This window comes from Pseudoalteromonas sp. 2CM41L (assembly GCF_023161905.1).
Classification (GTDB): domain Bacteria; phylum Pseudomonadota; class Gammaproteobacteria; order Enterobacterales; family Alteromonadaceae; genus Pseudoalteromonas; species Pseudoalteromonas atlantica.
On the sequence record NZ_JALNTN010000008.1, the window covers coordinates 115,344 to 160,947 of the forward strand.

Sequence of the window (45,604 nt, forward strand, 5' to 3'; positions counted from 1 at the left end):
TGGCGCTCAAAAGCATGCCGGAAAAACGCAGACGTGTACCCGCCTCGCCCTTTAAAAAAATGTTAAGCATGTGCATTTACTCCTGCTTTTTTAGCCATTTTTAAATATACCGTTTGGCTTAGTACTTTTGATACGTACACGCCAGTAAATACCGAGGTTATTAAGCCAAGTGCCAATGTTATGGCAAAGCCTTTAACTGGGCCGTAACCTATTCCATATAAAATAAGCGCGGTCATCATGGTGGTTATATTGGCATCAAATATGGTGTTAGCGGCTTGCTTATAACCTTCTTGAATAGCTTGATAAGCAGAGCGGCCTTTTCTACGCTCTTCTTTTATTCGCTCAAATATAATAACGTTGGTATCTACCGCCATGCCAATGGTGAGTACCAGCCCGGCAATACCCGGAAGTGTTAACACAACCCCTGGTAATAACGATATTAGCCCCACAAGCGACGTTAAATTTAATAATAGCGCTACGTTTGCAATAAGTCCTAAGCGGCGATACCACATTGCCATAAAGGCAAGTGTAATACCCATGCCCAGCATCAATGCGGCCAAGCCGTTAGTTATATTTTCTTGACCTAGGCTTGGGCCAATTGTTTGCTCGTGCACAATAGTAACCGGTGCAGTTAGCGAGCCTGCGCGTAATAATAGTGCTAAATCGGCCGCTGCTTGTTGGCTTTTCATATTAGTAATACTAAAACGTGAACTTAAATGCTGCGCAATATTAGCCACATTTATAACTTCGCTTTTTTTAACGGTTTCACCTTTAGCGTTTTGAGAGTACTCAGAGTAAACCGTGGCCATAGGCTTACCAATATTCGCTTTTGAAAACGCTGACATGGCATCGCCGCCTTGCCCATCAAGGCTAAGTTGCACAAGGGGTTTACCCCAGTCATCGCGCCCTATTGTGGCATTATTAATATGCTCACCGGTAAAAATTGGCACTGGGTCAAGTTTGATGGTCCCGCCTGATTGCATATCAAATGTTTGCCCACCAATTTCTTTTAACTGATAAAACCCAAGTGATGCAGTTGCACCTATGATGCGCTTTGCCTCTGTTGGGTCTTGCACGCCAGGGAGCTCTATGCGTATACGGTTTTTACCTTGGCGCTGAGTGACGGCTTCGGTAATGCCTAATTCTTCTATACGTGAGCGAAGCGTTGTAAGCGTTTGGCTCATTACTTCTTTATCAAAGTTGCTTCGCCCTTGCTCTGAATAGGTGAATTTTGCATTTTTAATATCACCATTACTGGTTGTTGAAACTGCTAAATTAGCAAAGCGACTTTGTAGCTCATTGATTACCGGGGTAAGCTTTTTCGCTCCATTTGGGTGTGCATTTATTTCAAAGCCGTGCCCTGTTTGCAGCACTTTAAGGCCGTGCGCTTTTTGCTTAATAATAATTGATTTTGCTTGTTGATACGCACTGACTAATTGCTCATCAATTGCTTTATCTAAATCTACGTCGAGTACAAATAACACACCGCCGTTTAAATCTAGTCCCAATTTTATTGGCGATAAGCCAATCTCTTGCAGCCAAAGTGGGCTCGTTGCATGCTCTACAATTTTAACTTGCGTGTGTGGGTACTGCGCCTTTATAGCCGCTTGCGCTTGTGCGCTTTTAGTTGGCTCGTTTAACAAAATATTTATAGATGTTTGATTATTTAGCCCTTGCTCAACTTTTAAACCTTGGTTATTTAAAAAAGTTACTAATGCATTAGTGCTTGGCACAGCTTGTGTTTCGCTATGAGGTGCATTGCTTACATGTAACCACGATTTATTAGGGTATAAGTTGGGTAATGCGCTAATGGCTAATAAAACCAGCACAATAAGCATGGCTATATAGCTTAATTTAAATTTAGCCATAAACGGCTTGTGATCTTTTTTTACACTTAACATGGTGTTTCCTTATTACCAGAACCGGTAACGTACTTTTTAAAAGCACAATTAATCTCAAGGCCTAAACGTAAAACGTTAAAACCTAATAAAAATTAAATAAGAAAATTAAGCGTGGTAGGTACTTACGGCGGTATAGAGTAAATTAGCGTCTTTCCAGCCGCTGAGTCGCGACTTTTTGCTATGCGTTACAAGTGTATACCATGGCTGTTGGGCAATAAAAGCGTTGGGGCTTAGGTATATTTCTCTAAAAAGGGTGTGTGCAAAAAATTCAAATACAACGTCGTATTCAGGCTCACTTTGCACGGCATGTAAAAATAACGAAGAATTACTAGCCGTTAACCTAGGTTGATGAGCGTCAAACCCTGTTTGATGTGTTTTTTTGTGCTCACTTCCCTTTACTGATTTTGATATAGGCAGCGTTTTAGCTAACTCAACGCTATCAGCAAACACACTCAATGAGGTGGTTACAGTGTTTAATTTATGTGTAACGCACTGCGCACTACTTTGAACACTAAAAAGCGCACAAAACAGTAAAAAAGCAGTTATAAACACACGAACGTTAAACATGGTTGCGTCAAACTAAAATAAGGGATGCGTAGTATATATGGGCAAGTATTTAAAATACAATGCATATTAATTAAGTATTTATTTGACTGAGATCCGTAATGCGCTCTAAACACAGTACTATAAAACGCGCCGATGCAATGACCTTAAAACAAAGTATTAAAACGCTGTGGCCATACATTACTAAATTTAAAGGGCGCGTACTTTTAGCGCTTTTAGCCCTTATAGGAGCTAAAGGCGCAACTCTTTTAATGCCTTGGGCATTAAAAGAAATTATCGACTCGGTTGATAAATCAATTAATCCAGTTTTAGTTATCCCTGCATTACTATTGCTTATGTATGGTGGGCTTAGGTTTGCCAGCGTGTTTTTAGGCGAAGTAAGAGATGCGGTGTTCTCTCGTGTGACAGAGCACGCGATGCGTGATATTGGGTTAAAAGTATTTAAACATTTACACTCGCTAGAGCTTGCTTTTCACCTCGATAGGCAAACCGGTGGAATAAGCCGTGATATAGAGCGTGGTACTAGTGGGCTGAGCTTTTTAATGCGTTTTTTAATGTTTAATATTGTCCCCACCCTTTTTGAAATACTGACCGTTGCTATTATTTTTGGCTCGCTATTTTCTATTTGGTTTGCGTTAATAACCTTATTAGCGGTTGCTATTTATATTACCTTTACCGTAACAGTAACGCAGTGGCGAAACCGTTTTATACGCGAGGCAAACGCCGCCGATAACCTTAGTAATACGCGCGCCATAGACAGCCTGCTTAACTACGAAACTGTAAAATATTTTAATAACGAAGAATTTGAAGCCAAAACATACGACTCTTTTTTAGCAAATTGGGAAACCGCCCGTTTAAAAAATAGAATGTCGTTGCTTGCGCTTAATTCAGGCCAAGCGTTAATAATTGCAAGCGCTATTACAGCGCTGATGTGGTTAGGTGCCAAAGAGGTGGTAACAGGCGCTCTAACAATTGGCGAACTTGTAATGATAAACGCCTACATGATCCAATTATTTTTACCGCTTAACTTTTTGGGATTTGTTTATCGAGAAATAAGGCGCGCCCTAACCGATTTAGAAAACATGCTGGGCTTACTTAATAAAAAACCACAGATAACTCAGCGCCCCCATGCTCAACACCTTTGTGTTAGCAAAGGTAATATAGCCTTTAATAATGTCAGTTTTAGTTACGATGCCAACCGCCCTATTCTTAGTAATATTAGCTTTAAAGTTAAAGCAGGCAGTAAGGTTGCCGTTGTAGGTGCAAGTGGTGCAGGTAAAAGCTCGTTGGCGCGGTTACTTTATCGCTTTTACGATATTAGCGCGGGCAGTATAACCATAGATAACCAAGCTATAGACTCCGTCACTCTCGATAGCCTGCGTAAAGCCATTGCTATAGTGCCACAAGACACCGTGCTATTTAACACCAGCATACGCGAAAACATCGCCTATGGCAGACCCACAGCAAGCGATAGTGAAATAGATAAAGCAATAGAAATGGCCCATTTAAAAAACTTTATTTCAACTTTAGCGCAAGGCGATAAAACGTTAGTGGGCGAGCGCGGTTTAAAAGTATCTGGCGGCGAAAAACAACGTATTGCAATTGCACGTGCAATTTTAAAGCAATCTCCTATTTTAATTTTTGATGAGGCGACCTCGGCGCTCGACTCGCACGCGGAGCAAGCCATTTTAAAGGCAATGCGCGATGTAACTCAAAACCACACCAGTATTGTGATTGCACACCGGCTATCAACTATAGTTGATGCCGATAACATATTAGTATTTAAAAAGGGCGAACTAGTTGAGCAAGGCACACATTCAGCGCTTTTATTACAAAATGGTCAATACGCTCAAATGTGGCAATTACAACAGCAAGAAGATTAATTAACGCCATTTACTGGCGATACTGCGGCTTTACCTTTAGAATACGGCCTTGCAATTTTATTCAATAATTTACATATATTAAGGCGAAACGCAGATGGGAAGAGCTTACCAAAACAAAAAAGATTCAATGGCTAAAACTGCGGGTGCTAAAACTAAAGTTTATTCTAAGTACGGTAAAGAAATATACATTTGCGCTAAAAATGGTGGCGTAGATCCAGATGGTAACCTTGCGCTGCGCCGTTTAATCGAGCGCGCTAAAAAAGACCAGGTACCCGCACACGTTATTGAGCGCGCAATAGACAAAGCCAAAGGCGGTGGCGGTGAAGATTACGCAGCCACACGTTATGAGGGTTACGGCCCTGGTAACTGTATGATTATTGTTGACTGTTTAACCGACAACAACAAACGCACGTTTGCTGATGTACGTATTTGTTTTACCAAAGCAAACGCTAAAATAGGCGCACAAAATTCGGTATCACATTTATTTGATCACCTCGCTATTTTTGTTTTTGATGGCGATGACGATGAAGCTGTACTAGAGGCCCTTATGATGGCCGATGTTGATGTAACAGATGTAGAAGTAGAAAACGGTAAAGTGACGGTTTTTGCACCACATACAGAATACAACAACACCCGTACAGCGCTTGAAGAAATGGGTATTACAGATTTTGACGTAGATTTAATTTCGTTTGTACCACAAGTTGAAGCCCCTATTGAAGGTGAAGACGTAGAAGTAATGGAGCGCTTTTTAGCCATGCTTGAAGATTGTGACGACGTGCAAAACGTTTACCATAACGCGCAATTTTAAACTTTACTAAACGTATTTACTTTAAGCCAACAGCGATGTTGGCTTTTTTATTTTAAAAGGCTTGTGAAAATTTATGAATACCCTTGCAGAGCTTAAGTCTGGTAGGTTGAATGGTGTTACTCGCTTACAACTCGTAGAAGGCTTAACTGAGTTTCCTTTAGAAATTTTAACCCTTGCAGATACCCTAGAAGTACTCGATTTATCAAACAATGATCTCACTACACTGCCAGATGAGTTTGCGTGCTTAACAAAGCTTAAGCGGGTGTTTTTATCGTTTAACCAATTTGAACATATACCTAAAGTACTCGCTAAGTGCCCTGCTTTAATTATGGTTGCATTTAAAGGCAATCAAATAACAGAGTTTGCACTAAACAGCTTACCTAAAAATATTGAATGGTTAATACTTACTGATAACAAATTAAGCGCATTGCCAAGTGACTTTGGTAATTACACACAGCTTAGAAAGCTCGCCCTTGCAGGAAATAACCTAAAACAACTACCCGCGAGTATGGCTTCTTGTACTAATTTAGGGCTAGTTAGGCTCTCTGCTAATAACCTAACAAAACTTGATAATTGGCTATTAGAACTCCCCAAACTTGCTTGGCTTGCCTTTGCGGGTAATGCATTTAATAAAGCTCAGTGCTTAACTAACAGTCGTTTGCAAAACACGCCACTTGAAAATTTTCAGCTTAAAAAAGTAATTGGCCAAGGTGCATCGGGCGTTATTCATTTAGCTAAAACAGCACAGCACGATGTGGCGGTAAAATTATTTAAAGGGGCAATAACAAGCGATGGCTACCCACTTGATGAAGTAAACTGCTGTTTACAAGCAGGCTATCATAAAAACTTAATTAACGTATTAAGCTACATAGAGCAAAGCACACAGCTTGGTTTAGTTATGGAGCTAATAGATACACGCTTTACTAATTTAGGTTTGCCGCCAAGTTTAGAAACCTGTACGCGCGATACATTTAATGACGGTTGTAATTACCCTATTGAAGCTGTTTATAAAATAGCAAAACAGATGGCAAATACGCTAACTCACCTACATGATAATTACGTAAGCCATGGCGATATTTACGCACACAATACCATGATAAATGAACAATATGACGTTTTATTTGGTGATTTTGGTGCAGCAACAAATTTAGCCATGCTTAGCGAATATCAGCAACAGCAAATACAGTTAATAGAAGTACGCGCTTTTGGTTGTTTAATTGAGGACTTGCTAAGCACTGTTAGCACTGAAGATAAGCAAAACGAACTGTTTGATAAAATATCCGATATAGCAGCGCGTGCTATAAATACTGATATTGCATCGCGGCCTAGTTTTAAAGAGATAAGCGCTTTATTAAACGAGCGGGTATAAATTAATCAAAATAAAAAAGCCTGCATAATGCAGGCTTGGTTGGATAAAGCTAAACTTTTACGCGGTCAATTATAAGTACTGACCTAATGCTTTAACTTGGTCTAACATGCGGTTTGAGAAACCCCACTCGTTGTCGTACCAAGCCATTACTTTAACTAGTTTGCCATCAGCTTTAGTTTGCGTTGCATCAAAAATTGATGACGCAGGGTTGTGATTAAAATCAATAGAAACAAGCGGAAGCTCGTTGTACTCTAAAATTTCTTTCATTGAACCTGTTGCTGCGGCTTTCATTACTTCGTTGATTTCTTCAGCTGTTGTTTCGCGCTTAGTAATAAACGTAAAATCAACTAAAGAAACATTGATAGTAGGTACACGTACCGACATACCGTCTAATTTACCCGCAAGCTCAGGAAGTACTAAGCCAACAGCTGCAGCAGCACCTGTTTTAGTTGGGATCATAGACTGTGTTGCACTACGTGCACGGTATAGATCTGGGTGATAAACGTCAGATAAGTTTTGATCGTTTGTATAAGCATGAATTGTAGTCATGCTACCTTGCTCAATACCTACTGTGTCGTTAATTGCTTTTGCAATTGGCGCTAAACAGTTAGTCGTACATGATGCGTTAGAGATAATGTTGCTATCAGCGTTAATTACATCGCTGTTAACGCCGTGTACTACCGTTGCATCTAAATCTTTACCAGGAGCAGATACAATTACTTTTTTAGCACCTGCTGTAATGTGCTTAGCTGCGTCTTCACGCTTAGTGAAAAAACCAGTACATTCTAAAACGATATCTACGTTTAACTCTTTCCACGGTAAGTTTGCAGGGTCACGCTCTTGAGTCAAAGTAATTACGTCATCACCAATCAGCATAGTGTTATCTGATAACGTTACTTTTTGAGAAAATTGACCGTGAACTGAGTCAAATTGTGTTAAATGCGCATTTACGTTAGCCGGTGCTAAATCGTTAATTGCTACAATTTTAATTTCACTGTTTTGTGCTGACTCGTAAAGTGCACGTAATACGTTGCGACCGATACGGCCATAGCCATTAATTGCTACATTAATCATTTTTAGACTCCTATTTAACTTCACTTGCTTGTCGAGCAAGCGCTTCAATGGCTTGCCAGTCTTTGTTTTCAATTAGTTGCTTATCTAGCATCCACGTACCACCAACACAAATAACGTTATTAAGCGCTAAGTAATTAGGGGCTGTTGCTAGACTAATACCACCGGTTGGGCAAAAAGTAATGTGCGGCAATGGCCCGCCAATCGACTTAAGCATTGCCGTTCCACCTGCAGCCTCTGCAGGGAAGAATTTTAAGTACTTAAAGCCATGGCTTGCTAACTGCATTACTTCGCTTGCAGTTGCTGCACCCGGTAAAAACGGAATGTCTGAATCTTTAGCTAATGCTAATAATTCATCACTTACACCTGGGCTTACCATAAAATCAGCGCTTGCTTCTACTGAAGCATCAAAGCTTGCTTTATCAACCACTGTACCTGTACCAACGTAAGCTTCTGGAACTTCTGCTTTCATTAGTTTTACAGCTTCCACTGCAACAGGCGTGCGTAGCGTAATTTCAAGGGCTTTTAAGCCACCGTTGTATAACGCTCTAGCGAGTGGTGCTGCATCTTCTAGTTTTTCGATTACAACCACTGGCACCACAGGTGCCGACGCTAAGATTTTTTCAATACTCATTACTTGTTCCTCATTACCCAGTGTGTGGCAATTATTATTCAAGTCCAAAAGCACTCGCACCTAAATCGGCGCTGCTTACAATATTTCTAAATCCAGTAAATAACTCTCGGCCGGTACCAAAGGTTAAGCTTGGTTGGCTAAGTTGTAGTTCACGCTTAGCAAGCTCTTCGTCGCTAACATGTACTTTTAATATTCCGTTTGGCGCATCCAGTGTTACTAAATCGCCTTCAAGAATTTTTGCAATAATGCCACCTTCAACAGCTTCTGGCGCTAAGTGAATAGCAGCAGGCACTTTACCTGATGCGCCCGACATACGGCCATCAGTCACAATAGCTACTTTAAAGCCTTCGTCTTGAAGTGTTGCCATTACTGGCGTTAATTTATGAAGCTCTGGCATACCTTTCGCTTTAGGGCCTTGCTCTTTAAGCACGGCAATAAAGTCTTGGTTTAACTCGCCACGGCTGTATGCCTCTTGCAGTTCGCCTTGTGAGCTAAATACTTTAGCTGGGGCTGTTACTACTTGGTGCTCAGTGGCTACAGCAGAGACTTTAATGACTGCTTTACCTAGGTTACCCGTAAGTAGTTGTAGGCCGCCTTGCTTGCTAAATGGATTGCTAATTGGACGCAGTACTTCTTCATCGAGTGAGTTTTCTGGGCAATCTACCCATTTAACTTTTGAAGGGCCTGTTGAGTTGCTCATAATTAAGCTGTCGTCTTTATCTAAACGCGGCTCCATCATGTAAGGCGCTAAGCCTTCACCAAGCATTGTTTTAACATCAGTATGCAAGTAACCCGCACCGGCTAATTCACGCATTAAGAAGCCCATACCGCCTGCGGCTTGGAAATGGTTTACATCTGCTGAGCCGTTAGGGTAAATACGCGTAAGTAGTGGTACAACTTCTGATAAGTCAGACATGTCTTTCCACGTTACTTGTATGCCCGCCGCTTTTGCGATGGCAACAATATGAATAGCGTGGTTAGTTGAGCCACCTGTAGAAAGCAAGCCAACTAAACCATTAATAATGGTTTTTTCGCTGATTACATCTGCTAAACACGGGCTTTCTTTATCATCTGTAAGCTGCTTAAGCATGGTTTCTACAGCATTTCCTGTTAAACCATCTCGAAGCTCAGTGTAAGGGTTAATAAACGAGCTACCTGGAAGGTGTAAGCCCATTATTTCCATTAACATTTGGTTTGAGTTAGCGGTACCGTAAAACGTACACGTACCTGCACTGTGGTACGAGGCGCTTTCAGCTTCAAGTAAGTCTTCACGGCTTACTAAACCTTGTGCAAATTTTTGGCGAATACGTGCTTTTTCTTTGTTAGGAATACCAGATTGCATTGGCCCAGCAGGTAAAAAGAATACCGGTAAGTGACCAAAAGATAAGGCACCAATTAATAAACCTGGGACAATTTTGTCACATACGCCTAAACAAAAAACGCCGTCAAATACGTCATGCGATAGTGATACCGCAGTAGACATAGCAATTACGTCGCGAGAAAAAAGCGATAATTCCATGCCGTCACGCCCTTGCGTAACGCCATCACACATTGCTGGTACACCGCCTGCAACTTGGGCAGTTGCGTCGTACTTAGTAGCAAGGTCTTTAATTAAATCTGGGAAATCTTTGTATGGCACATGGGCCGAAAGCATATCGTTATATGAGTTGATAATAGCAAGATTTGGCTGCTCATCAGCCTTTAAGCGCGCTTTGTCGTCGCTGCTACACGCAGCCATAACGTGAGCGATGTTTCCGCAGCCTAGTCCGGCACGGACTCTTGTTTGTTTTTTTGCGTGCGAAATACGATCTAAATAATCTTGACGGGTTTGTTTACTGCGTTCAATAACGCGTTGGGTGACTTCTTCAATGCGAGGGTGCAACATAATTTAGCTCATCTCTATTAGTTAGAGGAAAAAGGCTCAGTAGCAAATTACAGACTCCACGTAAATAACTGCACTGAGCATCTTTGATTTACCCGTTCAAAGGTACGCTACCAGGGAGCCTCTCACAACAACCCTGACACCGGTGTCACTGTATTAACGCATAGCATTGACACCGGTGTCAACCCTGAGTAACAAAAATAGTGTAAAATTTTAACGTGACCAATTAATGACCATGCTAATTTTAGTTTATTTGCTAAAATCCGCACAAAAAAAACCCGAATAAGCATCACTCAAATTCGGGTTACTGTGAAAAACAAAAAAGGGGGTTATTTTATTGCAGCAGTAGACTCGCGGGTAATTAAGCGTGATTCTAACGTTACCTGATACGGCTGCTCTTGTGGCTGCGAAATATGCGATATAAGCTGCGTAACAGCTTGTTTAGTCATTTCTTCTACAGGTTGTGCAATAGTCGTTAAGCCCGGCCATATATGGCGTGCAATTGGTGCGTTATCAAACCCTGCAATAGAAATATCATCGGGTACGCGTAATTGGCGCTGTGTGGCAAGCTTTAATACTGCCGCCGCCATGTAGTCGTTTGATGCAAATACCGCAGTAGGACGTGGCGATAAATCTAAAATGCTGCGCGCACTGTCTACACCTGAGTGATAACTAAAGTTACCCTCTTCTACTAGGCGCTCGTCAAATTCTATACCGTGGCTTGCCAACGCTCGTCTGTAACCTTTAAAGCGCTGTTGCGTAGCACTGTGATCAGGGTGGCCTTTAATAAAAGCAATCGATCTATGACCAAGCGAAATTAAGTGCTCGGTTATTTCATAAGCGCCCTGCTCGTCGTTGCTGCGCACTGAAATTGAATCATCTTCTAGCAGTGCCGATGCAACCCGTGCGTAGGGTATTTTTTTAGCTTTTAAAAAATTAGCAAGTTTTTCAAAATCACCAAATGGCGGGGTAAGTACTACGCCGTCTAAACGCGAGGTTTGTAATAACTGCTCTATATCGTTAATTAAATCATCGCCACGTAATTCGCACGGGTGTATTAGTAAGTTGTAGTTATTTTCTTTACAGGCAGCAAGCGCACCCGTTTGTACGCGTGTTATATAACTTTTACTGGGGTTGTCGTATAAGCAGCCAATAATAAAGCTGCGATTTTGCGCAAGCCCGCGTGCTATTGGGTTAGGCGTGTAATCAAGCTCTTTAAATACTTTAAGTACTTTTTCTCGCGTAGCTGCACTCACGTTAGGCTCATTATTTAAAACCCGCGACACGGTTTTTTTAGAAACGCCTGCATGGCTTGCTACGCTATTTATGGTTACTTTTTTCATTTGTTCATTATCCAAATACAACCATTAAGCAAATTTACTTGCTGTTATATAAACACGCACCCGCCCCAATTAGCGGTATGTTATCTTGTGTTACTAAAGTAACTGGAATTTGCCCTGCATATTGCGACATAACCCCTTTTTGCGAAAAACGCTCTACAAAACGGCTTTCAAGTAATCGTGTTTGCATGCGCGGTAAAATACCGCCGCCTATAAATAGGCCACCTAATGCGCCGTATACTACCGCTAAATCGCCTGCCACACTGCCAATCCAGTCACAAAACTGATTAAGCGTTGCATCGCACACTTCACACTCGCCACTGTTTGCAAGGCTACTAATTTGTGCCGCATCTAAATTTTTAGCTGTAACCCCTTTCACGGCTGCCATTGCTTTGTATAAATGGGCAATACCTGGGCCTGAAAAAACAGTTTCTATAGATACATGAGGGTGCTCTTTTCGAAGCTCGTTAATTAATAAAGCGTCTAGCTCGTTTACAGGAGCAAGCGACATATGCCCGCCCTCAGAGCTTAACACTGCAGTTGACTGCGCTGTACGCACTAAACACGCAGCACCAAAGCCAGTACCTGGTCCCATAACACCAATATTTGCATTTGCATCGGCTTGACCAGGCTTAATAGTAATATTTTGCGTTGAGTCTAAATAAGGCGCTGCATAAGCAAATGCAGCAAAGTCATTAATTACTTCTAATTGTGTTAAATTAAAATGTGCTTTAAATTCACTAACACTAAAGTGCCAACCTAAATTGGTTAAATGCACTTGGCCTGCGTTTATAGGGCCTGCAACAGCTAAACATGCCTGAGTTGGCGTAACATGAGGAATCGTTGTTAGGTATTGTTCAAGTGCACTTTCTAAAGAGCCAAAATTAGCACTGGGAAATATGTTAATATGCTCAATAACAAATTGGTTAGTTTGCTCATTAAAGTCGGTAATTAATGCAAAGCGCGCATTGGTGCCACCAATATCGGCAACTAAGATAGGGTTAAACTGGGCAGAAGAATTTTGGCTCATGGTATTATCTCTTTTGTGTAAGCGGCTTATGCTTATTATTTTACAACGGCTATGCGTTGTTATTTATACACTTTGAGCTATCACCTCAAAGTAGCTATCACAGTAAAAAAGGCTGCTATATAAAATAGCAGCTAATACGTTTTGACAACAAAATGATAAAACATTGGCATTATGACACCGGTGTCAGGATTAGATCAATAATAAATCGCAAAAAGCTTGAAATAATTCACTAATAGTCGAAAATGACACAATTATTTAGCATTTAATTAAGTTGTAACAATGAAAGGTAAAGCCACCTCATTTGACATTGCCCATTATGCAGGGGTTTCACAATCAACTGTATCTCGCGCTTTACGTAACAGCCCCCTTGTTAATGAAGAAACACGCAAACGCGTCCACGACATAGCAAAACAACTTAACTATAAAGTTGATAAAAATGCCAGCAACTTGCGTACTCAGCAAAGTAGTACCCTTGCGCTATTGTTGTTTGAAGACCCAACATCAGATGAATCACAAATCAATCCATTCTTTTTATCAATGCTGGGCAGTATTACCCGTGCGTGTGCAAAAGAAGGTTACGACTTATTGGTGTCGTTTCAATCAGCTAGCGCCGATTGGCAAGCCGACTACGAAGACAGCCACAGAGCCGATGGCATTATTTTGCTCGGCTATGGTGATTACATAGACTTTCAACCAAAATTTAAAACCTTGCTTGACCAAAACACTAAGTTTGTATGCTGGGGCGCCACAGTAGATAACCGTCCAGATCTTACTGTATGCTGCGACAATTACGGCGGGGGCAAACTAGCCGCTGGCCATTTAATTGCCCATAACCGCACCGATTGCGCGTTTATCGGTGATGCATCTGATCACAGCCCAGAATTTTTTGCCCGCTTTCAGGGGTTTAAAGATGAGCTACTTACTAATGGTATAACCATTAATGAGCGAAAAATGGCCAATGCTATTTCAACTGAAGAGTCTGGTTATCATGCTACACGCTCACTTATTGCAAATAACATAAAATTTAACGCCTTATTTGCCGCCAGTGATTTAATTGCCATTGGTGCAATTCGCGCTTTAAAAGAAGCCAATATTAATGTTCCTAACGAAGTGGCCGTGGTCGGTTTTGATAACATAGCCATTGCAAGCTACATAAACCCACCGCTCACCACCATAGCGCAAGACACCACCGTCGCAGGGCAAATGTTAGTAGAGAACTTACTTAAATTAATACGCGAAGAAGAGGTGCAAAGCACCCTTTTACCACCGGTATTAATTGCTAGAGGGAGTAGCTAGAATTGCAAATGTCTATAAAATAGAATGCTTATAAATTATTTTAATAGTAAAACTGCTTTTTTATCTACTTATAAATATCATTCTCATAGTCTATATCATTTAAAATTCTGAAAAAGTCATAAAAAAAGCCTCATAATGAGGCTTTTTAGTTAATCAAACTCTGCTATTTAACTTATTAGAAGTCGTATGAAGCTGATAATTGAATTCTACGTGGTGATTGGTAAGTTTGAGCTAAACCAAATGTAGCATTTCCATCACCAGCTGCAACTTCTGCTTCCTCATCGTAACGAGTTGCTGTAGAAGCATCAAATACATTAAATATATCCATGGCTAAACGAACTTTTTGATCGTTAAAGCGAAGGTTATAAGTAAAGTTAAGATCTAAGCGAGCTGTCCATGGTGTAGTACCCATGCTACCACGAGGGAAACGTTTGTCACCTACGTAGTATGTATCACCATATTGGTATAAATCAGGATCTGGTGTATAACCTTGACCTAAAGCTGTCCAAGGACGACCTGAAGCAACATTAACATTTGCACCAATCAAGAAGTCTTCTGTAACAGCATACGCCCCATAAATTTTAATGTTATGACGTCGATCTGCAGGTAGATTACCATTAGCACCATCCATTAAATATGGGTAATCCCAATCTTGCGTAAGACCAGCATCATCTTGGCCATTATCAGATTTAACAAAACCTTCTGTATTACCGTAGTTGTGTGACCATGTATATAGTGCTTTTAAAGACCATACCTGATCCCATGTTTTCTCTAATGTTAAATCAACTGAAGCATATTTTCTTTTAGCGTCTGGATAGCCTAACTCTTCAGCACTAAAGCTATATTCTTCAGTAGTGCCGTCACCATCCAGATCGAAATTGAAAGTAGCACCATTACCAGGGTTAAATAAGAACCAGTTTTCACCTAAGTATTCACCGTTTTCATCCCTAAAGATGTAAGAACCATCATCAATTTGATTACCTAAAACACGGTAAGTTGCCTTGATTCCCCATGACCAATCATCATTAATTGCTGCTTGGTAACCAATCATATACTCATCGTTATACATTGGTTCTAGATCTTTGTCTGATAGGGTATTTGATGGTTTTGCAGTACCGTCACCGCCATTAGAAATAGCAGGATCACCTAACTGTGTGCTTAAACCAACAGGAGTACCGTCTGCATTTAAGCCTTCATATGCATACCATGTTTGAATGTATGTCTCTGCACCTGCTAAACGAATATTAGTATTCGCAGCTACAGGTAAATAGTAGCGACCTGCTGTGAAGTATAATTTACTATCACCGTCACCATTGATATCCCAAGACCCACCTATCCGCGGAGCAATTTGGTTATCAATAGAAACAAACTCTTCTCCATCAGCATTATAGTTAGTAAAGCTGTCATTTCGTAGACCAAGTGTTAACGTTAAATCTTCAGTAACTGACCATTGATCTTCAATATAAATAGCCCAGTTTTCTACTTCGAACTGGCCACCATTTTTATAATCACGAACTCGTGTTGTTTTCATTTCTTCTGGTAAAACATAACCATTAGGTAATCTAGCGCCTTCTTCATATGTTCTGTAGTAGTAGTAAACGCCACCAGAGTTTATGGTTGTTGAGTCAGCTGTATTGGTTTCCGAGTCATAACCAAATCTTAATGTATGCTCATCGTTTAGATAGTAGTCAAAGTCAACACGCAATTGTTCACGTTTATCTTCATTTGCACCAACGGTAAAGTTCACATAACACGTGGTATCTTCACCTAAGTCAGCATCGTAACCTGTAGGACAGTCATCAAAATCTGAGTAATCTGTTTCCGAGAACTTCACTTCACCATACATAGCAGACATGCTTAAATCTTCAGTTAGATTACCAGTGTAGCGAATTGCAAAACTCTCACCGCCTCGCTTGTGGTAAGCTGTACCGCCATCTTCAGTGTAATTACCATTTCCTTCAGGATCTGAAATCGTTTTCTCTGAATATGTGCGTTTATCACTAAAGCCCCACAGCATTAGCTGGTGATCTTCGTTTATATTCCAATCAAAACGAGCTAGGTAGTATGGGTCATCATCTTTTTCGACAGTTAAATCTGTTTGAGATGCATTACCGTATTCGTAATCATTATCTCTTGCAGTGTAAATACCATAGAAAAATAATGTATCTTCAATTATCGCACCTGAAGCATAAATATTTGTTTCAAATGAATTATCATAATCGTCTTGGTTATTCACATATAAATCACCAATACAATGCCCGTCTGCATCATCACAGCGATCATTTTGCTTGTAAAGTGAGTTAGGAGCTTGCTCACTTAACGAGTCAGATGAATAAATCGTTTCAACACCAAAATGAAAATCATTAGAGCCCGATTTAGTAACCGATGAAATTAACCCACCTGTAGTACGACCGAACTCTGCAGAATAACCGCCTGTTTTAACTTGGAAGCTATCGTAAGCTGTGAATGGAATTGTTGCACCACCAAGACCATTACGGAAGTTAGTCATATTTAGACCATTTACGTAATACGCGTTTTCAGCAACTGAGGCACCACCAAAAGACGCCTGGTCACCAAAACGACTGTCGCCTTCTGTTGCGCCAGGCGCAAGCAGTGCAACAGAAGTTACAGAACGAGATATAGGTAAGAGCTCTAACTCCTCAGAACTAATATTTAATGATGACTCAGATACAGACACATCGATAGCTCTAACTGAACCACCTACAACTGCAATCCTTTCAATATTACCAGCAGTCAGTGGAATCTCGATTAGAGCTGTTTTACCCACTCCAATAACAACATCTTTAACTTGGGCCTGATCATAACCAGTTTGAGAAACTATAATGTCATATTTGCCTACTGGTACTTGCTTTAGGTCAAACTCACCATTTGAATCTGCTATTAGAGTTTTTGAATACCCTTTCGTATCATCAGTAATTGTTATTTTAGCACCCGCTAACGATAAACCTGATGGTGTTGTTATACTCCCCTTTATAGCACCATTAACGTTATCTGCCATTACAGGCATGGCCGCGCTTATTGTCATTGCTACTGCAGCAGCAGTTAATGAGCGCTTAAATGTTTTAGAGAAATTACTTTTCATATTTAACATATCCCTGAATAATTTTTAATTATTATAAAATCAATTTCATTTACATATAAATCTAAGATGTAAATGAAAAACCTCTTAAACAAAAAGAGGAACAAACTAATAACATAATAAAAACAAATACGTCAATAATATGCGACACCTATCAAACATCAAAAAAAGAGGTTATTAAACAGCGATTTAACAATAGATTAAATTAAATTGCACATTGCGCAACGGTAGGTTTTTTTTGATTTTTTCAAAAAAGAAGCTTTAAATGTTAACTTAATGTTTTTTAAAAAACACCGTAAGTTAAAACCACATTATAATACTTTGAACAACGATATTTATTTAAAAAAGTTGTGTTTTAGTAATTAATCCAAACATTTCACCATAAACACTTTAATAGTTTCAGTAGCGGCCATAGTTGTAAAAAAGAATATAAAGAATATAAAAAAGCTCCAATTAAGGAGCTTTAATTTTAAATTTAATTTTAACTTTAATTTTTTAAAGCTTTCTCAACAACGGGATAATGATCCCAAACTTGTTTGTCGCTCAGTGAACGAACTAATTTAATATACTCGGCATGAGTCCATGCCAATGGTGTTGCTGAATTAGTCCCCTCGCCTAGCTCATAACCTGCTTTGTTAACCCCTACACCATCCCATACTTGCTCTGGTAACATAAGGCCGTTATTAGCAAATTGCTCTAAGCCTTTTACATAGCTGTTTTTAATTTGCGCTTGTTTAGCATCATCCAGAGCGTTGTTTGCATTAGCTGCTGCGATTTCGTAATGCCCGCGCTCACCGGTGAAAAATGGCCATACACGCCCACGTTGGCCTGGTGTATTACTACCACCCTCAGCATAGTTTGTGCCTTTAACTTCATCTTCACCGTAGCCATCATTGCCATAGCGGCGGTAGCCTGCAAAAGTGCCGCTGCCATCGTCAAAGCTAAAGCTGTATTTAACTTGTAGGTTATCTTCAAGCGTTTCGTCGTCATACTCAGGTAGTGTTTTAACGATGCTTTCATCATTTGCACCGCGTACACCATAGCGTACTAGCTCTAAAAACCCGCCATCTAAAATTTGCTTTTTATTAAACCCTTCGCGCCCATTATTAGCGTTAATTTTAGTGTTTGAGTTTGCATCGGTATCTTGGCCTATACGAATAAAGTATTCGCCATCGCTATTTTCGCCTTTTAAATTACCTTTAGTGGTAAACATTTGCGATTCAATATCGCTGCTGTATTTTTTAGCCGTGGCAAGGTAGCGCTGCGCGTTTTTATCATCACCACTAAGCGTTGCGATATCGCTTGCGGTAATAAGGCCTGCCACTATTGCCGCAGTTGTAGATGGCGAATAACCGCTTTGCTCTTCCCAGCGCTCTTGTTGTGTTGCCGGAGGTGTAATTTGTGTGTCGTTCCACAAAATTTTAGCAAGTCCCCCCTCGACTAAAAAATCTGCCGCTGGTTTTAACATTTTGCCGTACCAGTTTTTTAGCTCTTCATCGCTAAGTACGTTGGCTTTATGTAACTTCCATGCCAGCATGATAGGCATAGCGGTTTGATCAAGCTGTACGCCTACCCATTCTAACTCCCCATCGACGTGTGTTTTTTGTAAAAACCAGCCTGTATCGCCTTTATTACCTGGTGTTTTGCTGTTTACTTGCACTTTTTCAAGGTATTCAAACGCTGTTTTTGCTGTGGCAGTATCGCCAAGCGCCATAAATGCCATGGCTACTTGATAAAAATCGCGCACCCATACCGCTTTATAACCCGTAGAACCCTCTTTGGCTGAAACCGTTTCGCCCCATGGGTTAGATAAAGAAGCAATTAATGCCCCTGCGTGTGTTTTATCTTCTTGTGCTTTTAATACCATAGCACTGGTGTATAAAAGCTTACCGTTATCGGCTGTTTGTTCAACCATGGTATTAAGCGGTTTTAGGCTTTGTAGGTAATCTTCCCAGCCTAGCGCTTCACCTTTGCCGTTGTAGTGATCGAGCACCGCTTGATACCCTTTAGCTAAGCTTTTTTCGCCTTGCTTTATACTTTGCTGCTGCGTTTTACCAAAGCTCAGGGCTAAATCAAAAGTGGTATTTGCAGTTATCTCGCCAAGCTCTGCAAGCATGCTTACATTACCAGCAATTTCGCCGGTATTTGTGTATTGGGTATTTATAGATTGCGTAGTTTTAAGTGCATTAATGCCATCACTTTTTCCTGTAAACCCTACTGTTTTTGCTTTAAATGGTGATGCGGATTGAAGTGATAGATAGTTATCGTTTTCCCATGCTACTAGGCCTTGCTCTGCTGTTTTAGCAAAGTCACCTAAGCCGTTATTATTAATGTACGGATTAACAGACACATACGCTTTTAGCCCTTCAAGCTCAGTATTAAATACGCTGCGTACAAACAGGGTTTGCCCATCTGGGTCAGTAAAGATGTGTTTTTCTAGGCTAAAGCGGCCTTGTTTATCAGTGCTTGTTACTTTATAAGCCAGCGATAACGGGCGACCTTGTGCATCTTTATGTAAGTAATCAATGGTGACATTTAAATCATCCGCTTCACTAACGGTAAAATCTTTACCTGTTACTATAAATTGCATGTCTTTTATTTGTGCTTGGTGAATAAGCCCAAACATGGTTTCGGTGATCATCCCTTTAGCAATTGAAAACCATACTTTAGACACATCCCCCGTTGCAGCTGCATCAGTGTATTGGCCGTTTTGGTATTGCTCGTATGATGTACCAATACCTGTTTTACCCGCATAAGCCCAAAAAGGCTCTGCGCCTGGGGCGCCTGGTGCCGATGTAACCTGTGCTGCGGTACTTTCGTTAGTCGTGCTTGTGTTTTGAGCGCCGCAAGCCGTTAAACCTAACGTTAAAAGAGAGGCGGTTATAAGGTTATATTTTTTCATTGTGTGTCCTTAATGAGAATTTTTAACGCGCATTACTGCAACAGCAGCAACAACAAACGAAGCTGCACCAATTAATAATGCGTAAATAGGCTGATTAGAAAATACGTGGCGTAAAATAAGCCCTAAAACACTGGCGGCAAGTAACTGAGGTATAACTATAAAAAAGTTAAAAATCCCCATATAAACGCCCATTTTGTTACTCGGTAGTGCGTTACTTAACATGGCATACGGGAGTGATAAAATAGACGCCCACGCAAACCCTACTCCAATCATAGGTATAAGTAACATTTTAGGGTCTTGAATAAACATAAAGCTTGCAAGACCTAACGCGCCCAGCAATAAATTAAAGCAATGCGCGCCTTTTAATCCCATTTTTTTAACTAAAAACGGAATACACATAGCGGCAATTGCGGCAAATCCATTGTAGGCGGCAAATAAAATACCCACCCAATCTGCACCATCGTTAAATGCTTTAGAGGTTGCATCGCTACTACCATAATGAAAGCTTGTTACTGCAGCGGTGGTATAAATCCACATAGCAAATAAAGTAAACCAGCTAAAAAACTGCACCCAAGCAAGCTGCTTCATGGCCTCTGGCATAGTAAATACATCTTGTACTACTTGGTAAAAACCACCTTGGGTTTTATTCGCACTTTTAAGCGCCGCTGCAATCCACTGCACAATACCAAAGGCTAATAAACCACCAGCAAGTAGGTATAATTCTTTTTCAAGGGATAAGCCCATGACTAATGCAAGAGTTGCTAAACCCAGTACCACAAAAATAATGGCACCTTTATTAAAGTTAATATCAACCAATTTGCTTGTTGTAGGTTGAGCGCTTTGCTTTTCAAAAGCCGCTAATTGCTCAGGGCTATATTCTTTAGTACGTGCAACGGTCCAAAGCACGGCAACAAGTAACACCACCCCGCCCCAATAAAATGAGTATTTAACAGATTCAGGAATTTGCCCTGGGGCTGCGGTATTACTTACATCAAACCAGTTGGTCATCATCCATGGTAGCGCCGAGGCTAACACCGCACCAATACCAATAAAAAAGCTTTGTAAACCGTAACCTGTCGCGCGCTGTTTTTCTGGCAAGTTATCGCCAACAAGCGCTCTAAACGGTTCCATGGTTACGTTGATTGACGCATCCATGATCCATAACATACCTGCGGCAATCCAAAGCGTTGGTGAATGCGGCATAATAAATAGTGAAAGCGTTGTTAACACTGCGCCTATAAAAAAGAACGGACGACGACGACCAAAGCGACCCCAGGTTTTGTCACTCCAGTAACCAATAATTGGCTGTACAATTAAACCGGTAAGCGGGGCTGCAACCCATAAAATGGGAATATCATCAACTTGTGCGCCTAATGTTTGAAATATTCGGCTTACATTGCCGTTTTGCAGGGCAAAACCAAATTGTATGCCTAAAAAGCCAAAGCACATGTTCCATATTTGCCAAAAACTTAAATTTGGCTTATCGGTATTATTATTTTGATTATTCATTATTAGCCTTATTTGTTAATACTGCGCTGCTAAATGCATCAAGTGTGAGGTTAAATGTAGCGCCTTGCGGGTGAGCTTTAAGCTCGGTGGTGTGATTTTCAAGTAAATCATTTAATAGCGTATTCTCACTCATTGCACCTAATTGTGCCTTTGATAAATTAACCGTAACTGTTTGTGGCTGCTCGCTAAAGTTACTTAACACATAGACACTTTGCTGGCCTAAAGAGCGGGTAAAACCAACAACACGCTCACTTCCTAAAAGGTTAAGTGCCGACATTTCTCCGCCTACTACAGCAGGTAAACTATTAAGTGACATAACCGCTTTGTAGTATTCACGAAGTGCTATTTGCTCTGCGGTTAAGTTAGCGCCATCAAATTTTCCGTTATTCATCCATGCTTGGTGCGCTGGAACGCCAATGTAGTCAAAAATACTGGTACGTGTCGGCGCTCCAAACCCCGCGTTTTCAGAGCCATCTTCTCCCACATCTTGAGCAAAATATAAAAGTGTTGGCGCGCGGCTAATTAAATTAGAAACAACTAAAGCAGGTTTACCCCACTGGGCATTACCCGCAAAATCCGGGCTTGCGATTCGTTGCTCGTCGTGATTTTCTAAAAAATGCAGCATGTGTTGCTCTATATCGAGCACACTTTGATGCGCATCAAAAATACTATTGGCAGGTTGTTTAAGTTGCATTATCGCTTTTAAGGTATCGTAAAAGCCGACTTTATCGTAAAGGTAATCCATTTTACCTTGCTGAATATAGGCACGGTACATTAACGGGTTATATACTTCGGCCAATAAAAAGGCATCGCTTTTTTGCATTTTTATTGACGAATTTAAAAAGCTCCAAAATTCAACCGGTACCATTTCGGCCATGTCGTATCTAAAGCCATCAACGCCTTTGTCTAGCCAAAAAAGTGCAATGTCTCTAAATTTGTACCAGCTATCTGGTAGCTCTTTATCTTGCCAAAATGCATAATGAGCACGGTAATCCTTGTCTTTGTAATCGTTTGGCAGCTGAGCAAAATCGTAGCTCCCATCTGGCTTTACGCCATAATTTACTTTTACTGTTTCGTACCAATCGTTAATATCGGGTTTTGGTGCACGGGCACCGTTACCTGTCCATTTAGCAGGTGTTTCATCAAAAAAGCCATCCGCAAGTGGGTGAGCCTTTCCCCCTAACACGGTATAAGTTGTAGAGGTAGGCACTTGAAATGACTGCCCAGGCACGTAATAAAAGTTGTTATTTTTATCGTACGTTTTACTGGTGTCGTCTTGTGCGCCGAAATCCTCTACGCCTTTAGGCTTTCCAAGTGATTGATAATTACGGGCAACATGGTTAGGCACTATATCAATAATGACTTTCATACCGTGGCTATGTGTACGTTCAATAAGCTGGCTAAACTCTCCCATGCGGTTTGTTACATTAACGGCTAAATCAGGGTTAACATCGTAGTAATCTTTAATTGCGTACGGTGACCCTGCGCGGCCTTTTACTACATCGGGGTCATCTTGTGAAATGCCGTAGTCGGTATAATCGCCCACTAACGCGTGGTGTAATACACCGGTATACCAAACGTGCGTGGTACCTAGCTCTTTAATGCCTTTGAGGGCTGCGTCGTTAAAGTCGGCAAATTTACCTACGCCGTTTTGCTCTTTAGTTCCCCATGGCACATTGGCTGTTTCGGTATTACCAAACAAACGCGTAAATACTTGATATACAACCGGCTTGGTAAGCTCATTTTGCGTGTGGGCAGGTGCTTGCTGTTGTTCAGGTTTGTTATTTTCTGAACACCCTGTAGCAATAAGTGCACTACACAGTACTGCGGGTACATAAACTGATTTTTTCATTGTGTGTCTTTTTTGTCAGTATTGTTATTAACTTTATACTAAAGATTACTGCAGCAACCATACAGTTGCTGCATACGTATTCAGGTCACTATTGTGGCGTATTCATAACGAGTACCGTTGCGCTCATCGCTGGTAATTCAATGGTTTTGCCAAGCTTTTGTGTTTTTTGAGTAAATAAATTAAATGCTGTTGTGCTGTTAGGCATTACCTCTTGCATATACTCAATATTTTTTTGTAGCGTTTGTGTGTTTTTATTCATAAATACCAACACTGTTTGCTCATCGCTAATACGCGCATAACTATAAACCCCTTGTTGAGGCGTAAAATGTACAAGCTTTCCTTTATCTAATGCTGAGCTGTTTTTTCTAAAGTTAAGCAGCGTACTGATGGTGTTATGCATCTCTTTTTGCTGTTTTGTTAAGCCCTCTTTGGTAAAGGCATTACGAGTTTGCCCTTCAAACCCGCCGGGGAAGTCGATTCTAATATCACCATGGTCTTTACTTGGGGTGTTATCTAATAGTACTTCAGTACCGTAATACATTTGCGCTATGCCACGTGTGGTTAAAAACAAGGTCATCGCCATTTTTGTTTTGGCTACATCTTGGCCAAGCTCAGTGTAAACACGGCTCATATCGTGGTTATCGGCAAATACCATAATGTTATTTGTATCAGGGTATAAAAAGTCATTAGCTAACGATTCATATACTTTAACCCAACCCGTGTTCCAGCTTTCATCTTCATTTAGCGCTTGAATTACCGACTCTTGCAACGAAAAGTCCATAACGCTTGGTAAGCTTGATGTATAGCCATCTTGGTTATGCTTTCCACGTTGCCAGTAAGAGGCAATAGCAGGGTTAGACGTCCATTCCTCTCCAACAATATTAAAGTCTGGATACTCTTGCATTATGGCTTTTGTCCAATCACTCAAAAATGCTTTATCTGAATATGAGTAGGTATCAACACGTATGCCGCTTAAATCGGCGTACTCTATCCACCAAATCGCATTTTGAATTAAGTATTCACTTAACAGTGGTTGGCGCTGATTTAAATCAGGCATGGTTTCTACAAACCAGCCATCGTTAAACTGGCGCTTATCGTATTCACTGGCGTGTGGGTCTTGTATGGTTTGGCGCGCATGGCTGGTGGCATTTTTGCCATTGTTAAATTCACCATTAAAGTTAATCCAATCTTTAGTTGGCTTATCTTTAACCCAAGTATGCTCAGAGCCAAAATGGTTAAGAACCATATCCATTACTAGCCCTATACCCTGCTCTTTTGCTTTTACTGATAACGTTTTGTATAGCTGGTTTGAGCCCATGCGTGGGTCAACCTTATAAAAGTCTGTAATTGCATAACCATGATAAGAATAGTTGGGCATGTTGTTTTCAAGCACAGGCGTTAGCCAAAGCTGTGTTACGCCTAAGTCGTTTAAATAGGGAAGCGCGTTTATAACCCCCTGAATATCACCACCGTGGCGCCCACCTTTTATACTCGGGTTTGCCGCTTCTAACATGCTTGCGACAGTATCGTTTTGTTTATCACCATTAGCAAAGCGATCTGGGTTAATCAAATAAAGCGTATCAGCTGATGTAAACCCTTGACGCTGAGCGCTGTTTTTATCTCGCTCAAGAAGTGGAAACTCAAAGTTATTGCTCGTTTCGCTGCTATTAAACTCAAGCGTTCCGGCTTTAGCGGCGTCGGTAATGGTAATATTTAAAAATACATAATTTGGATTATCGGTACGGGTTAGTTTATTTAACTTAACGCCGTTGTATTTAGCTAATTTAATTTGCTCGTTTGCAATGTTTTGCTCATGAACCATGATGGTAATCGTGTTTTTGTTCATGCCAACCCACCAATTAGCTGGCTCAACGTCAAGTGCGTAGCTAATGGTTGGTAAAGTACAGGCACTTACAAGTAAAAGTTTTTTTAAAAGTTGCATCATCAGGCCTTTTTAATTTTTGCTAAAAAATCTTTATGAGTGGGTAATTGATCTACCGTTGAGGTAATAAGCGTTTTTAGTGTTGAGAATAAATCGTTTAGTTGTTCACTACTGAGTGAGTCAACAATGCTGTTGTAATCTTCGGGGATAAGCCCTTGGCCAATAAACACCTGTTGCCAGGCAACTTCGGCAAATAATTCGTCGTTTTCGCGAACTACTTTGCCGGTTTGCTTAAATAATTTGAGCTTATGGGCCAATGAGTCAGGAATGTCCATTTGCTTACATTGTCGCCAAAATGGGGAGTCTTCTCGCGCTGTTAGTGTGTAATGCAATATTATAAAATCACGAATGTGCTCTATTTCTATCACGCTTTGCTTATTAAATTCAGTAACTAAAGCTTCGCTTATGCCATTGTGTGGAAACAGCTTTATTAAACGGGTTACGGCACTTTGTATTAAATGAATACTGGTAGACTCTAGCGGCTCTAAAAAGCCACTGGCAAGGCCAACCGATACCACATTTTTATGCCATTGTTTTAACCGCCGTCCTGTTTTAAATTTAATCACCCGCGGCTCAGTCATTGGCTCAGCGGGTAAATTATTTAATAATAACTGCGTTGCCGCATCGTCAGATAAATAACGACTACAGTACACCAAGCCATTTCCTATTCGGCTTTGCAGCGGTATTTGCCACTGCCAGCCTGCGCTGTGTGCAATTGAACGCGTATAAGGTTTTAGCTCGCTAGTACCTTGAGACTGCACCGCTACGGCGCTATCACACGGTAAATAATGAGACCAATCGACAAAACCTGTGTTAAGGGTTTGCTCTATGAGTAAGGCGCGCTGGCCTGTAGCGTCTATAAAAAGGTCGCCATTTATCTGCTGTGTGTTACCAAGGGTTAATGATTTTATATTCCCTGATAGAGGGCATTGTTCAACCTGCTCTATTTTGGCATCAATATGCTCAACACCGCGTGATGTTGCGAGCTTTTTTAAAAACTCAGCATATAACGTTGCGTCAAAGTGATACGCATAACTCAAGCCAGGCAATTGTGTATTAGGTAGGGTATTTAAGGGTGCAAATTTATGCTGTTTAGCCGCTTGGTAGTTAAGAGAAAAGTCCCATAAGCTTTCTTCTGCACCGCTAATATGTCCTTTTACCCAAAAATTGTAAAAATCGCAAAAGGGGAAGTCTTTTCCAAATGAGCCAAAAGCATGCATGTAGCTATGAGAGGGGGTTTTCCAATTTTCGAACTCAATTCCTAGTTTTATAGATGCATTTGTAGCGTTTATAAAATCTTGCTCGTTTATACCCAGTGCATTGTTAAGTTGAATAATAGGCGGAATTGTTGCTTCACCCACGCCTATAGTGCCAATAGTACTTGACTCAATAAGGGTTATTTTAATTACTTTACCTAACACTTTATTAAGCAAGGCGGCTGTTATCCACCCTGCCGTGCCCCCGCCTGCGATTACGACGTGTTTTATTGGTTTCATATTATTGTCCACGTTTACAGTTTAAAGCTTTGTTAAGTTTGATAAAATTTAGATAAAGTAGCTATAAAAAAGCCCTTGTAAAACAAATTACAAGGGCTCCTACACACAACCTTTATTATAGCTTGTAGCTAAAGCCTAACAAGTAAGTACGTCCGTAATCTTGGTAGTCACGAACTTGTAGCGCGTTATCGCCAGAAAGCGATGTAAACGGCTCTTCTGTTAAGTTTTGAACTTGGAACTGAATTGATAACCCTTCAAGGCTTTCAACACCGGCCTCACTAAAGTCGTAGCCAGCTTGAATGTCCCAAATTGTTTCGCCTAGGATATCCACTTGCTCGGTATCAAAACCTAGCCCGTATACATCACCTTTAAAGGCACTACGTTTACGCATGCTGGTACGCAGTTGAATACCATTCATTTCGTAGTAAACCGTTAAGCTCTGAATTTTGTCAGACAGACCCGGTAGCTCGTACTCATTACCGTTTTGATCTTCAATGTCTGATTCAATACCGGTATGGCTTGCAATTAAACCAAAACCTTCAAGTGATGGGTGGAAAATTTTAAATGGCAATGCGAGAGATAGCTCGTAACCGTATAGGTCGCCGCCACCGCCATTTACTTTACCACTGCCAGTACCTTCAGAAGTAGCTGGTATTTCACCTGTTGATGGGTCAGCAACGCCCGACATATCAATTTCGTATGTGCCGTCAAAAATCCACTGGGTTAAGTCTTTATAGAAAAACGCAGCAGAGAAGTAACCTTCATCGCTAAAGTAGTTTTCGTACGTTAAATCGTAACCAGTTGCTTCTTTAGGCTCTAGGTTAGGGTTACCACCCGATACAGACCAAAAGTTACCGTTTTCATCAGGCGTTGTGTTGTATGATGCATCAATAGATGAGTTCATCTCGTCCAAACGGGCGCGTGAGATTGTTTTAGCTGCACCAAAACGTACTGTTTGCTGCTCATCAATCGCAAGTGATAAGTTCAAACTTGGTAAAACGTGTGAATAATCGTGGCTAATATTGGTAGGTGATGCCACAACAATGCCATCTACAGTACTAAATGCATTACCTTGCGATGACTGATCAGTGTGAACGTAACGTACACCGATATTACCCGTTAACGCTAAGCCGCTTACTTCGGCATTAATATTAGCTTGTGCAAATGCAGAGGTAATTTCTTCTTTTACGGTCCACGATTTAGTTAAGTGGCTCGTATTTGTTAAGCTTTCATCTAGTAAGTCGTAGTAGCCGTCATTAACAAGACCATTTACATCGTAGGCAATCATATCGCCCATGCCAATAAAGTCTAAATCAACGCTGCCCATTCGATACTGCTCTGGCACGGTAACTAAACCCGGGTTATCAAGTGAAAACCCAGATAACGTCATAAAGAAGCCCTGCGAATCTTTGGTTTTTTCGCGCTCTTTATAAGACATACCAAATTCAATTGAGCTAAAGTACTCGTTTTCTAATACTTTAGATGCCGCTAGTTTTAACGTAGATAACTCATCTTCAATTGTAGGTGCATTAATGAAACCATCTTGCGCTTGGTTTTCATACTCGGTGCCCGTTAAGCCATATTTATCATTTAAAGCAGAGCTTGCACCCCATGATAAAGGACCACCTAATTGCATTAAGCTGTAATCGCTGTAATCTAAATCGTGAGTAAACGTAGCACCTGTATTACCACCGTTAAATGTGTAACCTAGGTTATCTGCAACACCGCGAGCATCGCCTCGGCCTGTTCCAGAGTAACTCTCAAGGCTCCAAATTTTACGGTCTACTTGAGAGTAACTTGCGTCAAACTCTACTGACCACGAGTCATCAATATCGTATTTAGTGTTAAAGCCAAACGCGGTTAGTTCTGCTTCACGCTCTTCGTAGTCGTTACGAACAACCACACGTTGGCCATTTGTTACCGCACTGGTAATAAAGCCACTTGCGTCATCTACAGCTACGCTTGCAGGGTCAATCGAACCTTGACCCCATGCGAATGGGATTTCGATACCACGTAAGATTTTTTCATCTGTAAAATCAACATATAACGCATCAAACGTTATGTTTAATTTGTCTGTAGGCGCGGCCTCTAGTACGAGCATCGCTGAGTCACGTTCAAGGGTTGATGAACGTACAAATGGTTTTGCACCCCCTAATATAGAGTACGTTTGACCATCATCAGCAGTAAATTCAGGGTAACCCCAAGAGTTCCAACGTTTTTCTTGATTTGGAGAGCTCATGGTATTTAGTGCAAACGCAACACCTATGGTGTCATCTGCAAATTGATCAATGTATGAAATAGTACCGCGGTAACCATCGTCGTTACCGTCTGGGTTTAGTTTATCAAAGCTAGTTTGCTCGTACTGGCCATTAACTTGAAATACACGCTCGCCTTTACTTAAAGGACGTACGGTTTGCATGTTAATAACACCGGCAATACCTTCTGCTTCAATACTTGCATTAGGTGTTTTATAAACGGTAACGCCGCTCATAATTTCTGATGGGTAAAGGTCAAACTCTACGCCGCGGTTATCGCCAATAGATACTTGCTCGCGGCCATTAAATGTAGTGCCACTTTCGTTTTCACCAAAACCACGAATTGATACTCTACTTGCGCGACCATCTAGGCGCTGCGCCGTTAAACCTGGTAAGCGTGCAATAGACTCAGCAATAGATGAATCAGGAAGTTTACCTATATCTTCAGCTGAAATTGACTCAACGACTTGAGTAGAAAAACGCTTTGTGTTGATTGATTCTACAACACTGCCACGAAAGCCTTTTACTTCGATAACCTCAACGTCATCATTTTTAACTGTATCTTCTTGTGCTGCTACAGAGGCAAAGCTTGCTAATCCTGCAGTAGCCATTGCCAACGTTAATATACTTGGTTTGAACATAGACATGATGTTTTTCCCGTTACCCATATTGTGATACTCGCTTCTTTATTTGAGTGATAGTCAAACAGGCGAGCTAATTTTGTTGTCAGCATCAATATTAACGCTCGAATTATTTTATTAACAACTTTATGCATACGTATTCAGTACTATGTAAAAGGCTAAAAGTTAACAATGAGTTCACAAATAAAACTTTAACCCACTGTTTTAAATGGTTTTATATTGGTGCAACTTAGTGATTTATTATCATTATAAAAATACATCAATTATTTAACTGAAATCCCTTTGTCATCGTTTGTAAATAGCGTTAATTAAAGGTTTTTTATAAATTTACACGCATATCTTTTGTAAAGATTATCAGATTAAATTGGTCTGACCAAAGAATGAAATCACCAAAGCTGTGCAGCCCTTTAAAAATAAGCACCAAAATAGCCAGTTGTTTTAGTTACACATAAATAAACACGATTGGTAAAAGTGCTGCAGCGGTTTTTATGGGTAACTTTCCGCTTAGCTAAAACCGCTTTTATGTAAGTAAATTAGCTGCATACGTATGCAGACTTTTTACAGAGCAGCACCCTTCACGTATGCTTTTTGAAAATTTAGTGATTGTTTCAATCAAACTAATAACAATATAAATACTGTGTGGAACGACGGAGAAAAGCATGGCCCAACAGCAGTGGTATAAAGGTGCGGTTATTTATCAGGTTTACCCGCGAAGCTTTCAAGACAGCAATAACGATGGTATTGGTGATCTTAAAGGGATAATTAATCGCATTGATTACATTAAAAGCTTAGGCGTTGACGCTATTTGGATTTCTCCTTTTTTCAAATCTCCAATGAAAGATTTTGGCTACGACATAAGTGACTATCGCGATATAGACCCCATATTTGGTGACCTAAACGACTTTGATGAGTTAATAGATCAAGCACATAAACGCGACATTAAAATTATTATTGACCAAGTGTTAAGCCATACATCAGATCAACATCAATGGTTTTTAGATAGCCGCGAAAACCAAAACAATGATAAAGCTGACTGGTACGTATGGGCAGATGCTAAAGAAGATGGCACAGCGCCTAATAACTGGTTATCTATTTTTGGTGGCGGTGCTTGGCAATGGGAGCCTCGTCGCGGTCAATACTATTTACATAACTTTTTAACCGAACAGCCTGATTTAAACTTTCATAACCCAGATGTAAGAAAAGCTGTTTTAGAAAATGTAGAGTTTTGGCTTAAAAAAGGTGTAGATGGTTTTAGATTAGACGCTATTAACTTTTGCTACCACGATGCACAATTACGTGACAATCCTGCAAAGCCTAAAGATAAACGCCAAGGCCGTGGCTTTAGTGAAGATAACCCATATGCTTTTCAGTACCATTATTATAATAACACCCAACCAGAAAACATTGAGTTTATGCAAGACATACGTGCACTACTTAATAAATACCCGGGTACTGTATCACTTGGTGAAATTTCATCGGAAGATTCATTGGCAACAATGGCAGAATATACCCAAGGCGGTGATAAGCTGCATATGGGCTATAGTTTTGAGCTACTCACTGATGATTATTCAAGTGAATACATAAGAGAAACCGTACAGACTCTTGAGCAACGCATGACTGAAGGTTGGCCGTGCTGGGCGTTTAGCAACCACGATGTAGAGCGTGTTGCGAGCCGCTGGAGCCAAAATGGTGAAATAAACCCAGCACAATGCAAAATGCTTACAGCCCTACTTGCTTCATTACGTGGTAGCGTATGTATGTACCAAGGTGAAGAGCTGGGGCTAGGTGAAGCCTCTGTAGCATTTGAAGACCTACAAGACCCATACGGCATTACCTTTTGGCCAAACTTTAAAGGTCGCGACGGCTGTAGAACGCCAATGCCATGGGAAGGTAACAACACACAAAACGCAGGATTTAGTGCTGCTAAACCCTGGTTACCGGTTGATAGCGCGCATACGCAGCAGGCTGTGTCTGTACAAGATAAAGATGCAAACTCTATACTTAATGCCTACCGTGAGTTTATGGCATGGCGTAAACAGCATACTGTGTTATTAGCAGGCGATATTAATTTTATTGATACTGCTGAGCCTATCCTCGCTTTTTACAGAACGCTAAACGAGCAAACTATGTTATGTGTGTTTAACTTAGCTGATACCAATCAAACATTTGAGTTGACTAAAACAGTGACTGAGGCGCATGACTCACTATCTCATTGTAATGCTAGTTTAGATGGTAACAAGCTAAACATGAGTGGTTTTGGCTGTTACTTTGCTTTTGTAAAATGAGAATGCCCTGACGTATGATGCTCAAAAGCCCGATTTTATCGGGCTTTTTTGTGCGCTCAAATAGTGGGACTGCTATAGCCGGTTTTAAGACGAAATACAGGCCACCAAACCACTAACTTAACCTTTCTAATGTGATTGTGTTTTACTATTTAAATAATCAGTGAGCGCAAATAACACGCCAGAGCTTACAAAGGTGACATGGATAATCACTTTCCAAAATAGCTCCTCACTTGAATGAATATTAGAATTAATAAATACCTTTAAAAGCTCAACCGCAGATATAGCAACAATTGCGCTAATAAGCTTCATTTTTAAGCCTGAGAAACCTACTTTTCCCATCCATGACGGCCTATCTTCGTGGCCCTCAATATTAAGCTTTGAAACAAAGTTCTCATAACCACTAAAAATAATAATAAGTAATAAACCAGCCAGTAAAGCGGTATCAACGAGGGTAAGTATGCCCACTAATAACTCTTGGTTTGTTGCACTAAAAGTGGCAATACCCATTAAATAAAGTTGCTTAAAAAACTTTATTAATAGCAATATTACAGCAAATAGTAGGCCTACAAAAAACGGGGCTAATAACCAGCGCCCTTTAAATATAAACGACTCTAAGCCCTGCTCTACTTTGTGTATTTTACGAGGCGTACTGGTTGGTATTGATTGGTGTTCTGACATTAACTTATCTTTTTATAAAAAAGCGACCTTAGCTTATAATTTATTACAACACAATTACTTATATAATTATTTAAGCGTAATTTACTCATCTTGACGATAAAAATTTTTCGTTATCTTTTATTTTAATTTCGATTAAAAATCACTACACCAACAGAGTTGTTCTGCATTGGGCACTATTTAAATACAGCTTTAAAATGTATTTAAATCGTAAAACCATTTATTTAGGAATCAACAAATGAATAAAGCATTGCTAGCATTAATAGTTGCACCACTTTTTGCTGTATCTGCAACGGTTGCAATCGCAGACGATGCACCAGTAGCTTCTGCACAAACAATTAAAGAATACACAGATATGTGTGTAAATTGGGCTAAAGATGATGATGTAAGTAACGACGATCTATTTGGCTATGTTCTTCAATGCGTTAATGATGAATTAGAGTCTGAAGGCTACAAAAAAGTATCTACTGTACAAATCTAAACAATAAAAAATATGCGGCTAATAAAGCCATTGCGACGCATATAATCATAAAAAACCGGAATGACACAGGCTGTGTATTCCGGTTTTTGTTTGTCTTAGGCTAAATAAATTTTAACGTTTATTCAGCTTCTTTTTTTGCTTTAGGTTTAGCTGGCGATTTTTTTGCAGCCGCTTTCTTTTTAGGCGCTGCTTTTTTCTTCGCTTCTTCTACCCATTTACCCGCTTCGTAGTGAGCAGTCCAGCCTGTGGCTTTTCCGTCAACTTCAGTCATCACGTATTGCGCTTTATTTTTACGGCTATAACGTACTACGGCTAAATTGCCATCAGGATCTTTTTCTGGCGCATCAGCTAAGTAATAAAACTTAGGTGAAATACGCTCTCTAAAACGCTTTAGCTCAGCCACTTTAGGCGCTCGCGTCTCGCGTGACTTAGGGAAGGTGTTAGCCGCCAAGAAAATACCTGCAGCCCCGTCACGTAAAACAAAATAAGCTTCTGACTTTTCACATTCAAGTTCAGGTATGTGCACAGGATCTTCTTTTGGTGGCGCAGCTTCGCCGTTTTTAAGTAACTTACGCGTATTTTTACACTCTTCGTTGTTACAGCCAAAATACTTACCAAAACGGCCCGATTTAAGCTCCATGTCTGAGCCACATTTATCACATTCGATAATAGGCCCATCGTATCCTTTAATTTTAAAGGTACCTTGCTCAACGATATACCCTTCACATGCAGGGTTATTACCACAAACATGTAATTTACGGGTTTCGTCTATTAGGTAAGAGTCCATAGCCGTTTCACAGATTGGACAGCGCTTCATTTGCATTAATGTTTCAGTTTCAATGTCTTCAACATCTGCCGCAACCGCTTCATCCCCTGATACTAGGTTCATAGTGGTTGTACAACGCTCTTTAGGCGGTAAGTTATAACCTGTACACCCTAAAAACACCCCTGTAGATGCCGTGCGAATACCCATTTTTCTGCCACACGTAGGGCAGTCAATGTCGGTTTCGACCATTTGATTAAGGCGCATTCCGCCTTGCTCTGGCTCATCTTTGGCTATGTTTAATTGCGTAGAAAAATCAGCATAAAACTTATCAAGCACTTGGGTCCATTCACGCTCGCCTTCGGCGATATCATCTAAACGACCTTCCATTTTTGCGGTAAAATCAAAGTTCATTAAATCAGTGAAGTTTTCAACCAAACGGTCGGTAACAATTTCGCCCATTTTTTCAGCGAAGAAACGACGGTTTTCTACCCGTACATAACCACGGTCTTGAATTGTTGAAATAATTGATGCGTACGTAGATGGACGACCAATACCACGTTTCTCAAGCTCTTTTACTAAACTTGCTTCACTAAAGCGCGCTGGCGGTTTAGTAAAGTGCTGCTTAGGGTCAAGCTCAATTAAACTAAGTACTTCGCCTTCTTTTACTGCTGGCAGAGATTGATCTTCTTCATTCTTTTTGCGTACCGCAGGTTGCACTTTTGTCCAACCATCAAAGCGAAGTACTCGCCCTTTTGCTTTTAATTGAAACTCATCAGCGGCCACAGTAAGTGTTGTTAAGTCGTACTCTGCAGGCACCATTTGACAGGCAACAAACTGACGCCAAATTAATTCGTACAGTTTTTTGGCATCGGCATCAACACCTTCAACATGCCCAGAAAGTACAGTGACACTTGAAGGACGGATCGCTTCGTGCGCTTCTTGTGCATTGCCTTTAGAGCTGTAGCTAATTGGGTCTTTAGGTAAGTACTTTGCGCCAAACTCTTGCGTTACATAATCACGACACATTTCAACTGCATCTTTTGACAGATTAGTTGAATCGGTACGCATATAAGTAATGTAACCGCCTTCGTAGAGGCGCTGTGCAAGCATCATTGTTTTTTTAACGCCATAGCCTAAACGTGTACTGGCGGCTTGTTGCATGGTTGAAGTAATAAAAGGCGCACTTGGGCGGCTTTTGCTGGGTTTTTCTTCAACACTTATTACTTTATATTCGGCTGTCTCAAGGCTTTTAACTGCGGCTGTAGCCTGAGCCTCATTTACCGGCTTAAATGGCTTATCTGCTTGTTTGGTGACTTCTAAGCGTAATTGTGACTCAGTATTTTTAACATCGGCGTGTATATCCCAAAACTCTTCAGGTATAAACGCTTTAATTTCACGTTCGCGCTCTACTAATAAACGTACCGCAACCGATTGCACACGCCCAGCAGAAAGCCCGCGCGCTACTTTAGCCCATAATAACGGCGATACCATAAAGCCAACTACACGGTCTAAAAAGCGGCGTGTTTGTTGTGCATATACCATGTCGGTATTTAGTTCACCAGGTGTTTCAAACGCTTGTTGAATCGCATTTTTTGTAATTTCGTTAAATACAACGCGTTTATATTTTTCAGGCTCACCACCAATAATTTCTTGAAGGTGCCAAGCAATTGCTTCCCCTTCTCTATCCAAATCCGTTGCGAGATAAACTTGGTCTGCATTTTCGGCCAGCTTTTTTAACTCTTGAACTACTTTCTCTTTACCTGGCAAAATTTCGTAATGTGGCTCCCACCCTTTTTCAGGATCAATACCCATACGTGCAACTAAGTTAGTGTAATCTCGTTGCTGTTTATACGCTGCCTTTTCTTCAGGCTCCATTTTACGAACTTCAGCTGGCGTTTTAGTCGCCGGTACTTTAGCTTTGTTCGAACCTGAAGTAGGTAAATCACGCACATGTCCAATACTGGACTTTACGATGAAGTCTTTACCTAAGTATTTATTAATTGTTTTAGCCTTAGCAGGTGACTCTACAATTACTAGCGATTTGCCCATAGTTGCCTATTTCTAACCAAATATTTAAATGTGTTTTGCCGACATAAACGGCGCGAATATTTATAGGTATATCTACAAACACCTATTGTTACAAGCTTTTAATACAAACTTTTCAGTATTTACTGAATAAACAAACAATTTTTGTTGTTAAATTATACAAACCGGTGTTTTTAAAATAATTGCTGTGGAATATATAGAACACAAATAAAAAAGCCAACCTTAAGGTTGGCTTTTTTTTAATTAAACAATTGACTACATATTAACCATCATCACTTATTGCAATTTGAGCTGTTGAAATATTGCCTTTACCAGTCGTAAACTCAACGGTTAAGAATCCTTCCGTTTTATCATTTCCTTCTGCTTCACGGCTAATTGATAGAGCTTCACCAAATGCAAACGTTGCACTTGAATTGCGAATATCAAAACCGTCTGTACCGCTGTACTCACCATTATCAGCAGATATAGCTACATTGGTACCTGCAGGCATGGGGTTATTATATATATCAGAGTAGTAAACAGCGAAAGTTAATGCTGATAGCTGATTCCCCAAATCAGTACTAGTAATGTTGATAGAACCTACATCGCAGTAATCTGTGTTATCGGTTGCTTCTAAGCTCAAGATAATAGCGCCAGACTGAGTGTCAGCTTGACGATAGATATTATTACACTCTTCGATATCCTGTGCGAGCTGCATAGCATTATCAGTAAATACTGTAGGATCATCTATAACTGTTTCTTCTAATGCTTCAGCAAAGCGATTACGTAACTCACTTTTTGTGACCACAAATCTACTGTATGCGGTACTACCCGACATAATGATTTCAAAAGAATCACGAATATCAACTAGTTCTTTAGTACAAAGGCTTTCAAATGTGTCACCTTCTGTTGGTGTTGTTGCTTCTGCTTTACATACTAAACCATTGTATTTTTCATCAGCTAGCGTGTGCATGCCATTGAGATCAATATCCCAGTTTTCTTCAAAATGGCCAGCATTTGTGTTCTCTGGGCTACATGGATCATCACTATCGCCTTCTTGACAGTTATCAGCGGCTTTTATCACTGTCGCTGTAACAGGATCATAAATACCCGCTAAGCCATCATAAACACCATTTTCATTGTGATCGATAAATGCCTCTGTTAGATCATAACCACTATAATATTCGTTGGTATCAAAACGCCCATTTCCGTTAATGTCAATGAACGATTCTTGACCTTTAGCGGTAACAAGCACTGTTGCACGACCACCAAGAGGGACGCCATTTTCATTGAAAGCAGCATTTAAAATACCGGCCATACAAGGTGCTGCAGAACCAAAGTAAAGATCACAGTTAATTTCATTAGTTTTAGGGTTAATACTGTTAATTGTATTACCCCATTTTGCATCTGTGAATGGTTTTGGGTTTTGTGAACGCCATTGAGCAACGCACTGACCGTCGACTGTATTACACTCTAACTGCGCATTAAATTCTGCACCATCAATGGTACCAATAGCACCCCCTTCAGTTGTTAAGTATACCGAAGTCCCATCAGGAACAGGGTTGTTAAAATGATCAGCTAAATAAACATTAACGTCTTCAATATCACCGGTATAATTTAACGCTTCAATATTGAAGTTAGTTGGTGCAGCGGTGAAACTATTGCCATCAGGTAAACCTGAACTAATCGAAACTAAATCAGATACTGTTATTACTTGCTCATCTAATGAAACTAGTGAGAGTTCTCCGGTTGGGCATGAAACATTGGCATCACGCTCTGCGTCATCAAGAAGACACTCATCATAAAGTTCTTTCCAGCATGTAACATTGTCGTTTTGGTCAGCTGGAATAAGTTCATCTGGGATGTAGCAAGCTTGCACACGCACAGCCTGAGGAACAAAACCAGAGTTCACTTGAATACGTGCTAAGCCTTCAGAATCTGTTGAAACACTAGCATGCGAATAACCGGTCGAATCTGTAACTTCAGAAAGTGATATGCCACCATTAGTCGAGCTTAAACGAAAATCTAAACGCTTTTGCTTTGCAGTATTACCTATTTCATCTGTTAATTTGAATGTAAGTTGGCTGATTTCTTTACGAGAAACTCCACCAGTCCCTTTTAGTGCAAGTACATTTTCTGATGCTTCAACAAATTCAATCGAGCTTACTGCGGCAGCCGATACAGGTACATTAACTGTAACAACTTTTGGTGTACCACCAGTAAGCACTGTCGCTGTAACCGTATCGCCTTGTGATGTATTACAGCCATTACTTCGGTATGTCGCTGTTGCAATACCACTAATACTCGTTGCAGTATCATCCATTACCGCAAGATCAGATTCAACACAACCAGATGTAAATTCAACATCTAGTGGAGTTACAAACAAATCTCCATCTGTATCATAAATATTTACTGAAATAACCGTTGTAGCTCCAGCTGCTAGTGGCACAAATTCGTTATCAATCACATTGCCAGCTTCATCTAATTTATTATATAAACCATTTGAAATTTCAACACTTAATTCTGCTGTAGCGATTTCAAATGCTTTTGAAGCAGTAACTGATTTAGCAGTAACAGATACTTCTCCAGCACCACTGTTTGCCCCTGGCTGTAATTTTAAAATTGCAAAACCAAAGTTATCTGTTAGTGCTTTACCTGATTCTGGTAACAAGGCACCAAGGTCTGTAGATAACTCAGCTATAATGCCATCAATACCATCACCAGAACTTGTATCTGTGACTTTAATCATAACGTCAATAAGTTCATCAGAAGAGAATTGATTTACAACATTACAACCAGATGCTAGATAGGTGCCTTCGAGGGATGTTGTGTTGCGATTAGCATCCCAATCACTTGCACAGCCTTGTAATAACTTGATATCAAGCTCTGCTTCAGCACTTTCCACAGGTGCATCATCACCATTTGAAATAAAGCCTGCAACTTTAGTGATGCTATTACCGCTTTCATCCGTATAGATAGCAACGACTTGACCCGCACCTTTTGAATCACCGCTACTGAGCGTTACGGAAGCTTGACCACTCGCGTCTGTTAATGCAGTACCTAACACAGGTGTGATTTTACCAGTGTAATTAGTTGTAAAAGAAATTAGCTGGCCTTGCAAAGGTTCATCTTCTTCTAACAAGGTAGCAGTAACTGTACCTTTATTATCTTTGCTAACGGGGTTATCAGTTGTAAATGGTGAACCAGTACTATCTAAAATTGAAACATCAAGTTCAATAGTACCATTCACACTGGAGTCATCGCTCTCAGAGCCATCAGATGTGAAACCAAAGGAGTCACTGTAAGTATCTTCACCATTAATATAGGTGGCGGTAATAATACCAGCCCCCGCAGTGTCGCCAGCCGTCAGAGTAATTGATGCAACTCCATCAGTGTTGGTTAAAACCGTGCCTGAAACTGGATCTAGCGATCCGATGTCACCATTAAGACTAAAATTGACTACTTCGCCAACAACAACTGCCCCACTATTAGTGAGCATTGCCGAAATAGTTAACGGTTCATCAGCTGTAACAGAATTCGCTTCATCTGTACTTGATTGACTATAGCCTTGAACAGACACTACATAATTTAGCTCTTCTGTTTCGTCACTTCCGCCAGTGGATGTATCTTTATCTAACGACCCACCGCCGCCACAAGCGGCTACCAATGAGCTTATAAACAAGATACTTAGCCATCGTAATAAAGGCATCGCCCTCTCCCTAGTTAGCTATTTATTATTCATATAATTGTTTACCTAATATTAACCTATAACTTAGTCTAATATCACAGTTTTTTGTCACTTTTTTATGTAAATAATTCCGCAAAGGCTATTTTTTTCTGTAGTAAATATTTCCTTGCTGGTAGTCTATGGCAAATTTGAAAAAATAGATTAGGGAATATGTCTAAAATACGTTCAATGAGTTTAACTACCCGTATCATGATTGGCATGGCACTGGGTATTGCAGTAGGCTTTTTATTTCAGGCTATATTAGCTGGTGAAGACGATTATCTAATTCCTCTTGGGTTATTCTCTTTGCCAATTAAAGCTTTTTTTGTAGATGGCCTTTTCCATGTTGGCGGACAAATTTTTATTGCCAGCTTAAAAATGTTGGTTGTGCCGCTGGTATTTGTATCGCTTGTATGTGGTACTTGTAGCTTGAGCGATCCTAAAAAATTAGGCCGTTTAGGTGGTAAATCGATTGGCTTATATTTAGTTACAACTGCCGTGGCAATTACTGTAGCTATTTCACTGGCGTTATTATTTAACCCAGGTCAAGGCATTGCACTGCCATCAGATGCAAGCTTCAATGCTAAAGAAGCCCCTACCTTAGCGCGAGTGATTATCGATATGTTCCCTACTAACCCATTCGAAGCGATGGCTAAAGGGAACATGCTGCAAGTTATTGTGTTTGCGCTTTTATTTGGTGTATCAATGGCGCTAAGTGGCAAAGCAGGTAAACGTGTAGCCGCAGTATTTGAAGATTTAAACACGGTTATTTTAAAACTAGTAACGCTACTAATGAACATTGCACCTTACGGTGTGTTCTTTTTAATGGCTAAACTTTTTACCACTATCGAAATGGGATTAATACTCAGCCTAGCTAAGTACTTCCTTGTAGTAGTGGCGGCGTTATTAATTCACGCATTTATTAATTACAGTATTATTTTAAAAGTATTAACAGGTCTTAACCCGCTTACCTTTTTAGCTAAAATGAAACACGCGTGTTTATTTGGTTTTAGCACTTCAAGCTCAAGCGCGACTATGCCTATTACACTTGAAACTGCGACCAAAAAACTCGGCGCTAATAACTCGGTTGCCTCTTTTACTATTCCGCTTGGCGCTACCATTAACATGGATGGCACAGCTATTATGCAAGGCGTGGCAACAGTATTTATTGCACAAGTGTTTGCTGTTGATTTAACGATTTCTGATTACTTAATGGTTATTCTAACCGCAACGCTTGCCTCGGTAGGCACCGCGGGTGTGCCTGGTGTGGGTTTAATCATGCTTGCAATGGTACTTAACCAAGTAGGTTTACCAGTAGAAGGGATTGCAATTATTATTGGTGTTGACAGATTACTCGATATGACGCGAACAGCCGTTAATATAACGGGTGACTGTATGGTAACTTGTGTGGTTGCTAAATCAGAAGGTCAATTAGATGAAACAATATTTAACGACCCGAACGCAGCTAAAGACTTAGAAGATTACCACAAATCTACTGAGTAATTATTTAAGCTCATAAAAAAACCCTTGCTATGCAAGGGTTTTTTATTACCTTTAATAACGCTTTATGGGTTCATTGCTTTAAAACGCGACATTAAATTAACGCCTGCTTTATTTACAGAGCTACTAAGCCCAATTGCTAACTTATCACTTAATCCTTTCTTAATTTTGTATTTTACTTTGTATATTTGACGCTCAGATTGCTGTTCTAATAACGCATCATCACTGGTTTTAATTACATCAACTAAGCCCTTTTCAATTGCTTGTGTTGCAAACCAGTGCTCGCCCGTTGCCACATTATCAATATTAAGTGTTGGCCGTTGGCTGCTTACAAACTCTTTAAACAAACCATGTGTTTGCTCTATTTCATCACGAAACTTTTCGCGGGCTTTATCTGTGTTTTCGCCGAACAAAGTTAACGTACGTTTAAATTCGCCTGCTGTAATTTGCTCAAACTCTACATCGTTTTTCTTTAAAATTTTATTAAAGTTAGGTATTTGTGCAATTACACCAATAGAGCCAACTATAGCAAAAGGAGCCGCTAATATTTCATCGGCCACACAGGCCATCATGTAACCGCCACTCGCTGCTACTTTATCAATAGAAACCGAAAGCTTAATACCTGCAGTTTTAAAACGCTGTAATTGCGATGCAGCTAAACCATAGCCATGCACCACGCCGCCCCCACTTTCTAAGCGAACTAATACTTTATCTTTCTCAGGATTAGCAATGGCAATAATTGCGGTCACTTCTTCGCGTAGGCTTTCAACTTCATGAGCGTCCATACTACCTATAAAATCAATAACATATAGGCGTGGCTTCGGCTCATCATTTGCCGCTTTTTTAGACTCGACTTTTTGCGCTTTATGATGCGCCTTTAACTCTTTTTTAGTTAAAGTATTTTCTAAAAAGCTGTGTTTTAAGTCATCTAGTTGCTCAGACAAATCGTCTATTTCTATGGCTCCTTTTTTAGCTTTAGGCTTTACTGCTGAACCCACAATAAGGGTTAAAATAATTGCAATAGCAATAACAAAGGTAACCGTTTTAGCAAAAAACAAACCGTATTCGTATAAAAATTCCAACTGGTCTCTCCATTTATAAATTTAAGCTAATTTATCATGCTTTATAACAAAAAAAAGCCACTAAACAGTGGCTTTTCAAGGTTAATAAGGTATTTGCTGATTAATCAGTCACAACCTCTGGGTTACTGACTAATAACATACGCCCGCGTGCAGCTAAATAAGTAGCTACTTGGAGCTGCATTTCAGCGTTTGCTGCTGCACTGCCCTCAACAGTTGCCGCTTGGGCATCGTCTTGTGCTGGCGTTAAAATTGAGCCATGGTGCCCTTTTGTAAATTTCACCAAATAACTCGCTGGGGTTTCACTTAGTGCTTGTGAAGTGCTTACTGTTTCAAGCCCCATTAATGTTGCTAACGGAATTGTGCCCGATATAGGGTTATTTGCTGCCGCTGGCGGAATAACTTGGTCTGGTTTGTTATCTGCGCCATCGCCTACAACTACATTAGTGTATACAGGGGTACCTAATGCATTTACCGCTGCTGCGTAATTTGTTGGGTCTCCGCTATCAAGTGCGGTTTGCGCTGCAAAAGCAAACTCGGTCATTACCGCTTGAATGTTAGCAAGTTTTGTAGTTTCCCCTGCCGTAGTAAGTGAGGTTACATACGCCTGATAGCCACAAGTTAAAAACGCTTCCATATCTGGTAATAATGTACCACAGTTTGAAATAGCATCCGCTTGTAAAAACTCGTTAAACTCTTGCGACTCTGCTGTGCCAGCTTGCGATAATACAGAACCTTGAATAAATGGCCCAAACGCAGCCGATTCAAGTAAAAAGCTTGCTATACCGCCACCGCCACTGGCAAGTGCTACCGTGTTTACCTTAAATAATGGGTCAACTGTATCTGCAAGCGGAGTATTAGCCTGAGCTATAAATGCAGGTGCAACAATAGAGCCTAAAGAATGCCCTACATAGGTTACATCTTGTGCGTTAATCGTCGCATCATTAATAAAGTTTAAACCTAAGCGTAAGCCTAATAAATCTGCTGATGATTGACGCAAGCTATCACGAGCAACTAACAACGAGTTTAAGTTCATGTAACTTAGTACTGAGCCCGTCGTCGCATTAAAGTCATCTGTCCCATCAGCATCAACATCTACACCACGCTCACCATGGCGAGGATGGTCAATTGCCGCTGTGGCAAAACCTTGAATTGAAAGTTGTGCAGTGAGTGCCAACATGCTTTCTTTGTCTGTTGTTATACCGTGTTGCATAATAACAACTGGCCAGCCAGTTTCTGGCATTTCAATTGGATCAAGACCTTGTGAATCACGAATAAAATTAATAACCGGTAAAATAGGTTTGGTTATTTGCACTGGCACATTCGCCATGCTTTGCACTTTAGGAATAGAGTTATACTTAGTTAAATGACGCGTAGTGTCTAAACCTAAATCACGCAACTGTCCGTCACTTAACGCAGCACAAAGCCCATCATTATCGCTAATTGGCTCTGCAGGGAAAGCTTCGCCTGCTGCAGCTTTGTAACCTAAAACAGCTACCGCGTTATCACACATACCTTGCCAATATGTATCATTTAAATCACTTATTTCAGTGCCTGTTGGGGTGCCTAAATACATAGGTAACATAACGCTACCTTTTAAATATTGCACACCAGAGAACGCATCCGATACGCTAACACCCGCAGCTGCAAATACTTGCTGCACATTTACCATTGCTTGTTCAGGTACACTTACCATTGGTGTTGGCAAAGCATCATTTTGTAAGCTAGCTGCCAGTAAGTTTTTAATTGTGCCAAGCACAGTACCTGCTGATTGAATGGTCATAGCAGCAGAAAATATAATATCATCTTTAGTAATATCACCTGAGCTTACAACCACATTCTCATAGCTATTTACTGCCGCTTGAAGACCAAGCTGAGCATCAGTAATCAATGGCGCTTCTTCACTTACAGAAGCGTAAGTAGAAGAAGGCTGAATAGAACGCCCTTGAGAGTCTTTTAATCCAGTGGTTAATACATTTATGTATGAACTTCCTGGTGTGAAAGGCTTTAATGGGATAATAGCTACTGCATCGCCAGAGGCTTGAGAAATAAAGTCTACGCCGTAGGTTAATTCGCCTACCAACTTACACGCTGAACCAGCTGTAACAACAGCACATTCTGCATCAGTTAAGCTTGCGCCCATAACCACTTCAAAAATTCTTACTGTACCAGGCGACGCTGCAGAGGTTTCATCAAGCGACACACCTGTAGGGAAAGTTAAATCAATTTTGTAAGGCACTTGCGATGACCAGCCATCTAACGCACCTAGCGCTAATTGCGGATCTGCATAAGCAGTGCGAGGCACAGAGACGTTATCATCGTCTAATTCACCTGGAATATTAATTGTGCCGTCTTGAGTGCCGCTCATTAATAAATCGTTAGGGACAGATAAAACCCCATTCGCAGGGTCAAAGGTCACCGTGGCATTAGGTATTATGGTTGCAGTATCGTTTTTAACATCTTCTAATGTTTCTCCGCCGCCACAACCTGCTAACGCAGCTGTAACCGAGAGTGAGAGTAGCATTTTTTTCATATTGTTGGCTCCGCACATATCTTTATTTTTATAGTGTGTTCGTTCAAAGTAAGTGTGTTTAATCAGTGTAGTAAAGTTAAAACAATGTAATCAGTTTATTAATGAGACATTAGACCAGTTAAACTTAACGTAAAGTTTATAATTCCGCCACCTAAATTTTCAATAAATTCGATTACTTGACGATTTGCTATGTTAAAATCAAAAAAATTTTATAAATTGGTATTTATATGCAAACTTATCAAGCAACTCCAAATGCACTTCAAAATAAAGTAATTTTAATTACAGGTGCCGGCGATGGTATTGGCCGCGTAGCAGCAATTACCTACGCAAAGCATGGCGCGACAGTTATTTTACTTGGTAAAACAACAAATAAGCTCGAATGCGTTTACGATGAGATTGTCAATGCTGGTTACCCTCAGCCTGCTATTGTGCCAATGGACTTAAAAGGCGCGACAAAACAAAACTACCGTGATTTAGCAGCTACAATCGAAAGTCAATTTGGCCGATTAGACGGCTTATTAAATAATGCCGGTATTTTAGGTTCGCTAGGGCCACTTGAGCACTTTTGCTCTTCTACGTTTGAAAACATCATGAAAGTGAATGTTACTGCGCAAGCAATGATCACCAAAGCGCTATTCCCTGTGCTGCGTAAATCAGAAAATGCCTCTATTGTTTTCACTTCATCAAGCGTTGGCCGTAAAGGGCGCGAATTTTGGGGGCCTTATGCAATATCTAAATTTGCAGTTGAAGGCATGATGCAAACATGGGCCTGCGAAGTAGGTAAAACCAATATCCGTGTAAATTGTATAAACCCTGGCGCAACGCGTACCTCTATGCGCGCATCAGCCTACCCAGGGGAGGATCGCGATAAGCTTGCTACCCCAGAAGATTTAATGCCAACGTATTTATATTTAATGAGTGATGACTCGAGTGATGTAAACGGTGAATCTCTCGATGCGCAACAAAAAAAGTAAACTACATTTTGTCCCGTCCTGAAATAGGTTGACGGTTTTAATGAAAGACTTGGTGCGAAAGCGCCAGGTCTTTTTTATGCACTT

28 protein-coding genes (1 of these 28 running past the window's edge) are annotated in these 45,604 nt (G+C 40.5%); 8 read left to right on the forward strand and 20 right to left on the reverse strand.

Features of this window, described 5'->3' with window-relative positions; genetic code table 11:
- From secF to MTF64_RS11620, 3 genes are all read right to left on the reverse strand, one after another.
- Positions 1-70, reverse strand: partial view of a protein translocase subunit SecF gene (gene secF, locus MTF64_RS11610; protein WP_096740390.1) — the start only. Its footprint begins 863 nt before the window's first position; only the first 70 of its 933 coding nucleotides appear in the window; it begins with the start codon at positions 68-70; its stop codon lies beyond the left edge, outside the window.
- Positions 63-1,901, reverse strand: a complete 1,839-nt coding sequence (gene secD / locus MTF64_RS11615; RefSeq protein WP_248451475.1) for a protein translocase subunit SecD — start codon at positions 1,899-1,901, stop codon at positions 63-65. The genes secF and secD overlap by 8 nt, the downstream gene beginning before the upstream one ends.
- A 105-nt stretch (positions 1,902-2,006) precedes the next feature.
- Positions 2,007-2,468, reverse strand: coding sequence for a hypothetical protein (locus MTF64_RS11620; protein WP_248451477.1), 462 nt, complete (start codon positions 2,466-2,468; stop codon positions 2,007-2,009).
- Positions 2,469-2,566: 98 nt separating this feature from the next.
- Between MTF64_RS11620 and MTF64_RS11625 the strand changes: the two genes are divergently transcribed.
- From MTF64_RS11625 to MTF64_RS11635, 3 genes are all read left to right on the forward strand, one after another.
- Positions 2,567-4,348 carry an ABC transporter ATP-binding protein/permease gene (locus tag MTF64_RS11625; RefSeq protein ID WP_248451479.1) on the forward strand — a complete coding sequence of 594 codons (1,782 nt, stop codon included), beginning with the start codon at positions 2,567-2,569 and terminating at the stop codon, positions 4,346-4,348.
- Positions 4,349-4,442: 94 nt separating this feature from the next.
- Positions 4,443-5,156, forward strand: a complete 714-nt coding sequence (locus MTF64_RS11630) for a YebC/PmpR family DNA-binding transcriptional regulator (RefSeq protein ID WP_004587809.1) — start codon at positions 4,443-4,445, stop codon at positions 5,154-5,156.
- 73 nt (positions 5,157-5,229) lie between these two features.
- On the forward strand, positions 5,230-6,525 hold the full coding sequence (locus tag MTF64_RS11635) for a leucine-rich repeat-containing protein kinase family protein (RefSeq protein ID WP_248451481.1): 1,296 nt from the start codon (positions 5,230-5,232) through the stop codon (positions 6,523-6,525).
- Between the two features lie 69 nt (positions 6,526-6,594).
- Here the strand turns inward: MTF64_RS11635 and gap are convergent, their stop codons facing one another.
- The 5 genes from gap to glk all read right to left on the reverse strand — a co-directional run bounded on the left by gap (position 6,595) and on the right by glk (position 12,482).
- On the reverse strand, positions 6,595-7,599 hold the full coding sequence (gap, locus tag MTF64_RS11640; RefSeq protein ID WP_029773117.1) for a type I glyceraldehyde-3-phosphate dehydrogenase: 1,005 nt from the start codon (positions 7,597-7,599) through the stop codon (positions 6,595-6,597).
- Between the two features lie 10 nt (positions 7,600-7,609).
- Positions 7,610-8,230 carry a bifunctional 4-hydroxy-2-oxoglutarate aldolase/2-dehydro-3-deoxy-phosphogluconate aldolase gene (gene eda, locus MTF64_RS11645; RefSeq protein ID WP_248451483.1) on the reverse strand — a complete coding sequence of 207 codons (621 nt, stop codon included), beginning with the start codon at positions 8,228-8,230 and terminating at the stop codon, positions 7,610-7,612.
- A gap of 34 nt (positions 8,231-8,264) precedes the next feature.
- Positions 8,265-10,115: a phosphogluconate dehydratase gene (edd, locus tag MTF64_RS11650; protein ID WP_029773525.1), complete on the reverse strand. Its 1,851-nt coding sequence runs from the start codon at positions 10,113-10,115 to the stop codon at positions 8,265-8,267.
- 326 nt (positions 10,116-10,441) lie between these two features.
- Positions 10,442-11,455, reverse strand: a complete 1,014-nt coding sequence (locus MTF64_RS11655) for a LacI family DNA-binding transcriptional regulator (RefSeq protein ID WP_248451485.1) — start codon at positions 11,453-11,455, stop codon at positions 10,442-10,444.
- A 34-nt stretch (positions 11,456-11,489) separates the two neighbouring features.
- Positions 11,490-12,482: a glucokinase gene (gene glk / locus MTF64_RS11660; RefSeq protein WP_248451486.1), complete on the reverse strand. Its 993-nt coding sequence runs from the start codon at positions 12,480-12,482 to the stop codon at positions 11,490-11,492.
- A gap of 279 nt (positions 12,483-12,761) precedes the next feature.
- Between glk and MTF64_RS11665 the strand changes: the two genes are divergently transcribed.
- Entirely contained in the window at positions 12,762-13,778 is a 1,017-nt protein-coding gene (locus tag MTF64_RS11665) for a LacI family DNA-binding transcriptional regulator (protein WP_054982417.1), read from the forward strand.
- A 175-nt stretch (positions 13,779-13,953) separates the two neighbouring features.
- On the opposite strand, the gene MTF64_RS11670 is transcribed toward MTF64_RS11665, so the two are convergent.
- The 7 genes from MTF64_RS11670 to MTF64_RS11700 form a co-directional block, all read right to left on the reverse strand.
- Positions 13,954-16,881 (reverse strand): TonB-dependent receptor, encoded by a 2,928-nt coding sequence (locus tag MTF64_RS11670; RefSeq protein ID WP_054982416.1) that lies wholly within the window; start codon positions 16,879-16,881, stop codon positions 13,954-13,956.
- Positions 16,882-17,365: 484 nt separating this feature from the next.
- Entirely contained in the window at positions 17,366-19,780 is a 2,415-nt protein-coding gene (locus MTF64_RS11675; protein WP_248451489.1) for a glycoside hydrolase family 15 protein, read from the reverse strand.
- A gap of 9 nt (positions 19,781-19,789) precedes the next feature.
- On the reverse strand, positions 19,790-21,289 hold the full coding sequence (locus tag MTF64_RS11680) for an MFS transporter (RefSeq protein WP_248451491.1): 1,500 nt from the start codon (positions 21,287-21,289) through the stop codon (positions 19,790-19,792).
- Positions 21,282-23,141 (reverse strand): alpha-amylase family glycosyl hydrolase, encoded by a 1,860-nt coding sequence (locus MTF64_RS11685; protein ID WP_248451492.1) that lies wholly within the window; start codon positions 23,139-23,141, stop codon positions 21,282-21,284. Before MTF64_RS11685 ends, MTF64_RS11680 begins: the two co-directional genes overlap by 8 nt.
- An 88-nt stretch (positions 23,142-23,229) precedes the next feature.
- Positions 23,230-25,086 (reverse strand): glycoside hydrolase family 13 protein, encoded by a 1,857-nt coding sequence (locus MTF64_RS11690; RefSeq protein WP_248451494.1) that lies wholly within the window; start codon positions 25,084-25,086, stop codon positions 23,230-23,232.
- Positions 25,086-26,579, reverse strand: a complete 1,494-nt coding sequence (locus MTF64_RS11695; protein WP_248451496.1) for a tryptophan halogenase family protein — start codon at positions 26,577-26,579, stop codon at positions 25,086-25,088. The genes MTF64_RS11690 and MTF64_RS11695 overlap by 1 nt, the downstream gene beginning before the upstream one ends.
- A 115-nt stretch (positions 26,580-26,694) precedes the next feature.
- On the reverse strand, positions 26,695-29,481 hold the full coding sequence (locus MTF64_RS11700; protein ID WP_248451498.1) for a TonB-dependent receptor: 2,787 nt from the start codon (positions 29,479-29,481) through the stop codon (positions 26,695-26,697).
- A 653-nt stretch (positions 29,482-30,134) separates the two neighbouring features.
- On the opposite strand from MTF64_RS11700, the gene MTF64_RS11705 reads away from it, so the two are divergent.
- Positions 30,135-31,760, forward strand: a complete 1,626-nt coding sequence (locus tag MTF64_RS11705; RefSeq protein WP_248451499.1) for an alpha-glucosidase — start codon at positions 30,135-30,137, stop codon at positions 31,758-31,760.
- Positions 31,761-31,886: 126 nt separating this feature from the next.
- Here the strand turns inward: MTF64_RS11705 and MTF64_RS11710 are convergent, their stop codons facing one another.
- Positions 31,887-32,438 (reverse strand): TIGR00645 family protein, encoded by a 552-nt coding sequence (locus tag MTF64_RS11710; protein WP_248451500.1) that lies wholly within the window; start codon positions 32,436-32,438, stop codon positions 31,887-31,889.
- Positions 32,439-32,673: 235 nt separating this feature from the next.
- Here MTF64_RS11710 and MTF64_RS11715 point away from each other — a divergent pair, with 235 nt between their 5' ends.
- Positions 32,674-32,916, forward strand: coding sequence for a hypothetical protein (locus tag MTF64_RS11715; protein WP_004587793.1), 243 nt, complete (start codon positions 32,674-32,676; stop codon positions 32,914-32,916).
- Between the two features lie 118 nt (positions 32,917-33,034).
- Here MTF64_RS11715 and topA read toward each other — a convergent pair whose 3' ends face one another.
- Both topA and MTF64_RS11725 read right to left on the reverse strand, forming a co-directional pair.
- On the reverse strand, positions 33,035-35,731 hold the full coding sequence (topA, locus tag MTF64_RS11720) for a type I DNA topoisomerase (RefSeq protein ID WP_248451501.1): 2,697 nt from the start codon (positions 35,729-35,731) through the stop codon (positions 33,035-33,037).
- 259 nt (positions 35,732-35,990) lie between these two features.
- The gene (locus MTF64_RS11725) at positions 35,991-39,416 is read right to left on the reverse strand and encodes a hypothetical protein (protein WP_248451502.1); all 3,426 of its coding nucleotides are present in this window, start codon (positions 39,414-39,416) and stop codon (positions 35,991-35,993) included.
- Between the two features lie 189 nt (positions 39,417-39,605).
- On the opposite strand from MTF64_RS11725, the gene MTF64_RS11730 reads away from it, so the two are divergent.
- Positions 39,606-40,937 carry a dicarboxylate/amino acid:cation symporter gene (locus MTF64_RS11730; RefSeq protein ID WP_004587790.1) on the forward strand — a complete coding sequence of 444 codons (1,332 nt, stop codon included), beginning with the start codon at positions 39,606-39,608 and terminating at the stop codon, positions 40,935-40,937.
- Positions 40,938-40,999: 62 nt separating this feature from the next.
- On the opposite strand, the gene sohB is transcribed toward MTF64_RS11730, so the two are convergent.
- Both sohB and MTF64_RS11740 read right to left on the reverse strand, forming a co-directional pair.
- A complete protein-coding gene (gene sohB, locus MTF64_RS11735) occupies positions 41,000-42,016 on the reverse strand; it encodes a protease SohB (RefSeq protein ID WP_064385519.1) in 1,017 nt (338 codons plus the stop codon).
- Between the two features lie 100 nt (positions 42,017-42,116).
- Positions 42,117-44,546, reverse strand: coding sequence for a VolA/Pla-1 family phospholipase (locus MTF64_RS11740; protein ID WP_248451503.1), 2,430 nt, complete (start codon positions 44,544-44,546; stop codon positions 42,117-42,119).
- A 227-nt stretch (positions 44,547-44,773) separates the two neighbouring features.
- Here MTF64_RS11740 and MTF64_RS11745 point away from each other — a divergent pair, with 227 nt between their 5' ends.
- Complete coding sequence (locus tag MTF64_RS11745; protein WP_004587787.1) at positions 44,774-45,520, forward strand: YciK family oxidoreductase; 747 nt, start codon at positions 44,774-44,776, stop codon at positions 45,518-45,520.
- The last annotated feature ends 84 nt before the right edge of the window (positions 45,521-45,604 follow it).

Coding starts and splice junctions, on each gene's coding strand:
- secD (WP_248451475.1), bottom strand. CDS start 1,901: ATGTTAAGTGTAAAAAAAGATCACAAGCCGTTTATGGCTAAATTTAAA.
- MTF64_RS11620 (WP_248451477.1), bottom strand. CDS start 2,468: ATGTTTAACGTTCGTGTGTTTATAACTGCTTTTTTACTGTTTTGTGCG.
- MTF64_RS11625 (WP_248451479.1), top strand. CDS start 2,567: ATGCGCTCTAAACACAGTACTATAAAACGCGCCGATGCAATGACCTTA.
- MTF64_RS11630 (WP_004587809.1), top strand. CDS start 4,443: ATGGGAAGAGCTTACCAAAACAAAAAAGATTCAATGGCTAAAACTGCG.
- MTF64_RS11635 (WP_248451481.1), top strand. CDS start 5,230: ATGAATACCCTTGCAGAGCTTAAGTCTGGTAGGTTGAATGGTGTTACT.
- gap (WP_029773117.1), bottom strand. CDS start 7,599: ATGATTAATGTAGCAATTAATGGCTATGGCCGTATCGGTCGCAACGTA.
- eda (WP_248451483.1), bottom strand. CDS start 8,230: ATGAGTATTGAAAAAATCTTAGCGTCGGCACCTGTGGTGCCAGTGGTT.
- edd (WP_029773525.1), bottom strand. CDS start 10,115: ATGTTGCACCCTCGCATTGAAGAAGTCACCCAACGCGTTATTGAACGC.
- MTF64_RS11655 (WP_248451485.1), bottom strand. CDS start 11,455: ATGAAAAAAGTAACCATAAATAGCGTAGCAAGCCATGCAGGCGTTTCT.
- glk (WP_248451486.1), bottom strand. CDS start 12,482: ATGAGCCAAAATTCTTCTGCCCAGTTTAACCCTATCTTAGTTGCCGAT.
- MTF64_RS11665 (WP_054982417.1), top strand. CDS start 12,762: ATGAAAGGTAAAGCCACCTCATTTGACATTGCCCATTATGCAGGGGTT.
- MTF64_RS11670 (WP_054982416.1), bottom strand. CDS start 16,881: ATGAAAAGTAATTTCTCTAAAACATTTAAGCGCTCATTAACTGCTGCT.
- MTF64_RS11675 (WP_248451489.1), bottom strand. CDS start 19,780: ATGAAAAAATATAACCTTATAACCGCCTCTCTTTTAACGTTAGGTTTA.
- MTF64_RS11680 (WP_248451491.1), bottom strand. CDS start 21,289: ATGAATAATCAAAATAATAATACCGATAAGCCAAATTTAAGTTTTTGG.
- MTF64_RS11685 (WP_248451492.1), bottom strand. CDS start 23,141: ATGAAAAAATCAGTTTATGTACCCGCAGTACTGTGTAGTGCACTTATT.
- MTF64_RS11690 (WP_248451494.1), bottom strand. CDS start 25,086: ATGATGCAACTTTTAAAAAAACTTTTACTTGTAAGTGCCTGTACTTTA.
- MTF64_RS11695 (WP_248451496.1), bottom strand. CDS start 26,579: ATGAAACCAATAAAACACGTCGTAATCGCAGGCGGGGGCACGGCAGGG.
- MTF64_RS11700 (WP_248451498.1), bottom strand. CDS start 29,481: ATGTCTATGTTCAAACCAAGTATATTAACGTTGGCAATGGCTACTGCA.
- MTF64_RS11705 (WP_248451499.1), top strand. CDS start 30,135: ATGGCCCAACAGCAGTGGTATAAAGGTGCGGTTATTTATCAGGTTTAC.
- MTF64_RS11710 (WP_248451500.1), bottom strand. CDS start 32,438: ATGTCAGAACACCAATCAATACCAACCAGTACGCCTCGTAAAATACAC.
- MTF64_RS11715 (WP_004587793.1), top strand. CDS start 32,674: ATGAATAAAGCATTGCTAGCATTAATAGTTGCACCACTTTTTGCTGTA.
- topA (WP_248451501.1), bottom strand. CDS start 35,731: ATGGGCAAATCGCTAGTAATTGTAGAGTCACCTGCTAAGGCTAAAACA.
- MTF64_RS11725 (WP_248451502.1), bottom strand. CDS start 39,416: ATGCCTTTATTACGATGGCTAAGTATCTTGTTTATAAGCTCATTGGTA.
- MTF64_RS11730 (WP_004587790.1), top strand. CDS start 39,606: ATGTCTAAAATACGTTCAATGAGTTTAACTACCCGTATCATGATTGGC.
- MTF64_RS11740 (WP_248451503.1), bottom strand. CDS start 44,546: ATGAAAAAAATGCTACTCTCACTCTCGGTTACAGCTGCGTTAGCAGGT.
- MTF64_RS11745 (WP_004587787.1), top strand. CDS start 44,774: ATGCAAACTTATCAAGCAACTCCAAATGCACTTCAAAATAAAGTAATT.